At 36.9% G+C, this 57,671-nt stretch carries 56 protein-coding genes (1 of these 56 running past the window's edge); 33 read left to right on the top strand and 23 right to left on the bottom strand.

Features of this window, described 5'->3' with window-relative positions; translation table 11 throughout:
- The 5 genes from K8089_RS07520 to K8089_RS07500 form a co-directional block, all read left to right on the top strand.
- Positions 1-298 carry the 3' portion of a M14 family zinc carboxypeptidase gene (locus K8089_RS07520; RefSeq protein WP_237602659.1) on the top strand. 869 nt of this gene lie to the left of the window's left edge, so only the last 298 of its 1,167 coding nucleotides appear in the window; the start codon falls outside the window, past its left edge; its stop codon occupies positions 296-298.
- Between the two features lie 31 nt (positions 299-329).
- Positions 330-809 (top strand): Lrp/AsnC family transcriptional regulator, encoded by a 480-nt coding sequence (locus K8089_RS07515; RefSeq protein WP_237602658.1) that lies wholly within the window; start codon positions 330-332, stop codon positions 807-809.
- Positions 810-881: 72 nt separating this feature from the next.
- The gene (locus K8089_RS07510) at positions 882-1,397 is read left to right on the top strand and encodes a DinB family protein (RefSeq protein WP_237602657.1); all 516 of its coding nucleotides are present in this window, start codon (positions 882-884) and stop codon (positions 1,395-1,397) included.
- Positions 1,398-2,354, top strand: a complete 957-nt coding sequence (locus K8089_RS07505; protein ID WP_237602656.1) for a YihY/virulence factor BrkB family protein — start codon at positions 1,398-1,400, stop codon at positions 2,352-2,354.
- 106 nt (positions 2,355-2,460) lie between these two features.
- Positions 2,461-3,009 (top strand): type 1 glutamine amidotransferase domain-containing protein, encoded by a 549-nt coding sequence (locus K8089_RS07500; protein WP_237602655.1) that lies wholly within the window; start codon positions 2,461-2,463, stop codon positions 3,007-3,009.
- 65 nt (positions 3,010-3,074) lie between these two features.
- On the opposite strand, the gene K8089_RS07495 is transcribed toward K8089_RS07500, so the two are convergent.
- Both K8089_RS07495 and aroB read right to left on the bottom strand, forming a co-directional pair.
- Positions 3,075-3,368, bottom strand: a complete 294-nt coding sequence (locus K8089_RS07495; RefSeq protein ID WP_237602654.1) for a hypothetical protein — start codon at positions 3,366-3,368, stop codon at positions 3,075-3,077.
- A 77-nt stretch (positions 3,369-3,445) separates the two neighbouring features.
- Complete coding sequence (aroB, locus tag K8089_RS07490) at positions 3,446-4,516, bottom strand: 3-dehydroquinate synthase (protein ID WP_237602653.1); 1,071 nt, start codon at positions 4,514-4,516, stop codon at positions 3,446-3,448.
- Positions 4,517-4,586: 70 nt separating this feature from the next.
- On the opposite strand from aroB, the gene K8089_RS07485 reads away from it, so the two are divergent.
- Positions 4,587-5,759, top strand: a complete 1,173-nt coding sequence (locus tag K8089_RS07485; protein WP_237602652.1) for a proline dehydrogenase family protein — start codon at positions 4,587-4,589, stop codon at positions 5,757-5,759.
- Positions 5,760-5,772: 13 nt separating this feature from the next.
- Here K8089_RS07485 and K8089_RS07480 read toward each other — a convergent pair whose 3' ends face one another.
- The 7 genes from K8089_RS07480 to porX form a co-directional block, all read right to left on the bottom strand.
- Positions 5,773-6,150 (bottom strand): hypothetical protein, encoded by a 378-nt coding sequence (locus K8089_RS07480; RefSeq protein ID WP_237602651.1) that lies wholly within the window; start codon positions 6,148-6,150, stop codon positions 5,773-5,775.
- Positions 6,151-6,198: 48 nt separating this feature from the next.
- The gene (locus K8089_RS07475; protein WP_237602650.1) at positions 6,199-7,398 is read right to left on the bottom strand and encodes an alanine dehydrogenase; all 1,200 of its coding nucleotides are present in this window, start codon (positions 7,396-7,398) and stop codon (positions 6,199-6,201) included.
- A gap of 57 nt (positions 7,399-7,455) precedes the next feature.
- The gene (locus tag K8089_RS07470; RefSeq protein ID WP_237602649.1) at positions 7,456-7,650 is read right to left on the bottom strand and encodes a hypothetical protein; all 195 of its coding nucleotides are present in this window, start codon (positions 7,648-7,650) and stop codon (positions 7,456-7,458) included.
- 280 nt (positions 7,651-7,930) lie between these two features.
- Positions 7,931-8,071 (bottom strand): hypothetical protein, encoded by a 141-nt coding sequence (locus tag K8089_RS07465; RefSeq protein ID WP_237602648.1) that lies wholly within the window; start codon positions 8,069-8,071, stop codon positions 7,931-7,933.
- Positions 8,072-8,454: 383 nt separating this feature from the next.
- Complete coding sequence (locus tag K8089_RS07460; protein ID WP_237602647.1) at positions 8,455-8,967, bottom strand: hypothetical protein; 513 nt, start codon at positions 8,965-8,967, stop codon at positions 8,455-8,457.
- Between the two features lie 264 nt (positions 8,968-9,231).
- Positions 9,232-9,645, bottom strand: coding sequence for a tRNA (adenosine(37)-N6)-threonylcarbamoyltransferase complex ATPase subunit type 1 TsaE (gene tsaE / locus K8089_RS07455; protein WP_237602646.1), 414 nt, complete (start codon positions 9,643-9,645; stop codon positions 9,232-9,234).
- A 93-nt stretch (positions 9,646-9,738) separates the two neighbouring features.
- Positions 9,739-11,289, bottom strand: coding sequence for a T9SS response regulator signal transducer PorX (gene porX, locus K8089_RS07450; protein ID WP_237602645.1), 1,551 nt, complete (start codon positions 11,287-11,289; stop codon positions 9,739-9,741).
- A gap of 150 nt (positions 11,290-11,439) precedes the next feature.
- On the opposite strand from porX, the gene K8089_RS07445 reads away from it, so the two are divergent.
- The 12 genes from K8089_RS07445 to K8089_RS07390 all read left to right on the top strand — a co-directional run bounded on the left by K8089_RS07445 (position 11,440) and on the right by K8089_RS07390 (position 23,830).
- Positions 11,440-12,684, top strand: a complete 1,245-nt coding sequence (locus tag K8089_RS07445; RefSeq protein WP_237602644.1) for an HD domain-containing protein — start codon at positions 11,440-11,442, stop codon at positions 12,682-12,684.
- Between the two features lie 120 nt (positions 12,685-12,804).
- Entirely contained in the window at positions 12,805-13,830 is a 1,026-nt protein-coding gene (gene lpxD / locus K8089_RS07440) for a UDP-3-O-(3-hydroxymyristoyl)glucosamine N-acyltransferase (RefSeq protein WP_237602643.1), read from the top strand.
- Complete coding sequence (locus K8089_RS07435) at positions 13,823-15,229, top strand: bifunctional UDP-3-O-[3-hydroxymyristoyl] N-acetylglucosamine deacetylase/3-hydroxyacyl-ACP dehydratase (RefSeq protein ID WP_237602642.1); 1,407 nt, start codon at positions 13,823-13,825, stop codon at positions 15,227-15,229. Before lpxD ends, K8089_RS07435 begins: the two co-directional genes overlap by 8 nt.
- Positions 15,230-15,319: 90 nt before the next feature.
- Positions 15,320-16,105, top strand: a complete 786-nt coding sequence (lpxA, locus tag K8089_RS07430) for an acyl-ACP--UDP-N-acetylglucosamine O-acyltransferase (RefSeq protein WP_237602641.1) — start codon at positions 15,320-15,322, stop codon at positions 16,103-16,105.
- 36 nt (positions 16,106-16,141) lie between these two features.
- Positions 16,142-16,708, top strand: coding sequence for an elongation factor P (gene efp / locus K8089_RS07425; RefSeq protein WP_237602640.1), 567 nt, complete (start codon positions 16,142-16,144; stop codon positions 16,706-16,708).
- 89 nt (positions 16,709-16,797) lie between these two features.
- Positions 16,798-17,736 carry a UDP-3-O-(3-hydroxymyristoyl)glucosamine N-acyltransferase gene (locus K8089_RS07420; RefSeq protein WP_237602639.1) on the top strand — a complete coding sequence of 313 codons (939 nt, stop codon included), beginning with the start codon at positions 16,798-16,800 and terminating at the stop codon, positions 17,734-17,736.
- Positions 17,733-18,146, top strand: a complete 414-nt coding sequence (locus K8089_RS07415) for a nuclear transport factor 2 family protein (RefSeq protein ID WP_237602638.1) — start codon at positions 17,733-17,735, stop codon at positions 18,144-18,146. The genes K8089_RS07420 and K8089_RS07415 overlap by 4 nt, the downstream gene beginning before the upstream one ends.
- 110 nt (positions 18,147-18,256) lie before the next feature.
- Positions 18,257-19,129: a succinate--CoA ligase subunit alpha gene (sucD, locus tag K8089_RS07410; RefSeq protein ID WP_237602637.1), complete on the top strand. Its 873-nt coding sequence runs from the start codon at positions 18,257-18,259 to the stop codon at positions 19,127-19,129.
- Positions 19,130-19,342: 213 nt separating this feature from the next.
- Positions 19,343-20,089: a 3-oxoacyl-[acyl-carrier-protein] reductase gene (gene fabG / locus K8089_RS07405; protein WP_237602636.1), complete on the top strand. Its 747-nt coding sequence runs from the start codon at positions 19,343-19,345 to the stop codon at positions 20,087-20,089.
- A 78-nt stretch (positions 20,090-20,167) separates the two neighbouring features.
- Entirely contained in the window at positions 20,168-22,201 is a 2,034-nt protein-coding gene (locus tag K8089_RS07400; protein WP_237602635.1) for a vWA domain-containing protein, read from the top strand.
- 25 nt (positions 22,202-22,226) lie between these two features.
- Complete coding sequence (locus tag K8089_RS07395; protein ID WP_237602634.1) at positions 22,227-23,042, top strand: prohibitin family protein; 816 nt, start codon at positions 22,227-22,229, stop codon at positions 23,040-23,042.
- A 317-nt stretch (positions 23,043-23,359) separates the two neighbouring features.
- Positions 23,360-23,830, top strand: coding sequence for a PsbP-related protein (locus tag K8089_RS07390; protein ID WP_237602633.1), 471 nt, complete (start codon positions 23,360-23,362; stop codon positions 23,828-23,830).
- Between the two features lie 86 nt (positions 23,831-23,916).
- Here the strand turns inward: K8089_RS07390 and K8089_RS07385 are convergent, their stop codons facing one another.
- Positions 23,917-25,650, bottom strand: coding sequence for a sodium:solute symporter family protein (locus K8089_RS07385; RefSeq protein WP_237602632.1), 1,734 nt, complete (start codon positions 25,648-25,650; stop codon positions 23,917-23,919).
- A gap of 290 nt (positions 25,651-25,940) precedes the next feature.
- Here K8089_RS07385 and hisG point away from each other — a divergent pair, with 290 nt between their 5' ends.
- The 9 genes from hisG (at position 25,941) to corA (ending at position 34,313) form a co-directional block, all read left to right on the top strand.
- The gene (gene hisG / locus K8089_RS07380; protein ID WP_237602631.1) at positions 25,941-26,798 is read left to right on the top strand and encodes an ATP phosphoribosyltransferase; all 858 of its coding nucleotides are present in this window, start codon (positions 25,941-25,943) and stop codon (positions 26,796-26,798) included.
- A gap of 52 nt (positions 26,799-26,850) precedes the next feature.
- Entirely contained in the window at positions 26,851-28,134 is a 1,284-nt protein-coding gene (gene hisD, locus K8089_RS07375; RefSeq protein ID WP_237602630.1) for a histidinol dehydrogenase, read from the top strand.
- A 114-nt stretch (positions 28,135-28,248) separates the two neighbouring features.
- Positions 28,249-29,247: a histidinol-phosphate transaminase gene (hisC, locus tag K8089_RS07370; RefSeq protein ID WP_407932378.1), complete on the top strand. Its 999-nt coding sequence runs from the start codon at positions 28,249-28,251 to the stop codon at positions 29,245-29,247.
- Complete coding sequence (gene hisB, locus K8089_RS07365; protein WP_237602628.1) at positions 29,244-30,380, top strand: bifunctional histidinol-phosphatase/imidazoleglycerol-phosphate dehydratase HisB; 1,137 nt, start codon at positions 29,244-29,246, stop codon at positions 30,378-30,380. Before hisC ends, hisB begins: the two co-directional genes overlap by 4 nt.
- Positions 30,381-30,459: 79 nt before the next feature.
- Positions 30,460-31,071, top strand: a complete 612-nt coding sequence (gene hisH / locus K8089_RS07360) for an imidazole glycerol phosphate synthase subunit HisH (RefSeq protein WP_237602627.1) — start codon at positions 30,460-30,462, stop codon at positions 31,069-31,071.
- Positions 31,068-31,826, top strand: a complete 759-nt coding sequence (gene hisA, locus K8089_RS07355; protein ID WP_237602626.1) for a 1-(5-phosphoribosyl)-5-[(5-phosphoribosylamino)methylideneamino]imidazole-4-carboxamide isomerase — start codon at positions 31,068-31,070, stop codon at positions 31,824-31,826. Before hisH ends, hisA begins: the two co-directional genes overlap by 4 nt.
- Positions 31,816-32,571 (top strand): imidazole glycerol phosphate synthase subunit HisF, encoded by a 756-nt coding sequence (gene hisF, locus K8089_RS07350; RefSeq protein WP_237602625.1) that lies wholly within the window; start codon positions 31,816-31,818, stop codon positions 32,569-32,571. Before hisA ends, hisF begins: the two co-directional genes overlap by 11 nt.
- A 5-nt stretch (positions 32,572-32,576) precedes the next feature.
- On the top strand, positions 32,577-33,182 hold the full coding sequence (gene hisIE, locus K8089_RS07345; RefSeq protein ID WP_237602624.1) for a bifunctional phosphoribosyl-AMP cyclohydrolase/phosphoribosyl-ATP diphosphatase HisIE: 606 nt from the start codon (positions 32,577-32,579) through the stop codon (positions 33,180-33,182).
- A 45-nt stretch (positions 33,183-33,227) separates the two neighbouring features.
- Entirely contained in the window at positions 33,228-34,313 is a 1,086-nt protein-coding gene (gene corA / locus K8089_RS07340) for a magnesium/cobalt transporter CorA (RefSeq protein ID WP_237602623.1), read from the top strand.
- Between the two features lie 21 nt (positions 34,314-34,334).
- On the opposite strand, the gene K8089_RS07335 is transcribed toward corA, so the two are convergent.
- The 4 genes from K8089_RS07335 to K8089_RS07320 form a co-directional block, all read right to left on the bottom strand.
- Entirely contained in the window at positions 34,335-35,045 is a 711-nt protein-coding gene (locus K8089_RS07335; RefSeq protein WP_237602622.1) for a membrane or secreted protein, read from the bottom strand.
- 48 nt (positions 35,046-35,093) lie between these two features.
- A complete protein-coding gene (locus tag K8089_RS07330) occupies positions 35,094-35,495 on the bottom strand; it encodes a response regulator (RefSeq protein ID WP_237602621.1) in 402 nt (133 codons plus the stop codon).
- Positions 35,488-38,874, bottom strand: a complete 3,387-nt coding sequence (locus K8089_RS07325; RefSeq protein WP_237602620.1) for a PAS domain-containing sensor histidine kinase — start codon at positions 38,872-38,874, stop codon at positions 35,488-35,490. Before K8089_RS07325 ends, K8089_RS07330 begins: the two co-directional genes overlap by 8 nt.
- A 289-nt stretch (positions 38,875-39,163) precedes the next feature.
- Complete coding sequence (locus K8089_RS07320) at positions 39,164-39,388, bottom strand: hypothetical protein (RefSeq protein WP_237602619.1); 225 nt, start codon at positions 39,386-39,388, stop codon at positions 39,164-39,166.
- A 467-nt stretch (positions 39,389-39,855) separates the two neighbouring features.
- Here K8089_RS07320 and K8089_RS07315 point away from each other — a divergent pair, with 467 nt between their 5' ends.
- Genes K8089_RS07315 through K8089_RS07305 form a run of 3 tightly spaced genes read left to right on the top strand, consistent with a single transcriptional unit; the run spans position 39,856 to position 42,479 of the window.
- Positions 39,856-40,725 carry a hypothetical protein gene (locus tag K8089_RS07315; protein ID WP_237602618.1) on the top strand — a complete coding sequence of 290 codons (870 nt, stop codon included), beginning with the start codon at positions 39,856-39,858 and terminating at the stop codon, positions 40,723-40,725.
- 2 nt (positions 40,726-40,727) lie between these two features.
- A complete protein-coding gene (locus K8089_RS07310; protein WP_237602617.1) occupies positions 40,728-41,603 on the top strand; it encodes a hypothetical protein in 876 nt (291 codons plus the stop codon).
- A 9-nt stretch (positions 41,604-41,612) separates the two neighbouring features.
- Positions 41,613-42,479 (top strand): hypothetical protein, encoded by an 867-nt coding sequence (locus K8089_RS07305; protein WP_237602616.1) that lies wholly within the window; start codon positions 41,613-41,615, stop codon positions 42,477-42,479.
- Between the two features lie 22 nt (positions 42,480-42,501).
- On the opposite strand, the gene thiE is transcribed toward K8089_RS07305, so the two are convergent.
- The 9 genes from thiE to K8089_RS07260 form a co-directional block, all read right to left on the bottom strand.
- A complete protein-coding gene (gene thiE, locus K8089_RS07300) occupies positions 42,502-43,143 on the bottom strand; it encodes a thiamine phosphate synthase (RefSeq protein ID WP_237602615.1) in 642 nt (213 codons plus the stop codon).
- Positions 43,144-43,296: 153 nt separating this feature from the next.
- Positions 43,297-44,955 carry a hypothetical protein gene (locus K8089_RS07295; protein WP_237602614.1) on the bottom strand — a complete coding sequence of 553 codons (1,659 nt, stop codon included), beginning with the start codon at positions 44,953-44,955 and terminating at the stop codon, positions 43,297-43,299.
- A gap of 100 nt (positions 44,956-45,055) precedes the next feature.
- On the bottom strand, positions 45,056-45,580 hold the full coding sequence (locus K8089_RS07290) for a hypothetical protein (protein WP_237602613.1): 525 nt from the start codon (positions 45,578-45,580) through the stop codon (positions 45,056-45,058).
- Complete coding sequence (locus K8089_RS07285; protein ID WP_237602612.1) at positions 45,577-46,827, bottom strand: DUF6638 family protein; 1,251 nt, start codon at positions 46,825-46,827, stop codon at positions 45,577-45,579. The genes K8089_RS07290 and K8089_RS07285 overlap by 4 nt, the downstream gene beginning before the upstream one ends.
- Before the next feature lie 156 nt (positions 46,828-46,983).
- The gene (locus K8089_RS07280; protein ID WP_237602611.1) at positions 46,984-48,936 is read right to left on the bottom strand and encodes an AAA family ATPase; all 1,953 of its coding nucleotides are present in this window, start codon (positions 48,934-48,936) and stop codon (positions 46,984-46,986) included.
- On the bottom strand, positions 48,936-49,991 hold the full coding sequence (locus tag K8089_RS07275; RefSeq protein ID WP_237602610.1) for a hypothetical protein: 1,056 nt from the start codon (positions 49,989-49,991) through the stop codon (positions 48,936-48,938). Before K8089_RS07275 ends, K8089_RS07280 begins: the two co-directional genes overlap by 1 nt.
- A gap of 244 nt (positions 49,992-50,235) precedes the next feature.
- Complete coding sequence (locus K8089_RS07270) at positions 50,236-51,579, bottom strand: microtubule-binding protein (protein ID WP_237602609.1); 1,344 nt, start codon at positions 51,577-51,579, stop codon at positions 50,236-50,238.
- A gap of 484 nt (positions 51,580-52,063) precedes the next feature.
- Entirely contained in the window at positions 52,064-52,681 is a 618-nt protein-coding gene (locus K8089_RS07265) for a DEAD/DEAH box helicase (protein ID WP_237602608.1), read from the bottom strand.
- 288 nt (positions 52,682-52,969) lie between these two features.
- Positions 52,970-53,725: an arylesterase gene (locus K8089_RS07260; RefSeq protein ID WP_237602607.1), complete on the bottom strand. Its 756-nt coding sequence runs from the start codon at positions 53,723-53,725 to the stop codon at positions 52,970-52,972.
- 158 nt (positions 53,726-53,883) lie between these two features.
- Between K8089_RS07260 and K8089_RS07255 the strand changes: the two genes are divergently transcribed.
- The 3 genes from K8089_RS07255 to K8089_RS07245 all read left to right on the top strand — a co-directional run bounded on the left by K8089_RS07255 (position 53,884) and on the right by K8089_RS07245 (position 57,510).
- Positions 53,884-54,573 carry an ABC transporter ATP-binding protein gene (locus K8089_RS07255; protein ID WP_237602606.1) on the top strand — a complete coding sequence of 230 codons (690 nt, stop codon included), beginning with the start codon at positions 53,884-53,886 and terminating at the stop codon, positions 54,571-54,573.
- A gap of 47 nt (positions 54,574-54,620) precedes the next feature.
- Positions 54,621-57,113 carry an ABC transporter permease gene (locus K8089_RS07250; RefSeq protein WP_237602701.1) on the top strand — a complete coding sequence of 831 codons (2,493 nt, stop codon included), beginning with the start codon at positions 54,621-54,623 and terminating at the stop codon, positions 57,111-57,113.
- Between the two features lie 97 nt (positions 57,114-57,210).
- Positions 57,211-57,510: a DUF4298 domain-containing protein gene (locus K8089_RS07245; protein WP_237602605.1), complete on the top strand. Its 300-nt coding sequence runs from the start codon at positions 57,211-57,213 to the stop codon at positions 57,508-57,510.
- The last annotated feature ends 161 nt before the right edge of the window (positions 57,511-57,671 follow it).

Below are 57,671 nucleotides of genomic sequence, written 5' to 3'. Positions count from 1 at the left end.
AAATTATAAAGATCTTATTTTAAGGAATGTAAAATTAGACCAATATAATAAACCCGTTTCGGTTGCAATACAATATCGGGAAGTGTTAAAAGATGATCGTATTAATTTTGAGCCATATATAGATGAAATAGGAAGTTTAAAAAATTACTTCGGCTATATTGAAAAGAATGTAAACGGAGCTGAAATTTTAACAAATCTTCAAGGAAATTTAACAGTTGGCGAGAATATTACAAAAATAAGAGACAAATCGAATGAATCGATAATCTTTTTTCATAAAAACAATTCTTTTTTAAATTAAAACTTCATAGTTTTGCAAAAAATTAGAAAACATGCCAAAATTTAAATTAGACGACACAGACCACAAAATTCTAGACCTATTAATTGACAATACCAGAATCCCCTTTACTGATATTGCTAAAAAATTAGAAATTTCCGCCGGAACCATTCACGTACGGGTTAAAAAAATGGAAGAAGCTGGTATTATTACCGGTTCTTCACTTCAAGTAGATTATAAAAAACTTGGATATGCTTTTATTGCTTACGTGGGAGTTTTTATTTTTAAAACATCGCAAACGCAATTTGTTTTAGAACGCATTAGTGAAATTCCATTTGTAACCGTAGCCCACGTAACTACCGGGAAATTCAATATTTTCTGTAAAATACGGGCTCGCGATACTGCACATGCTAAAGATGTTATTTATCAAATAGATGATATTGAAGGTGTTAGCCGTACCGAAACAATGATTTCTATGGAAGAGAGTATTAACGACAAAAAGAGGTTGTTACATTCTATTTTTAAAGAAATATAATTACAAAACGTTTTATTTATATTAAAACCTTTGCACAACCGCAAAGGTTTTTTTTATCTTTAAAAGAAAACTATGAAGCGTTCCGAAATTGCTCCTTCAGATTATAATTCATACTATCAAAAGTATATCGATTTAGTGCCTGATGCGCCATTAACGCAGGCATTGCAACAGGGGTTGTTAGAGACGGAATCTTTTTTTAAAGATTTACCTTCAGAAAAATGGGATTACCGTTATCAGAACAACAAATGGACACCCAAAGACATCCTGCAACATATAATAGACACCGAACGTGTTTTTACTTATAGAGCTCTGTATTTTGCACGTATCGATGCGGCAAGTTTAGAGGGATTCGACGAAAACATTTTTGCCGAAAATGCAATGGCGAACAGTAAATCACCCGAATTGCTTTTGCAGGAATATACTGTTGTTCGCAAAGCCAGTGTTGTTTTATTTAAAAGTTTTAGTGATGCCCAATTAAAACGAAATGGAATGGCCAACAATAGCCCTATGTCTGTGGTTGCCGCAGGATATATAATTTGTGGCCACGAAATTCATCATCGTAATATTATAATTGAACGTTATTTATAAATGAGATTTCTTAAACTTTTAAAAGCCACGTATTTAAGTTGGGATAAAAACGACCCTTGGGCAAAGAGCGCTGTAATTGCTTATTATGCTTTATTTTCATTGCCTTCATTATTAATTATAACCGTTCATTTTGCGGGTGTGTTTTTTGGCCGGGAAGCCGTAGAAGGAAGAATTACCAGCGAAATAAGCGGACTAATAGGAAAGGGTAGTGCCGAACTCGTTCAGGCCATGATTGTAAACTCTGCCCTCTCGGAAAACTCCGTGCTTTTTATCATTTTTGGGGTTGGGGTTCTTATATTTGGTGCCACGGGTGTATTTTTCCAACTTCAAAAAGCGTTAAACGATATTTGGAGCGTTCGCGCTAAAAAAAATACCTTTATTGATACTTTAAAACGACGGGCAATATCCTTCGGAATGGTTTTGGCAATAGGTCTTTTGCTGCTTATCTCCTTAGTAGTTACAAGTGCGATTAATGCCTTAAGCGACTTAATAGGAAGCTATTACACCGATCTATCTTCGCAAGTGGTGCAAATTTTAAATTTTGTTTTTTCACAAATAATCATTACTGCGTTGTTTGCTACAATTTTTACCCTGCTTCCCGATGTTAAAATAAAATGGAAAACCAATTTAATTGGTGCATTTATGACTGCGTTGTTATTTTTGGCTGGAAAGTATTTAATTGGCTTTTATTTTGCTACATCAGACCCGGCTTCGGTTTACGGCGCTGCAGGAAGCTTGGTACTTATATTATTATGGGTGTATTACACTTGCCTTATATTGTTTTTTGGTGCTGAATTTACTGTTAATTGGGCGCTTTTAAAAAATATAAAAATAGAGCCTTCCAGCAACGCAACCCTTTCATACGAAAGGGAAATGGAAGCACTTCGTGAATATAAACGAAAAGTTGAAGCAGATAAAAATAAAGCTGAAGCCTTAACTCGTAATTCTGAGTCTTAATAGTTGTTAACAAAGATTAATAAAACATTAATAGCGCAAAATTGATAAGTTGGCTTTACTAAGGTATATTCGTTTTAAAATGATTGTTTAACAAAAAAAAATGAATATGAAAGAGAGAATTGCAATTTTAGCGACAGATGGATTTGAAGAATCTGAATTGAAATCACCAAAAGAAGCCATGGAAGATGCTGGATTTGAGGTGGATATTATAAGTGAAAAATCTGGAACAATAAAAAGCTGGGCAGACGGAAACTGGAGTAATAATTACAATGTAGATTATACGCTCGATGGGGTAGCAGCAGAAAACTATAACGCTTTGGTAGTGCCTGGAGGGGTGATAAATCCCGATAAACTAAGAAGAAACGACAAAGCTTTGCGATTTGTGCAACATTTCTTTGAGCAGAAAAAACCTGTGGCAGCAATATGCCATGGACCGCAAATTTTAATTTCGGCCAAGGTGGTAGAAGGAAGAAAAATGACTTCTTTTAACTCAATTAAAGACGATTTAATTAATGCTGGTGCCAATTGGGTAGATGAAGAAGTGGTTGTGGATGAAGGGTTTGTAACTAGTAGAAATCCGGATGATTTGCCAGCTTTCAATTCTAAATTAATTGAAGAGATTAAAGAAGGAAAGCACCAACATCAACACGCCTAATTACAGGGTAAATTATTTTAAATAAAAAAAGAGGCTTTCGAGCCTCTTTTTTATTTGGAATAAATTTATTCCTCTTCGTCTTTTAATTTTCTTTCCGGAATTTCACTAATCGGTTCGTTAAAATCGGCATCTTCATAATCATCTTCATCAAAATTAGCCATTGAAATTTCCAAACGAGAGCTCACTTTAACCAGATAAATAGCATCCTCGGTTTTAACTTCCACGGCTTCAACTGTTTCATTTTTAGCATTTTTGAAAGTTATAACGTGGTCGTCATCGTATCCGTCTGGATATTTATCTACTAATAAGGAAAGTATTTCGGGAGTTAGCTTTCTATAATCTACAATAATTCGCTTCATTTTAATATTCAATCTTTAATTTGTGGTTATAAAACTATTCAAAAATAGAAGAGATAAAAATATTTTTAGGATTATTTTCAGAAATTTTTATAATACTCAAAAGCTTTGAATATCAAATCGTTACTTACAATGCAATTGATGTGCGGACAGCCAATATTCTCCAAGAGTACAAAGAGTACCTTCCCGTTGCTATTTTTTTTATCAAAGACCAGTAGTTTTATTACGTGTTCAATATCGTTTTGGGTGAAATTTACCTTTGGAAAGTAATTTAAAATAGTTTCGGAAACCGCATTCAGTCTATTTTTAGGGAAACCGATGCTTTCTGAAGAAATAAAAGTTGCCAGAATTAAACCTATTGCTACCGCTTCGCCGTGAAGCAAGGTTGGTTTACTATTGCTTTCTAAAAAATGCGATTCAATGCCGTGTCCAAGGGTGTGGCCGTAATTTAGCGTTTTACGTAGGTTAGTTTCAAACGGATCTTTGGTAACGATTTCATTTTTTATCGCCACCGAATCAAAAATTAATTTATCTAATTCGACTTTGTTGTCAACAGTTAAGTTTTTTATTCGTTCCCAATATTCTTCACTATAAATTAACCCGTGTTTTAGCATTTCAGCAAACCCCGAATACAGGTGTTCTTTTGGCAATGTATTTAAAAAATTAGTGTCTAAAATAACCATTTCGGGCTGCTTTATAACGCCTATTTGGTTTTTTAGGTGCCCTAAGTCAACGCCGGTTTTACCCCCTACAGAAGCGTCTACCATTGCTAACAGGGTAGTGGGAATATTAATAAATGTAAGTCCGCGCTTAAATGTAGCGGCTACAAAACCGCCGAGATCGGTAACTACCCCGCCGCCAAGGTTTATAACTATGCTGTTGCGATCTGCATTCTTTTCAGAAAGTGAATTCCACACCTTTAAACAGCTCGCAATATTTTTGTGTTCTTCGCCTGTAGGGATGGTTATGGTGGGTATATTTTCATCAGCACCTAATTTTTCTAAAAAATAAGGCAGACAATGGGTTTTGGTGTTGTTATCAACAAGTATGAATAATTTTGCAGGCTTCTGTTTTTCAATATGTTGTAAGAGTTTGTTCCATCCTAATTCTTTGAAATAAACGCTTCCTTTTTTATTTAATATTTTTTCCATTAAATATTGATTTTAGTCACATATTCAGAAGTCAAATCTAACTATATTTGTACACTTTATATTCAATTTTATGATTTCAAATTCCCTTTTTGACAATACTGAAACAGCTTTCCGATTAAAGAGTGACTCTGAACTGGAAAGAGCCTATTTTCTTTTTAAAATGATTTCAAAAGAACCATTGGTACGAATAGGCACGGCAGTTACAAAATTTGCTCTAAATGTAAATTTACCGGTAGAAGGATTAATACGTTCTACAGTATTTGATCATTTTTGTGGAGGAGTGAGTGAAACGGACTGCATGTCTACCGTAGATAGACTATCTGATGTTGGCGTTTGCTCAATTCTAGACTACTCTGTTGAAGGGAAGGAAGAGGATGCACAATTTGATGCAACAGCAGCAAAAGTAAATGAGTTAACGCGCTTTGCACAGAATAAAAAAGCCATGCCATTTTCAGTATTTAAACCTACTGGTTTTGGGCGTTTTGATGTTTTTAAAAAAGTAACTAAAAAACAAGCTTTAAATGAAACTGAAAAACTTCAGTGGCTAAACATTGAAGCTCGGTACGACCGTGTTTCCCAAACAGCTCACGAATGTGGTATAAGTTTGTTAATTGATGCTGAAGAATACTGGATGCAGGACGCAGCAGACGAACTTTGTGAGCGCATGATGGAAAAGTACAACAAAGAGCGTCCTATTGTGTTTAACACCCTGCAATGCTATAGATGGGATCGTTTAGATTATTTAAAAAAGCTACACAAAAGAGCGCAGTTAAAAGGATATAAACTCGGTTTTAAAATTGTAAGAGGCGCTTATTTAGAAAAGGAAAACGAACGTGCACTTGATAATGGTTACAAATCGCCAATATGTGTAAGTAAAAAAGCAACGGACGACAATTTTAATGAAATCATGAAATACATTATGGACAATTTAAGTGACATTGAATTGTACATAGGCACCCACAATGAGTTGAGCACTTATTTGGCAATGGAAATGATGGAAGAGAAGGGCATTTCTCGCAGTGATGAACGTATTTGGTTTGGTCAACTTTATGGAATGAGCGACCATATAACCTTTAATTTGGGCGCTGAGGGTTACAATGTTTCCAAATACATTCCCTTTGGCCCAGTAAAAGATGTGATGCCCTATTTAATTCGTCGTGCTGAAGAGAATACTTCGGTAGCAGGGCAGACGAGTCGCGAACTTACACTTCTAAAAAAGGAACGCGCACGCCGAAAACTATAATTAGCCGTAAAAATTACTTGGTATTTATTTTTACGTTTTGCACAGTGGCCAATTCCTCGCAGTTTTCAATGATTAGCTTTAGATTTTTTTCTGAAATTTCACCAACAATTGTATATATTCTACAAGAATCTAAATTGGTATTACTTTCAGAAAAAAGCACGTCACCATCTTTAAGCAGTGTTGAAACTACCGAAGTATCCATTTTATTTTCTTGAAGAATACGAAGTGTTTCTTCTGAAAAGGCGCGTTCTTTTAGACGAATATTTTTAAGTGTTCTAGCTTCAGGACCGTAAGCACAGGAAGTTTTTTTGCCGCTGAGAATAAAAAATAGAAGTGCTATTCCTATTAAAAAGCCTCCGGAAAAATATACCAATCTATACGCTAATTTCATTTTTAAACATTTGGGATTTTTTTAATTCGAAGTTATTCCGAATTTGTTTTAGAAAATTATCAAGTTTATGTCGCTATACGGCATATCAAACCAATCTGCAACTGCTTTACTTGTTAAAATTCCGCGGTAAAAGTACAAACCATTTTTTAAACCATTGTCAAAGCGAATGGCGTTTTCAAGTCCGCCACCTTCTGCCATTTCTAATAGATAGGGGGTGAATATGTTACTAATAGAAATAGATGCAGTTTTAGGGTAACGAGCGGGAATATTTGGAACCCCGTAATGTATAACGTCGTGTTTAATAAAAGTAGGGGAGTCATGGCTCGTCATTTCTGTTGTTTCAAAACACCCACCCATATCTACGCAAACATCAATAATAACGGCACCTTTTTTCATATTACGCACCATTTCGTCTGTTACGATAACGGGAGCGCGATTATGCCCTCTAACGGCGCCAATGGCTACATCGCATCGGCGTAAAGCCTTCATAAGGTTTTTAGGTTGGACGGTTGAAGTATATAATATACTTCCAACATTAGTTTGAATTTTTCTGAGCTTAGTAATGGAGCTGTCGAAAACCTTGACATTTGCGCCTAGGCCCAATGCAGATCTCGTGGCAAATTCACCCACGGTGCCTGCGCCAATAACTACTACTTCAACCGGTGGAACCCCGCTAATATTACCGAATAGCAAACCGTTTCCTTTTTTTGCATTTACCATTAATTCGGCTGCGATGAGTACAGAGGCTGTGCCTGCAATTTCGCTTAGTGCTTTAACGGCGGGGTAGCTGTGATCTTCATCCTTAATAAATTCAAAAGCTAAAGCCGTTATTTTCTTTTTTGATAATGTTTCGAAATATGATTTCTGCCTCGTTTTTAACTGTAAAGCAGATATTAAAACCGTTTTTGGATTTATCAATTCAAGCTCTTCCAGCGTGGGGGGCTCAACTTTTAAAACCATTGGGCATCCAAACACCTTTTTTTTATCAGTGGTCATTTCGGCTCCAGCTTCCGAATAATCTTTATCTGAAAACCCAGCCTCGGTACCCGCGCCATTTTCAATTAGCACCCGGTGGCCATTGTTTATAATAGCGTTAACGGCGTCGGGGGTTAAGCAAATTCGTTTTTCCTGAAAATATGCTTCCTTTGGAATACCGATAAAAAGTTCTCCTTTTTGTTTCGAGATTTCTAGTGTTTCTTCCTGCGGAAGCAATTGTGCCCGTGTAAAGGGTGATTTTGGTTTTGACATTATGTTAATTTGGCAGTCTCAATTTACGGAATAATTTTTAAACCTATAACAGAATGATTAGCGAAAGAGATCTTTTATTTGCTGCCAAAACGACTGTTTTTCGAGAAGTTCTTTTTCAAAAGATTTTAAATCGTCTTGTCGCATTTGGCTAAAGAGTTTGGCTCTAATTAAATACACGAAGGGAATTACAATCATCATAATTGGTACTACATAAATAATCTCAACTTCATCAGCATTTAGATTCTGGTTCAAAATGTTGACAAATTGAAAAATATACATAGAAAGTGGAACCAATATAATCCAGTGCCACCAGTGTTTGCAAGTAAAAAACCAAATAAATAATAAAATAACAGGGATTACTTTTCCGGTTAAAAACCAAGCGTATTGATTTAAGTTAGGATATTTGGTGGTGAATGTAAATAAAAAAGTTTCCCAAACTTGTGTGTCGCTTGGGAAACTTTCGTATGCGTAATAAATAAAAGGAGTACACGCTATAATAAATACAATTATGCCTCCTTGTATTAAACTTTTTTTATCCGGCTGGCGGAACCTTAACCGTTCTGACGTCGATTTGTTGTGTGGTTTGTTCATCTTGAATTCCTTCTGGGGTGCAAGAAGCGAATAATCCTGCGGCAAAAATTGCAGCTACAAAAATAAGTTTTAAGTTTTTCATAATAATAAGTTTTTGTGAGGTTAATATGAGTCAAACCTACGCCCAAAAAACTTATTATTAATAATTATGTTAATTGTATATTTACAGGTTTTAATACGCTTAAATTCATTTAAATAACGTTCAAAAGCGTTGTTTCGTGTTAATTTTTAATTAAATGTTAAAACCTAAAGCTACAATTTTTGCTGTGCAAATAGCTGCAGTTGTTTATTTTTTTCCTGTTTTTAGAAATTGATAGTTTGTTTTTAAATTAGGTTAAAGTTGTACAAACCGAAGGTTTGTCGCAGTCTATTTTCCATATTTAGTAAAGGTTATTTTAAAATAGGAATAATAAATACGGAAATGCTAAGATAGGTTAATATATGATAGTTACATCAACTTCACAATTAGAATAAATCTTTTATCTGATCCCAAAACGATTTTTTCTGCCCTAACTCTTCTTCAAATGTTTTCATGTCTTTTTCTGTCAAAGCGTTCGACAATTTCGCTTTAATAAGATAGACAAAAGGAATAATTATAAGCATTATAGGGAAAAGCCACCATATTTCAACTTCATCAGTAATTCCTACATCATCATTTATAACACTAAATAATTGAAAAGCAAACATACCGATGGGGATAAGAATTACGTGGTACCACCAGTGCTTGCAGGTTATAAACCAAATACCCAAAAGAAGAATCGGTACAAATTTACCCATCATGGTCCATACAGATACCTGAATTTTTTGATACCAATTGGCCTCGTATGTAAATAAAATAGTTTCCCACGTTTTTGTTTGTGGGAAACTTGTATAGGAATAAAAAATATAAGGTGTTGCTGCTATAATTAGCGCAATAAGACTACCCGTTACTAGGTATGATGATGTCGCTCTTTTTGATTTGTTGGGGTGTTTGTTCATCTTGAATGCTTTCTGGGGTACAAGAAGCAAAAGTTCCAAGTGAAAAAATTGTTACGATAAGTAAATACTTTAGAGTTTTCATAATATATAGTTTTTGTGAGGTTATTAATAGTTCAAACCTACCATGAAATTAGTTAAAAAAACCAACTATTTTTCTACTATATTTATAAATTTTTTTGGAATATTCTTCCTGCTTTATAATTATTGCGATTTGGGGCGAACAACTAAAAAGTAATTTTAAATATTTTATTTTTCGTTACAATTTTAACTCATAGGCTTAATTTTTATGTTTCTACTTCCGTTAGTGTTTGCTTTAATATATATGTTAGTTGCGTTTTCAGGCAAGAGGGGATTTATTTTATCTGGCCATTCAATAAAAACGTAATTTTCACTGTATAAATAATCTTCAAGACCAATGTCGTACGCTTCGGTATAATTGTTTATTCTGTAAAAATCAAAATGATATACTAAACCTGCGTTCGACTCGTATTCATTTACTATAGAAAAGGAAGGGCTGCTCGATGGGTCTTCCACCCCAAGCTGCTTTACCATCTCCTTGATTAAAGTGGTTTTTCCAACCCCCATTTCGCCATAAAAAAGAAAAATTTTTGATGTTGATTGGTCTAACAGGCTGGTAGCTACTTCATTAATTTCATTTTCGGTATAGTTGCGTTCCATAATAAAATCAATGCGAATATAGCTAATAATCAATTAGTAATGAAATTAGCTGAAAAATTGCAAAACACACCCAAATAAATATTTGATAATTAATTACTTAGGGGTAAAAACAGAGAAAGGAATTATCATTTCTTCTAATGAAACGCCTCCGTGTTGATAGGTATTTCTATAATAACTTACATAGTGATTGTAATTGTTGGGATAGGCAAAAAAGTAATCGCCCTTTGCAAAAATAAATGAGCTACTCATGTTAATGGTTGGCAATTGTATAGATTTCGGGTCTTTTGCTGCCAATACTTCTTTATCTTCATAGGTTAAACTTTTTCCGGTTTTATACCTAAGGTTTAGGCTTGTGTTTTTATCGCCAATTACTTTTGACGGGTTTTTTACATTAATTGTTCCGTGGTCTGTGGTAATTATTAATTTAAATCCTAATCGTGCTGCCTGCTGTATAATTTCTAGCAAAGGCGAATTTTTAAACCAACTTTGGGTAAGCGAACGGTACGATTTATCGTTTGAGGCTAATTCCTTTATAACCTCCATTTCCGTTTTGGAGTGCGATAACATATCTACAAAGTTATAGACAACAACAGTTAAGTCTTCATCCTTGTGACTTTTAAAATTTTCAACTAGCTTTTTACCTTGTTTTAAGCTTGATATTTTGTGATAACTCCAATTAAGTTTCATTCCCAGTCGCTTTAACTGTGCATCAAAAAACTCTTGTTCTTTCATGTTTTTTCCACCATCTTCAGTATCGTTAAGCCAAAGATCGGGATGTAGTTTTTCCATATCGCTAGGCATTAATCCTGAAAAAATTGCATTACGCGCATACTGTGTTGCTGTTGGTAAAATACTGCAGAAGAGTTCTTCGTTTGTCTTTTTGTAAATATTTGCAACCGTAGGTTCAAAAGCCTTCCATTGATCGAACCGTAAATTGTCTATTACCACTAGTAGGGTTGGGGTGCCTTGTGTTAATTGAGGCTGAATTTTTTCTTTAAAAAGTGTGTGCGACATGATTGGTGCCTCACTCACATCCTCAAACCAATTGCGGTAATTTTTGTCGATAAACTTACAAAACTGGCTGTTTGCTTCGGTTTTTTGAGATTCTAAAATTTCAAACATACCCGAATCTTCAATATCTTCTAATTCAAGCTCCCAGTACACCAACTTTGTGTATAGGTCTTTCCACTCTTCAAAGCTATTTACCATTGAAAGATCCATGGCTATTTTTCTGAATTCCTGCTGGTAGTTAGATGTTGTTTTTTCTGAAACCAGTCGGCTGTGGTCTAAATTTTTCTTTAAACTCAATAGTATTTGATTGGGGTTAACTGGCTTAATAAGATAATCGGCAATTTTAGAACCAATGGCTTCTTCCATTATATACTCTTCTTCACTTTTGGTAATCATTACCACCGGAATGGAGGCTTGAAGTTCCTTAATTTCAGATAGGGTTTCAAGACCCGTTAGCCCGGGCATGTTTTCATCTAAAAAAACAATATCGAAGTTTTCTTTTTTTATTTCTTCTAACGCTTCCGATCCACTTTGAGCGGTGGTAACGCTATAATTTTTATTTTCAAGAAAGAGAATATGTGGTTTAAGCAAATCTATTTCATCGTCTACCCATAGTACTTTTATATCGCTCATATATGTATATTTGTCATTGTGCTCCTTAATTTTACAGGAGTATAGTTAATTTTAATTTGTGAGTAATTCCTAAACTTTGAAGAATTTTCTTCAAAAATATAGCCGAATTATCGCATACAATTTTTGAAGCTACTAATTTAAAGTTAAAGTTTGAAAACCCTTCCAAAGCTTAAAACTATAAACGATCCCATCTATGGTTTTATTACTGTGCCCAGCAAACTGGTTTTTTATTTAATGGAGCATAAATATTTCCAGAGACTTCGTAGAATTTCGCAAATGGGGTTCTCGTATATTGTATATCCGGGAGCGCATCACACGCGTTTTCATCATGCGCTGGGAGCCATGTTTTTAATGCAAAAAGCAGTGCAGGTACTTAAATCTAAGGGAGTTGCAATTTCTGCAAAGGAAGAAGAAGCACTTTATGTAGCCATACTTTTACACGATATTGGGCACGGTCCTTTTTCGCATGCGATGGAACATAGTATTGTTGAAAACGTTAGCCATGAACAAATTTCGTTGTTATTTATGAAGCTTTTAAACCAGAAGTTTAACAAGCAATTAACGCTCGCTATTGAAATTTTTAAGGATCAACACCCTCGAAAGTTTCTTCATCAATTGGTTTCTGGACAGTTGGATATGGATAGGCTGGATTACTTAAAACGCGATAGTTTTTACACTGGAGTTCCGGAGGGAACAGTAAATGCCCAACGCCTTATTGCCATGTTAAACGTAAAAAACGATGCTTTGGTAGTTGAGGAAAAAGGCATTTATTCGGTAGAGAATTTTCTCGTTGCGCGTCGCCTTATGTATTGGCAGGTATATCTTCACAAAACCGGTATAGTTGCCGAACAATTATTGGTGCGTGTTTTAAAACGTGCCAAACAACTTACAGCGCAAGGCGTCGATCTTCCGGCAAGCAAGGGATTAAATTTTTTTCTGAAAAACACCATTAATTTAAATGACTTTTCAGAAGAAGTGCTCGATACTTTTTCAAAATTAGACGATTACGATATTATTTCGGCAATGAAGATGTGGGTAAACAACGATGATTTTGTATTAAAAAATCTGTCGAAAATGTTACTCAATAGAGATTTGTTGAAGATTAAAGTGAAGTCAAAAGTATTCCCACAACATAAAATAAAAGAAAAACGAAAGCAATTAGCAGACACATTCAATATCACCCTAGAAGAAGCGTCTTATTTTGTTTTTACGGGAAAACTTGAAAACCAAGCTTACAGCATGGAGAAAGACACCATCAACTTATTAAAGAAAAACGGAAAAATAATAGAAGTTGCAAAAGCGAGCGATCAGCTCAATTTAGAGGCGCTTTCTACATCGGTGGTTAAATACTATCTATGTTATCCAAAAAACAACAAAGATAGCTATCGAGGCTAATTCCTTTTTTTCTATTTTTGCAAGAATGAAAACCCACGACCTAAAATCCATTCATTTAAAAAATGCTAATTTGCAGTTGTTAATTACATGGTCATTAGTTATTAAAAATAAAATCTCATAATGAAATTTACAGCAGCCCAAATAGCAGGAATCCTGAATGGTACAGTAGATGGCGATGAAGATGCAGCGGTTTCCACGCTTTCAAAAATAGAGGAGGGAAGTAAAGGCTCGCTTACTTTTTTGGCCAACCCAAAATACACGCACTATATTTACACTACCCAAGCTTCTATTACTATTGTAAATAACGATTTTGAAGCAACCGACGATCTGTCAACTACCCTTATACGGGTAGAAAATGCATACAAGGCCTTTTCTCAACTTTTAGAATATTACAACCAGGTAAAAATGAATAAAACTGGCGTAGAAGAACCAGTTTTTATTTCAAAAAGTGCCAAATATGGAGATAATGTATATTTAGGCGCTTTTTCATATATAGGAGAAAATGTAAAAATTGGCGACGATGTAAAAATTTATCCAAATGTTTATATTGGTGATAATGTAACTATTGATGATAAAACAATAATTTTTACGGGGGCTAAAATATATTCAGAAACCGTAATAGGTAAAGCCTGCGTTATAAACAGTGGTGTTGTGCTTGGTGCCGATGGTTTCGGGTTTACCCCAAATGAAAATGGTGAATATATAAAAGTACCACAAACGGGTAACGTAATTTTAGAAGACTTCGTTGATATTGGACCAGGAACTACAATAGATCGCGCCACTTTAGGTTCAACGCTTATTAAAAGAGGGGTTAAATTAGACAACCAAATACAGATTGCCCACAATGTTACAATTGGCGAAAACACAGTTATTGCAGCCCAGAGTGGGGTTGCGGGTTCTTCTAAAATTGGCAAGAATTGTATAATAGGTGGCCAAGTAGGTATTGCAGGTCATATTATTATTGGCGATAACGTAAAAATACAAGCGCAAACAGGTATTGGTAGAAACGTGAAAGATAACGAAACACTTCAAGGGTCTCCAGCCTTAAATTACGGCGATTTTAATAAAAGTTATGTATATTTTAAAAACCTACCGAAAATCATGGAAAGGTTTAATATAGTTGAAAAAAAGCTCGATAATGAATGAAAGTTTGGTAAAACAGCAAACCATTGCTAAGGAAATTTCCCTTACAGGAGTAGGTTTACACACGGGTAAAGAAGTAACGATTACTTTTAAACCAGCCCCAGAAAATCATGGGTATAAATTTGTAAGAACAGATTTAGAAGGCAAACCAGTTATTGAAGCCGATGCCAACTTTGTGGTGAATACCCAACGCGGCACCAATCTCGAGAAGAATGGGGTTAAAATACAAACGTCTGAACATGTATTAGCTGCATTAGTGGGACTAGAAGTAGATAATTGTATTTTAGAAATCAACGCTTCAGAGCCACCAATTATGGATGGTTCTTCAAAGTTTTTTGTTGAAGCTATTGAAAAAGCCGGTATTGTTCAACAAGAAGCCCAAAGAGAAGAATACGTTGTTACAGAAGTAATTTCATACCTAGACGAAAAAACTGGAAGCGAAATAATAGTTATGCCTGCTGAGGAGTACCAAGTTACTACAATGGTAGATTTTGGCACAAAAGTTCTCGGCACACAAAATGCTTCACTAAATAAAATATCCGATTTTAAAAATGAAATTGCGAACGCAAGAACCTTTAGCTTTCTTCACGAGATTGAAATGCTTTTAGAGAACGGCTTAATTAAAGGTGGCGATTTAAATAACGCTATTGTGTACGTAGATAAAGAACTTTCAGATAGCACGATGGAAAAACTCCGTACTGCTTTTGGAAAGGACTCAATTTCAGTAAAACCAAACGGAATTTTAGATAATTTAACCTTACACTATCCCAATGAAGCTGCTAGACACAAATTGCTAGATGTAATTGGGGATTTAGCTTTAGTGGGTACACGTATTCGTGGAAAAGTTATCGCTAATAAACCGGGACATCACGTAAACACCCAGTTTGCTAAAAAGCTTTCAAAAATGATTAAAATTGAAAGCCGAAATAAAATACCTAAATTCGATATCAACCAACCTCCGGTAAAAGATGTGAATGAAATAATGGCTATGCTTCCACATAGACCGCCATTCCTCTTGGTAGATAAAATAATGGAAATGACGGACACTAGTGTTGTCGGTCTTAAAAATGTGACTATGAACGAGCCGTTTTTTGTTGGTCACTTTCCAGGAGCACCAGTTATGCCAGGTGTTTTAATTGTTGAAGCAATGGCGCAAACTGGCGGTATTTTAGCGCTAAGTACAGTGCCAGACCCAGAAAACTATCTCACATTCTTTATGAAAATAAATAATGTGAAATTTAAACAACAAGTAAATCCAGGTGATACCTTAATTTTTAAACTGGAACTTATTACTCCAATTCGCCGTGGAATTGTACATATGCAAGGAAACGCTTACGCAAATGGTAAATTAGTTACAGAGGCAGAATTAATGGCACAAATGGTAAAAACTAAAAATTTATAGTCTAAATGTATTTGTGTAAAAATTGGTTTCAAAACAAAAAACCAATGGCACAACTGTATTTTTAACTATAAAAACAATAAACAAATAAAAATGAATCAACCACTTGCATACGTCCATCCGGGCGCAAAAATAGCCAAAAATGTTGTGATTGAGCCTTTTACAACTATTCATAATAATGTTGTGATAGGGGAGGGAACTTGGATTGGCAGCAACGTAACTATAATGGAAGGTGCTCGCATAGGTAAAAATTGTAATATTTTTCCGGGCGCAGTAATTTCTGCAATTCCGCAAGATCTTAAATTTAAGGATGAAGACACTACAGCCGAAATAGGCGATGGCACCACCATTCGAGAATATGTAACTATCAATCGCGGTACTGTTGATCGCGGTAAAACCATTATTGGAAAAAATTGCTGGATTATGGCGTACTGCCATATAGCTCACGATTGTATTGTGGGCGATAACTGTATTTTTAGTAATAATAGTACATTAGCTGGCCACATTACGGTAGGCGATTACGTAGTACTTGCCGGTATGACTGCAGTACACCAATTTTGTATGATTGGTAATCATGCCTTTGTTACAGGAGGATCATTAGTGCGAAAAGATGTCCCACCGTTTGTAAAAGCTGCGCGCGAACCACTTAGTTACGTGGGCATTAACTCTATTGGTTTAAGAAGAAGAGGTTTTACTTCACAAAAAATAACCGAAATACAGAATATTTACAGATTACTGTATCAAAAAAATTATAATACTACACAAGCTACTGAAATAATTGAGGCCGAAATGGAAGCCACGCCAGAACGTGACGAAATACTCCAGTTTATCAAAAATTCTAAACGTGGAATTATGAAAGGCTATTTCAACTCAAATTAAATCGTAAATCATTAACTTCAAAATTATACCTACTCAATGGCTACTTCATCAGATATTAGAAAAGGACTTTGTATCCGCTATAACAACGACATCTACAAAATTATTGAATTTCTTCACGTAAAACCAGGGAAGGGACCTGCGTTTGTGCGTACTAAAATGAAAAGTGTTACTACCGGAAAAACGCTTGAGAACACCTTTTCTGCTGGGCATAAAATTGACGACGTACGTGTTGAAACACACAAATTTCAATATTTATACAACGAAGGCGAAATGTATCATTTTATGAATACGGAAGATTACGCTCAAATACAGCTTATGAAGGATATCCTCGATACTCCAGAATTGATGAAAGAAGGCGAAGTAGTTACCGTACTTATAAATACTGAAGATGGCGCGCCACTATCTGTTGATATGCCAGCTCACGTAATTTTAGAAGTTACATCAACCGAACCAGGCGTAAAAGGAAATACAGCTACAAATGCTACAAAGCCTGCTATTGTTGAAACCGGAGCTGAAATTAATGTGCCTCTTTTTATAAACGAAGGCGATAAAATTAGAATCGATACCGATAAAGGTCAGTATCAGGAACGGATGAAAGATTAATTAGTTGCAATTTTAAGTTGCAAGGACAGTGTAAGCTCACGATTCATCACAAATCATCTCCAATTAATAATTAATATTATACATTTATTTTGAAATTCCCAACTCCCCAAACTCTTGAAAGCATAGCTGTAATAATCGGTTCAGATTATGTTGGGGAACCTTCTTTCCCAGTTTTCGGAATGAATGAAATACACGTCGTACAACCGGGAGACATTGTATTTGTTGACCATCCAAAGTATTACGACAAAGCACTTCAGTCGCAGGCAACGGTAATTCTCATAAATAAAAAAGTAGATTGCCCCATTGGCAAAGCATTGTTAATTTCTGAAGATCCTTTTCGCGATTTCAATAAATTAACGCGTCATTTTAAGCCTTTTCAAAGTGCAAACACTGCAATTTCAGAAACTGCGGAAATAGGCAAAGGTACCCTTATCCAGCCCAACGTTTTTGTGGGTAATAATGTTAAAATAGGCAGTAATTGTTTAATTTATTCCAATGTTTGTATTTACGATAATACGGTTATTGGAAACAACGTTACCATTCACGCTGGCACTGTATTAGGCAGCGATGCTTTTTATTATAAAAATCGTCCCGAAAAATTTGATAAACTTTTAAGTGGCGGAAATGTTGTAATTGAAGACAATGTTGAACTTGGTTCTCTTTGCTCTATAGATAAAGGTGTAACGGCTTCTACAACAATTGGGGAGGGTTCAAAATTAGATAATCAAGTTCATGTGGGTCATGACACCATAATAGGAAAACGATGCCTAATTGCTTCGCAAGTGGGTATTGCTGGTTGCGTTTTAATAGGCGATTTTGTTACCCTATGGGGCCAAGTTGGAATAACAAGTGGAATAACAATTGGTGATAGAGCAGTAATTTCAGGGCAAAGCGGAGTGAGTAAATCCCTGCCCGGAAATCAAGCTTATTTTGGGTCGCCCGCAGAAGAATTCAGAAAAAAATACAAGGAATTAGCTTCTATTAGGCTAATTCCGGAAATTATAGAAAAATTGGATAAATTATCATGAGTAAAAGAGCAAAAGAAATAGTTAGAGATTTTTACAGATCAGACATCTTGCGGGATGAAACCGTAATGGAGCGATTTTTTCACCCAGACTTAGTTCTTATTTGGAACAGTGCAGACGGTCTCTCTATTATGAATTATGACGACATTGTAAAATTCTTTGGTGAAGTTCGACGATCTTATAACGATTTAAGAGTAGAGATAAGTCATTTACTTGCAGACGATAAGCATGTAACCATTCGTTATAAATATTACATCCGCACAATGGAAAATCCCGACGAAGAGTTGGGTATTGCCCACTTTATTGCAATATGGGAAGTAAAAGACGAAATGCTTTACAGAGGCTATCAAGTAAGCCAACCTGTTACAGATAAAGACGATACCACCGAAAGCTATCACAGAGTAAAAGTATAATATCTTTTAAAACCCTTATCAAAAACCGTATCTTTGCGGCAATTCTTAAAAATCAATTATAGATTTTACTTCAATAAAAAATAAAAATAATTAATAGAAAATAATTAAAAATGAGCGTTTTAGTAAATAAAAATTCCAAAATAATTGTGCAAGGCTTCACAGGTAGTGAAGGTACTTTTCACGCCGAACAAATGATTGAGTACGGCACCAATGTGGTTGGTGGGGTTACTCCAGGAAAAGGTGGGCAAAAGCATCTAGACAGACCTGTTTTTAACACAGTTTCTGAAGCCGTAGAAAAAACTGGCGCCGATACAACCATTATTTTCGTTCCCCCAGCATTTGCGGCCGACGCTATAATGGAAGCTGCCGATGCAGATATTAAAGTAATAATTACGATTACAGAAGGTATCCCGGTAAAAGATATGATTACCGCATCTGATTATTTAAAGGACAGAGATTGTCGCCTAATTGGGCCTAACTGTCCAGGTGTTATAACGCCAGGCGAAGCTAAAGTTGGAATTATGCCAGGTTTCGTTTTCAAAAAAGGAACAGTTGGTATAGTTTCAAAATCTGGAACGCTTACCTATGAAGCGGCAGATCAAGTTGTAAAACAAGACCTTGGAATTACAACCGCAATTGGTATTGGTGGCGATCCTATTATTGGCACTTCAACCAAAGAAGCTTTGGAAATGCTAATTAACGACCCTGAAAGTGAAGCGGTAGTAATGATTGGTGAAATTGGTGGTCAGTTAGAAATTGATGCAGCCAAATGGTACAAAAATAGTGGTAACAAAAAACCGGTAATTGGCTTTATTGCCGGCGAAACTGCACCTGCAGGACGTACTATGGGGCACGCCGGAGCCATTGTTGGCGGAAGTGAAGACACAGCTCAAGCAAAGAAAAAAGTAATGCGCGAATGTGGAATTCACGTTGTAGATTCTCCAGCGGAAATTGGTAAAAAAGTAAAAGAAGTTTTAGGCTAACACATTATTTCTGGCCCGCAAGGTTTTAAAAACTTTGTAGGTCTTTCCCTATTTAAGTCCTGCAAAATTCGCAGGACTTTTTTTATGGAGAACCCGCAACCTTTTGTTATATTTGAATCCCGCCTTTAGCGGTTTTCCTGCAAGGTGTTCCCCGCTTTTTTGCGGTGTAACTTGTAGGCATTTAAACTTGACCAATTAAAAATTGACTTTTATATGAAATTATTAGAAGGAAAAACAGCAATTATAACCGGTGGAAGCCGCGGAATAGGAAAAGGAATCGTTGAAATATTTGCACAACACGGTGCTAATGTGGCTTTTACTTATAGCTCTTCAGCGGAAGCCGCAAATGCATTAGCAAACGAAGTTTCAAAAACAGGCGTAAAAGCAAAAGCCTATAAAAGTGATGCCGCTTCTTTTGACGATTCACAAAAGCTTGCTGACGAAGTTTTAAAAGAATTTGGAAGTATCGATATTCTTATAAACAACGCCGGAATTACCAAAGACAACCTGTTAATGCGTATTTCCGAAGACGATTTCGACAAAGTAATAGAAGTAAATCTTAAATCGGTTTTTAATATGACCAAAGCCGTGCAGCGCACTATGCTTAAACAACGCAAAGGCTCTATAATTAATATGAGTTCTATTGTTGGGGTTACAGGAAACGCTGGGCAAACTAATTATGCTGCTTCAAAAGCCGGTATTATTGGCTTTTCAAAATCGGTTGCTTTAGAATTAGGATCGCGCGACATTCGTTGCAACGTAATAGCACCCGGCTTTATTGAAACTGAAATGACTGGAAAACTAGACCAAGATACTGTACAAAATTGGCGCGATAGTATTCCGTTAAAGCGTGGCGGCACCCCCGAAGATATAGCAAATGCTTGCGTATTTCTTGCCAGCGACCTTTCTGCTTACGTCACGGGGCAAGTATTGCACGTAGACGGGGGAATGCATACTTAAAAAAGTGTTCAGTGTTCAGTGTTCAGCTGCAGTGAGCAGTTATTATAAACCTGAAACTATAAATCAGAAATCACCTTAGTGACTACAGAAACCATACTTTACATAATTCTCGCCGGAGTACTATCTGCTGCTCTGGCGGTTTTTATGTACGGTTATAAGTCTAAACAAAAAGGTTCGTTGCGCTGGATTCTTGGCACGCTGCGTTTTGTTACGCTTTTTTTAATTCTACTGCTACTAATCAATCCAAAATTTAAAAGCGAAACCTATACAATTGAAAAGCCGAAACTACCTGTACTTATTGATAATTCGGCTTCGATAGGGGAGTTGGGTCAAAAAGATAATGTTTCCCAAATACTTCAAAATTTAAAAGAAAATAGTGAGCTAAACGATAAATTTGATCTTTCTTATTATTCCTTCGGAAGTGATTTCCGCGAAAGCGATTCCCTTTCTTTTAAAGAAAAGAACACCAATATTTCAAAAGCACTTTCGTTAACAAACAACCTCTTTAAAAACCAAACGGCACCAACAATTCTAATTACCGATGGCAATCAAACCCTGGGTACAGACTACGAATTTTCTTCGGCAACTTTTAAAAATAACATCTACCCCGTAATTCTGGGCGATTCCATAAAATACACCGACTTAAAAATTGAGCAACTAAACACCAATCGGTACGCTTTTCTAAAAAACCAATTTCCAGTTGAAGTAATCCTAACGTACAGTGGCACAAACCCTGTAAAATCTGAGTTCGTGGTTACGCAAGGTAACGCAACAGTTTACAAAACAACTGTTCCTTTTTCTGAAAATGAAACTTCAAAAACTTTAAACTTCACCCTTTCGGCAAGCGCTGTTGGACTTCAAAAATATACTGCACAAATATTTCCGCTTGCAGATGAAAAAAACAAAACCAATAATAGCAAGCAGTTTGCCGTTGAAGTGATAGACCAAGCCACCAATGTTTTGGTTGTAAGTAAAATTGCGCATCCCGATTTGGGCGCGTTAAAAAAATCGATAATCACCAACGAACGTCGTACGGTTACCTTTAAAAAACCTGCGGAAGCCGTCAGCCTCCTTAATGATTATCAGCTTGTAATCCTCTATCAACCCGATAGAAGTTTCGCCTCGGTTTTTGCTGAAATTGAAAAAACTTCAAAAAACACTTTGGTAATTTCTGGCTTGCAAACAGATTGGTATTTTTTAAACGGCGCGCAGGATAATTTTAATAAAGAAGCCTCCAACGCAAGTGAAGATGTTCAAGCAAAATTGAATAGCAATTACGGCACGTTTGCAGTTGAAGACATTGACTTTAACAATTTGCCACCGCTTCACACAGAGTTTGGTGCATTGACTATTAGCGTTCCAAATGAAGTAATGCTCGAGCAAACCGTGAATGGATTAACCAACGGAAACCCCTTATTGGCCACAATGGAAATTAACGGTAAACGCGATGCAATCTGGGATGGCGAAGGATTTTGGCGATGGAGAGCCCGTAGTTTTTTGGAAACCGAAAGCTTCCAAAGTTTTGACGATTTTATAGGAAATCTTGTTCAATATTTGGCTTCCAACAAACGCCGAAGTAGGTTAGAGGTGTCTTCGGAAACTTTTTATTACAACAATAATCCCATTAAAATTTCGGCGCAGTATTTCGATAAAAATTATGTTTTCGACAATCGTGCTTCGCTCAATATTTCAGTAAAAAATACAGAGACTGAAAAGCAAACGGTTTTCCCAATGCTTTTGCGAAACAACTATTACGAAGTAGATCTAAACAGCCTTCCAGCAGGCGAGTATAATTATACGGTTTCCGTTTTAAATGAAGCGGTTTCAAGCAGTGGCAATTTCACAATTTTAGATTTTAATGTAGAGCAGCAATTTCTAAATGCCGATGTTTCGAAGTTGCGACACATCGCTCAAAGTACAAATGGAAAGGCCTATTTCGCAATCCAAAGCGATATGCTTATCAGCGCATTAATGGCAAATACTAACTACCAAAACGTTGAAAAAAGTGAACAAAAAATAGTACCTTTGCTGGACTGGAAATATCTGCTCTTCCTTATCGTTCTCGCCCTCGCTGCAGAATGGTTTATCAGAAAATATAACGGACTTATCTAAAAATTAATTCATAGAAAAATATACAATGGAAAAATTACCTAAACTTACAATACCCGTAATCGCTGGAATTATTTTGCTCATTATTTTAGTGGCAAAATCTTCAGTAACTATTGATTCTGGACACGCAGGTGTGCTGTACAGAACATTTAATAATGGAGTTGTTACAGATCAACCGCCACTGGACGAAGGTTTTCACATAATCGCTCCTTGGAACAGAGTTTTTGTTTACGAAGTGCGCCAACAAGAGCTTAGCGAAAAGATGCAAGTTCTTTCCAGTAATGGTCTCGAAATAAAATTGGATGCTTCAGCTTGGTATCAACCAATTTATAGCGATGTGGCAAAACTACATCAAGAAAAAGGAGAAGATTATTTACAACGTGTTATTCAGCCTGCAATTAGAAGTGCGGCCAGAAGCGTTGTGGGGCGCTATACACCAGAGCAATTATACTCTACCAAACGTGATGCTATTCAAGAGGAAATATTTGAAGAAACCAAAAAAATACTCGACAAGCAATATGTGCAGTTAAATGAAATTTTGGTGCGGGATGTAACACTGCCACCTACAATTAAAGATGCAATTGAAAGAAAACTAAGACAGGAACAAGAATCATTGGAGTACGAATTTAGATTGGTAACCGCCGATAAAGAAGCTCAAAAGGTGCGAATAGAGGCACAAGGAAAAGCAGATGCAAACAAAATCTTGAGTGCTTCACTTACCGATAAAATACTTCAAGACAAAGGGATTGATGCAACTTTAGAGCTAGCAAAATCTCCAAATGCCAAAGTTGTTGTAGTTGGCTCTGGCGAAAGCGGCTTGCCCTTAATTTTGGGGGATAACTAAATAAATTCCTAGCTACATATATATAAGGTTGAAGGCAGTCTAAACCTCTTTATATATCTTTTACAATAAATTTAAAACCTTCCTCTTTGGGAGGTTTTTTTGTGACTTAAAAACTGGTTTTTAAGGAATAAGCTTTGAATAATTTGAATATTGTTATAATTTTTTGTTAGTTCATCAAACTATTTGCCTACGGCGGAAGAACGGAATATGACAAAGACTTTCCCAATGGAAAAACAGAGTTAGAAGAACAAGCTTCTGAAAACAGCACTGCTCAATCAATAAATAATACAGCCAAAACCTTTCAAGCGGTTGAGGAAATGTTAACGTCTAATGAATCCACAAGAAGTAACTGGCGAAGCTTAAAACAAAATGGGTATTCCATACAGTTTCCTAAGGACTGGTCTGTTGATGACAGTGGTGTTCAAAATTCCGAATTTATTTTATCAAGTCCCGAAAGCAATGGCGCCATCATTAGAATGGAAGTGGGTAATTCAGATGATAAAATCACTTTAGATACCTATGGAGAAACTTTTGTTTCGGGATATTTGAAAAAAAATTATAACGATGTACGTATACTTAAAGACGAAATAAAAAACCAAAACGGTTATAAGTTTAAACGATTAATAAGTAGTCTGAAAACTGAAAACAACATGGAATATATTTTTTGGAGCGATATAATTGTATATAATAAAAAGCTATATGTGTTTTTGTCAATTAGTGAATTTAGCCAGTTCAAAAACCATCAACCAACAGTTGAAAAAGTACTTAGTAGCTTTGCATTTAATTAAAAGCTTAGAGGATTATGTACGCCTTAAATAAAACTCAATCAAAGTGAATTTTTTAGGATTAGTTTTTACACTTCTTCTCTAAAACCTTATTGCAAATCAGTTTTTTTAAAAGATCGAATTATTACCAACCCGCAAACCACAGCTACGGCCGTTAAAGCAAAAGCTAAAACAAGATTGCTATAAATAAAGTTTCCAATTGCAAAAAGTGAGCAATAAACCCCAACTACACCTGCAAAAAAACCGAGAATTTTCATTCCAAAGCCTTTAAACTTAGATTCGTTTCCAAAAATAAGGCTGTTAAAGCTATTCAGGGTTTCTTCTTTTGAGGGTCTGGTTAAAAGCGTTACTAAAACCCATCCCATAGTGGTAATAGCAACACTTAGCACAAGTTGCCAGTGTCCAGCCATCTCAATTATTGGGGTTTCCATTTTCCCATTAATAAAAAAGAAACCGGCAATTATAAACGATATTGCCATGGCAGCAATTTCGCTATATGGGTTAATTCTGCTCCAAAACCAACGCAGAATAAAAAGCAAACCGGTACCTGCACCAATAGAAAGCAACAGGTTAAAACCATCGCGTGCTTCTTCTAAAACCAATGCTAACAATGCCGCTAAAATCATCATTACAATGGTAGAAATTCTACCTACCGCTACTTGTTCTTTGCCAGTAGCACCTTTCCGAAGAAAACGTACATAGAAGTCGTTTACAACATACGAACTTCCCCAATTTAAATGTGTAGAAATCGTACTCATAAAAGCTGCAATAAGCGAAGTAATTACAATCCCCAACAAACCTGCTGGCAAATAGGTTAGCATTGCAGGATACGATAAATCATTTTTCACAAATGAAGGGTTCAAATCTGGGAAGGCAGCTTGTAAACTTTCAATATTCGGAAAAATTATAATAGACGCCAATCCAATGATAATCCATGGCCACGGACGAATGGCATAATGTGCAAAATTAAAGAACAAAGTAGCATAGGTCGCGTGTTTTTCGTTTTTGGCTGCAAGCATACGTTGGGCAATATAACCTCCACCGCCAGGCTCAGCACCAGGATACCAAACACTCCACCACTGCACTGCCAACGGAATAATCAATAACGGAATCAATAATTCAGGTTTCGAAAAATCTGGAAGCATTGCAGTTTTAGCAGCAACAGCAGGGGTGGAGAGAAGCTTTTCAATTCCGCCAATTTCAGGCATATTTACAATATAAATAGTAGCCCAAACACTGCCTACCATCGCAATTATAAATTGTACAAAATCTGTAAGCAAAACCCCTTTTAACCCTCCAAATGCTGAGTAAATAACTACTACGGGTGAAGCAATTAACAAAACTTCGTAAGACGATAAACCAAACATTACATGCCCAATCTTAATGGCAGCCAAACAAACATTTGCCATTATTACAATATTGAAGAAAACACCCAAATAAATTGCCCGGAAACCTCTTAAAAAGGCGGCACTATTTCCGCTATAACGCAGTTCGTAAAATTCCAAATCGGTGGTAATTCCACTTCTTCGCCATAGTTTTGCATAAAAAAATACGGTTAGCATTCCCGTTAGCAGAAAACTCCACCAAATCCAGTTTCCAAAAACGCCATCTTCGCGAATAACTCCCGCAACAAAATTGGGCGTATCTGCCGCAAACGTAGTAGCAACCATACTTACTCCGAGCAACCACCACGGCATATTTCTATTAGAAAGGAAAAAAGATTTTGAATCTTTTCCAGACTTTTTTGCTACAATTAATCCAATGGCAATAAATACTATAAAAAACGAAATGATGAGTACCCAATCGAGTGTGGCTAAATGCATAAATATTGATTTTTCAGCAGTTCAAAATTGCTTGCGTGAAAGTAAAGAAATTGATTTGAAAATTAATAAACCGTTAAAGTTTTATATTCACAGTTTATTAAACACAATTTTTGTTTAGTTTTGGCGTCACAAAATGAACAAGGTAGTTTTACATCATATCCATATTTTCTTCCACGCTCACGCGAGGTGATATGGCTGTTGTATAAACTTAACAATATTCAAAACCCGTTTGAGCAATCAAACGGGTTTTTTTATGCGCTAAACGCAACGAAAAATTCAATACTTAGAAAATGAAAAATTTAAAAATAGCAATTCAAAAATCAGGACGACTTCACGACGAATCACTCACATTGCTTAAAGATTGTGGAATTAATATAGACAATGGTCGCGACCAATTAAAAGCTTCAGCTTCCAATTTTCCTTTGGAAATATATTACCTCCGCAATGGCGATATCCCGCAGTATTTAAAAGACGGTGTGGTGGACTGTGCCATCATTGGCGAAAATCTTTTAATTGAAAAAGGCGAAGAAATTGCCATTGTTGGGCGATTGGGTTTTTCTAAATGCCGGGTTTCCCTCGCGGTTCCGAAGACTTTCAAATACAATTCTATTGAAGATTTCAACGGAAAACGAATCGCCACCAGTTATCCGGAAACTACACGTAATTATTTAAAAGAAAACGGAGTAGAAGCAGATTTGCACATTATTAATGGAAGTGTTGAAATTGCACCAAACATAGGACTTGCCGATGCAATCTGCGATATAGTTAGTAGCGGCAGCACACTTTTTAAAAACAATTTAAAAGAAGTTGAAGTTATTTTAAAAAGTGAAGCCGTGCTCGCAGTTTCGCCGAATATTTCAAAATATGCAGACAAAATTCTGAATAAAATTCGCTTCAGAATCCAATCGGTTTTGAAAGGTCGCGATTCCCGCTATGTACTACTAAATGCTCCGAATGAAAAGATAGATGAAATAATTAAAATCTTACCCGGAATGAAAAGCCCAACCTTGCTTCCTTTAGCTGAAGAGGGTTGGAGCAGTATTCATTCAGTTGTAAATAAAGACACCTTTTGGGAAGTAATTGAAGAATTGAAAGTAGCGGGAGCCGAAGGAATACTAGTATGCCCAATTGAAAAAATGATTCTTTAAAATATGAAATATGAATTCGATTGACGAGTTGCAAAAAAATAAATAAACTGAGATGAATAAAATATATAATCCAAAACCTGAAACTTGGAGTGAACTGTTAAAACGTCCCACCCAAACCATTGCAGATGTAGAAGCAACGGTAAATGAAATATTTTCAGAAGTAAAACAAAAAGGAGATGGCGCAGTGCAGAAATACTCCCAATTATTTGACGGAGTCTCCATTGACGGGTTATTGGTTTCGAAAGAAGAAATCGCAGCTGCAGAAATAAAGGTTTCTGATGAATTGAAAATAGCTATTGATTTAGCTAAAGCAAACATCGAAAAATTTCACAGGGCACAGAAAACCGAAAGAATAGCGGTTGAAACAGTAGAAGGAGTGCTTTGTTGGCAAGAAAAACGGCCTATTCAAAAGGTGGGATTGTACATTCCTGGAGGTTCGGCGCCACTGTTTTCAACGGTTTTAATGTTGGCTATTCCTGCCAATATTGCTGGATGCAAAGAAATTATTTTATGCACCCCACCCGATAAAAATGGCAAAATAAACCCCGCCATTCTATATACGGCAATGCTTTGCGGGGTAACCAAAATTTTTAAAATCGGAGGGATTCAAGCGATTGCCGCAATGACTTTTGGGACGGAAAGCGTACCTTCAGTTTACAAAATATTTGGTCCGGGTAATCAATTTGTAACCGTTGCCAAACAAATTGCAACCAAATTCGGCGTTGCAATAGATATGCCGGCAGGCCCTTCGGAATTGTTGGTCTTTGCAGACGAAACAGCAAATGCTTCCTTTGTTGCTTCCGATTTATTATCGCAAGCAGAACACGGCGCAGATAGTCAAGTGATTTTGGTTACAACTTCCAAAATGCTTTTAAATGCAGTGGCGAAAGAAGTTGCAAAGCAAATCGAACTGCTTCCTAGAAAATCTATAGCCGTAAAAGCAATAGCAAATTCGAAACTCATTTTGGTTGAAAACAATACGGAAGCCATCAACCTCATCAATGAATACGCGCCGGAACACTTCATCGTCGTTTCAAAAGATGAAGATTTTTTCGCACAAAACATTCAAAATGCAGGGTCGGTATTTATTGGAAACTACACGCCCGAAAGCGCAGGCGATTACGCCTCGGGAACAAATCACACTTTGCCCACCAATGGTTATGCTAAGCAGTACAGCGGCGTAAATCTGGACAGTTTTATGAAGAGCATGACCTTTCAGAAAATTTCGGAAAAGGGAATCCAAAACATTGGCAAAGCCATAGAAACAATGGCAGAAGCCGAAGGTTTGCAGGCGCACAAAAACGCTGTAACCTTACGATTAAATAGCTTGAAATAATTGTTTGGGTCGAGCGTGTCACACTGCGCAGTCGAAGTGCAGTCGAAACCATAAATAATGAATATGACTAACAAATTTAATATACAATCCCTCATCCGCCCAAACGTGGCTAAAATGAAGCCATACAGCTCTGCGCGCGATGAATTCAAGCATTTTGATAACGAAATGATTTTCCTCGATGCCAACGAAAATCCGTTTGAAACTAATGTTAATCGGTATCCCGATCCACAACAGCGGCAGCTAAAAAGCATTCTTTCAAAACAAAAAAATATTCCAATAGATCAAATTCTTTTGGGAAACGGAAGTGACGAAGTACTCGACTTAATTTTTAGAGCCTTCTGCGAACCTGCGAAAGACAATATAATTACGCTACCGCCAACCTACGGAATGTACAACGTATTAGCCAATTTAAGCAATATTGAAAATAGGGAAGTGCTGCTCAATTCAGACTTTCAGCCTGATTTGGACGAAATTTTAAGAACTGCAGATGCGCGCTCAAAACTCCTATTTATTTGCTCTCCAAACAATCCAACAGGGAATTTAATTGCTTCGGAAAAGATTTTAAGACTGTTGCAAACCTTTAACGGTATAATAGTAATTGACGAAGCATATATCGATTTTGCGAACGCGCAGAGCTGGATTTCAAAACTGAAAGATTTTCCAAATTTGATTGTCACACAAACCTTGTCAAAAGCATACGGATTGGCGGGAATTCGTTTGGGAATTTGTTATGCTTCAAAAGAAATTATTTCGGTATTAAATAAAATTAAAGCTCCGTATAACATCAATAAACTCACGCAGCAGATTGCGTTTCAGCAATTGCAAGATATTAGAACTGTTTATGGTAAAATTAACTTAATTAAAGCAGATAGGGAGAGATTACTTAAAGCATTACTTCAAATAGAATTTATAAAAAAGGTTTATCCAACTAATGCCAATTTCATTTTAATTAAAGTTGATAATGCTGAAAAACGCTACTTGCAATTATTGAAAAACGGCATAGTTGTGCGCAATAGAAGTTCGCAGCCGCTTTGCGAAAATACACTGCGCATAACGATTGGAACAACTCCCGAAAACGAAAAACTAATCACAATTTTAAAACAACTGAAATGAAGAAACGCGTATTGTTTATAGACCGCGACGGCACAATTATAAAAGAAACCGTGGATGAGCAAATTGATGCTTTCGATAAAATGATTTTTTACCCGAAAGTGTTTACCTATCTCGGGAAAATTGCCAAAGAGCTAGATTTTGAATTGGTAATGATTACCAACCAAGACGGTTTGGGAACGGAATCATTTCCAGAGAAAACCTTTTGGCCCGTGCATAATTTCATTGTGAAATCTTTTGAAAATGAAGGAGTCTGCTTTAGTGAAGTTTTAATTGATCGCACCTTTCCGCACGAAAAAGCAGCTACGCGTAAACCCAAGACTGGTTTATTGAAAAAATACTTTTCAGAAGAATACGACCTTCAAAATTCATTTGTAATAGGCGATAGGCTCACAGACATTGAACTGGCTAAAAACCTAGGCGCCAACGCGATTTTCATCAACGATAATACAAATTTGGGAACGGCTGAAATATCTGTGAATACTGAAAAGCTTCAGCAATACATCGCTTTGGAAACCAACGATTGGCAAGAAATATATCATTTTTTAAAACTTGAGCAACGTGTTTCTGAAATTCATCGAAAAACAAATGAAACCGATATTTCGATAAAACTAAATCTTGATGGCACCGGAAAAAGTAAAATAAGCACCGGCATTGCCTTTTTTGACCACATGCTAGACCAATTGGCACGCCACGGGCAAATGGATTTGGAAATCACTGTAAATGGCGATTTGGAAGTAGATGAGCACCACACCATTGAAGATACGGCAATTGCTTTGGGTGAAGTTTTCAATACAGCTCTGGGCGATAAATTGGGAATGGAGCGCTATGGTTTTTGTTTGCCAATGGACGACTGCTTAGCCCAAGTGGCAATTGATTTTGGCGGTAGAAACTGGTTGGTTTGGGATGCCAATTTTAAACGTGAAATGATTGGTAAAATGCCAACGGAAATGTTCTACCATTTCTTTAAAAGCTTCACTGATGGCGCAAAGGCTAATCTTAACATTAAAGCAGAAGGAATCAATGAACACCACAAAATTGAAGCAATCTTTAAAGCTTTCGCAAAAGCAATAAAAATGGCAGTTAAACGCGATGCTGAAAAAATGATTTTACCATCGACGAAAGGAATGTTGTAAACACGAACGACGAATGAAGAGCTACGAATTACGAGCTACGAGAAATGAAATGAAAAGTGATAAATATGAAATTTAGAATATGAAAATAGTGATTGTAAATTATGGAGCGGGGAATATCCAAAGTATCAAATTTGCTTTAAACAGACTGGGTGTAGAAGCTATTTTAACCGATGATGAAACTAAAATCCGTAGTGCAGATAAAGTGATTTTTCCAGGAGTAGGTGAGGCAAGCAGCGCAATGCAAAAACTAAAAGCTTCGGGATTAGACAAAGTTATTCCTACGCTAAAACAACCCGTTTTAGGAATCTGTTTGGGAATGCAACTGCTCTGCAATACTTCGGAAGAAGGCAATACAAAAGGTTTGGGTTTTTTTGATGTGGGTGTTGTAAAGTTTTCAAATAGTGTGAAAGTACCTCAAATTGGGTGGAACCAAATTCAAAATCTGAAATCTAATTTGTTTGAGGCTGTTTCAGAAAACGAAAATATGTATTTGGTGCATAGTTACTATGCGCCATTGTGCAAGGAAACAATTGCGAGTAGCGAGTATGGTTTGCAGTACTCATCGGCATTACAAAAAGATAATTTCTACGGCGTGCAATTCCATCCTGAAAAAAGCAGTACCGCTGGCGAACAAATTTTGAAGAATTTTTTAAATCTAACATCTAATATCTCAAATCAAATCAAAAGATGAGAATAATACCCGCAATAGACATCATAGACGGCAAATGCGTCCGTCTCTCAAAAGGCGATTACAGCACAAAAAAGATTTATAACGAGAATCCGCTAGAAGTTGCAAAACAGTTTGAGGCACACGGATTTCAATATTTGCATTTGGTAGATTTGGACGGTGCCAAAAGCGAGCACATTGTAAATCATAAGGTTTTGGATGAAATAGCTTCACAAACGTCCTTAAAAATTGACTTTGGTGGCGGTTTGAAAACAGATGAAGATTTAAGGATTGCTTTTGAATGTGGTGCGCACCAAATCACCGGTGGCAGTATTGGAGTGAAAAACCCTGAAATTTTTAAAACTTGGTTAGACAAATTCGGAAGCGAAAAAATAATTCTGGGCGCCGATGCCAAAGATGAAATGGTAGCAATTAGCGGATGGACCGAAGATTCTAATTTAAAATTAGTTCCCTTTATTCAAAAATACGTTGAAGAAGGAATTAGCTATGTAATCTGCACAGACATCAGCAAAGACGGCATGTTACAAGGCCCATCCTTTGATTTGTACAAAAAAATAATTACAGAATGTCAGTCTGGGCGCAGTCGAAGACCTAATGACAACGAAATCAAACTAATAGCTTCTGGTGGAATATCAACTTTCGAAGAGCTTCCAAAACTTGCAGAAATAGGCTGCGAAGCAACAATAATTGGCAAAGCCATTTATGAAAACAGAATTAGTTTAAAACAACTTGAAAACTTCATTTTAAATGTTAACTAAACGAATAATACCTTGCCTTGACATTAAAAACGGCAGAACCGTAAAAGGCATTAATTTCCTTGATCTGCGGGATGCTGGCGATCCGGTAGAATTGGCAAAATTCTATTCCGAAAATGGTGCGGACGAACTGGTTTTTCTAGATATTTCAGCAACTGAAGAACGCAGAAAAACATTAGCTGATCTAGTTTTAAAAGTGGCCGAAACTATCAACATTCCCTTTACAGTTGGGGGTGGGATATCTTCGGTTGAAGACGTTGAAATTTTGTTAAACAATGGCGCCGATAAAGTTTCGATAAATTCTTCTGCAGTAAAAAATCCGCAATTGATAAATGATCTCGCTTCAAAATTTGGTTCGCAGTGCATTGTTGTAGCAATTGATGCAAAATTAATCGACGGCAATTGGAAAGTGCATTTGGTAGGAGGGAAGGTGCCAACTGCATTAGATTTATTCGATTGGGCAAAACAAGTAGAAAAACGCGGCGCAGGCGAAATACTTTTCACTTCAATGGATAACGATGGCACTAAAAACGGTTTCGCAAATAAAGCACTTAAAAAACTTTCAACCCAATTAAACATTCCAATTATAGCTTCGGGCGGCGCGGGGAAAATTCATCATTTCACCGATGCGTTTAATATAGGAAAAGCAGATGCGGCTTTGGCTGCGAGTGTTTTTCACTTTAAGGAAATTACAATTTCAGAGTTAAAAAACGAATTACAAATTCAGGGAATCCCTGTTAGAAAATAGATAAAATGAATATCGATTATAAAAAATACAACGACGGGCTCGTGCCAGCGATTATCCAAGATAATATAACCGACAAAGTGCTGATGCTCGGTTATATGAATGAAGAAGCTTTTTTAAAAACCAATCAGTCTAAAAAAGTTACTTTTTATAGCCGAAGCAAGCAAAGGCTTTGGACCAAAGGCGAGGAGAGCGGTAATTTCTTGAATTTGGTTTCCATTGCAGTAGATTGTGATAACGATGCCTTATTAATAAAGGTGAATCCCACTGGTTCCGTTTGTCATAAAGGAACGGATACGTGTTGGGGAGAAGTTAATCTTGCAAACTTTGGTTTTCTTTCAGCATTGGAAAAAATTATTGTTCAAAGAAAAGAAAATAGCGAAAATCAAGAATCTTACGTGGCTTCCCTGTTCAATAAAGGCATCAATAAAATTGCCCAAAAAGTAGGCGAGGAAGCTGTGGAAGTGGTTATAGAAGCAAAAGACAACGACGACGATCTTTTTTTAAGTGAAAGTGCCGACCTGCTTTTTCACTATTTAATATTGCTTCAAGCCAAAGGATTTTCATTAAGTGATGTAGAGAAAATTTTAAGGCAGCGCCATATTGCTTCATAATCCTTATTCTTTTTCCCTACCTTTAAAAAAACAATCAACTTCTATATGGCCACCAAAAGAAGAAAAAAACCACAACCCACTAAAATACAACCTAAAAGAGCCAGAAACCTCTCGCCCGGAACGGTTGCCTATACTGGAAAAAAAACCACTACGGTTACCGAGCTGGATATAATAGATTATTCAAAAGAACATTACCATCGATTTGAAACCAATAATATTGAGGAAGCATTTAATTATGAAGACTCCACCAATATTACTTGGATCAATGTGAACGGTTTAAGCAATACTGAAGATATTATAAGCCTTGGAACCCACTTTGAGTTGCACCCTTTAATTCAGGAAGATATTGTTAGTACGTACCAGCGGCCTAAAATTGACGAATACGAAGAATACCTATTTATTATTTTTAAAATGCTTCATTACGACGACGAAAAACTCACCAACGAGCATATAAGTCTTGTTATGGGGAAAGATTATGTTTTAACTTTTCAAGAGGCGGAAGGCGATGTTTTTGGCGACCTACGCGAACGTTTGGAACACGGAAAAGGACGAATTCGCGGCGTAGGTGCAGATTATTTAATGTTTGCAATTCTCGATGCCGTAGTTGATAATTATTTTACCGTAATTGAATTTTTAAGCAACAAAGTTGAATTGCTGGAGGACAAACTTTTTACCGAAAAGGAAGATCCAAATATTACCGAAGAAATTCAGGAACTTAAAAAAGAAATACTTAAAATAAGAAAAGCAGTAGTGCCATTGCGCGAGGTAATTAATCGCTTAGAAAAGATAGAATCCCCGTTAATTGAAGAACGCACCAATAAATACATTCGCGATTTATACGACCATATTATTCAGGTAAATGAAAGTGTAGAAATTTACCGCGAAATGATCTGGGGACTTATGGATATGTACATGACTACTATAAGCAATAAAATGAACGAAGTAATGAAAGTGCTTACTATTATGGCGTCTATTTTTATTCCGTTAACCTTTTTGGCCGGAATATATGGGATGAATTTTGACAACATGCCCGAGCTTCATTTTAAATACAGCTATTACTATTTGTTGGGTGTAATGGTGGTGGTATTCTTTGGAATGATTTGGTATTTTAAGCGGAAGAAGTGGTTGTAAATAATTCTTCGTTATAAGTTGTTAGTTCCGCTTACTCCATACCTCATCAATCGGATCTCCTTTTGTTGAAAATCCGGTGTGATGCCAATTTCCATCTTTTAAATTAAAATTGAAGTTAAGTTGAAGTCCCACTTTTTCAATATCTTTTGAAAAAAATTCAATCGTCTCCGTGTATTCGCCATTTTTGGTGGTATATGTTCCACCGCCAGTAGCCATAAATTGTTTTGTTTCGGTATTGTACGCTATCCATTGAAATCGGGTGCCAGAGAGGATTTTCATTGTTTTTCTTGGCAGGGTAATATCGCGAACTTGTGTTACACCATCCTTGGTTCTGCCAGACATTAACCAAGCACCTTGCAGTTTGCCAGGGGTGCCGTTGTCAATTCTATTCATTTTTAAAACATTTCCTTCAATATTTAAAACAGAATCGTTTATAAAAACTTGTGTGCGTTTTTCTAAACCAACTGTTTCCGGATTATCTGTATTGAATTCAACCTTTTCAATTAAAGTTTGGCCGTCTAGTTTCCAGCTACCGCCACGGGTTGAAACAAACGCTCCTGTTTTATTATTATATGTTGTAAATGCATTGTGACTCTCAGAAACAATTAACACCGTTTTTAATTGTTCTCCCGTTTCCGAAGTGATTACACTTTCCCAAGCTCCAACCAAATCCTGTGCTTTAACTGGAAATACAATTAAACAAAAAATAATATAAGTAATAACTTTATACATCGGTGATTTTTAAATGTCTGGTTGTTCTATATAAATTATTTGGGCATTTTAAACAATTGCGCTTAAAATGGATGCCAATTCTTTCGGTTTTATGGGTTTGATGATGTAATCTGAAATTTCACTAATTTGTTTTGCTTTCTCTACGTCTTGCGGATCTACCGACGAAGAAACCATGTAAACTGAAATTTTCTTTCCCACCTTGGGTTTAATTAGTTTATATTCATCCATAAACTGAAAACCATCCATCACGGGCATATTCAAATCTAGTAAAATAACATCGGGTAGGTTTTCGCTGCTATCAATATTATCTCTTATAAAATCTAAAGCTTCTTCTCCATCAGAAAAAACCAAAACTTGATCTGCTAACTTATAAGCTTTTATAGTAGCAGTAACAGCATATTGATAGATACTATCATCGTCAATTATGCAAATATTTTGGATGTTATTCATTATTAGAACTATTAAAAATTACTGTAAAAACAGTGCCTTCATTCAATTTGCTTGATGCAAATATAGTACCTCCCATAGTTTCTACTTGAATTTTTGTTAGATAAAGTCCCACGCCTTTAGCATCGGGGTGTCTGTGGAATGTTTTATTTAAGCCGAACAACTTGTGTCCGTGTTTTTTTAAATCTATTCCAAGCCCATTATCTGTTACCGATAGATTAATTTTATTATCTACAATTTCCGTTTTAATATGTATTACGGGATTCCTGTTAGGAGAGCGATACTTTATAGCATTAGATACTAAGTTAAGCAAAATACTTTCTAAATACGTTTTGTGATATTTAATTTTAGGAACTTCGGAAAAATCTGTTGTTATCTTGGCGTTGGTATTTATTATTTGTCCCGAAAGTATTTCTCTCGTTTTATCTAATGTGTTTTTAAAAAAGACTTCTTTTAAATCTTTTTTACTTACAGTTCGCGTTTTTAAAGCTTCAATTAAAGTGTTTAAAGTTGAAGTTAAATGCTCGATAACCGTCTCAAATTTTTCAAATAACTCTTCTTTTTCCGTGACACTTTCCGATATTTCGTAAAGATGGAGAAGTGCATTTAAATTGCTCACTGGAGCTCGTAAATTATGAGACGTAATTTGAGCAAAATCTGCTAATTGCTTGTTTTGTGCAGACAGATGTTGGGTTAAAACCTCTAAATTTTCTTTCGCCCGAATAATTTTACGTTCTGCTTTTAATTGCTGCGTAATATCGCGAATTGCAGCCGATACCAATAGCCCCTCTTCTGTGCGCAGCGGACTCAAACTTATTTGAACTGGTATTTCGTTTCCATCTTTATCTATGCCGTACAACACATCGGTTTTTCCGGCACCCATAGACCGAGCCTTTGGCTTTTCAAAAAATGTATTACGCTGGTTTGTATGGTTATTTGCGCTTTTATATCGCTTTGGAATTAATACTTCTACTGGTTTGTCAAATAATTCATCAATATGGTATCCAAAAAGCCTTTCTGCTTGCTTATTGATAAGCTGTATATTTCCTTTTTCATCTACAATTACCATTGCATCGGGTGCAGATTCCAAAAGACCTCTAAATTTATTTTCGGCCATTTTTTGTTCGGTAATATCTTGGCCTGTCCCAATCATTTCAACAACTTCGCCTTTGTCGTTTGTAAAGACTTCACCTAAAAGTTGAATTGTTTTTTGTACACCTTTGGCTGTAATAATACGGTGCGAAAACTTGTAAAATACTTTATCAGTTTTCGCTTTTTGAAAATATTCGGCTACAAGTTCCTTATCATCGGGATGAACGAAATTAAAATAGCTGTCAAATTTTAAATCGACTGTGTTTTCATCGAGATCAAACATTTTAAATAGGTTGTTAGACCACAACACCTTATCGGCAACTACATCCCATTGCCAGTGGCCTATCATCGTTATTTCTTCGGCAAAATTCAGTAAATAATTTTTCTTTAGTAATTCGTTTTCTGCTTTTTTGCGCTCTGTAATATCGAGTGCCATGCCTAATAGCCCAAGGCTTTTGCCTTCTTCATCTTTAATTGCAGTAACGGTTAACAATACGGGAAATGTGGAGCCATCTTTTCTTCTATAAGTCCATTCTCGGGTGTCGTTTATGTTTAATTCAAATAACGCTCCGTACGGATCAAACCCTTCGGGATCTTTATTTAACTTAGCAGCCATATCCAAGGAAAATTGCTCCATTTCTTCTTGTATATGAAATATTTCTGGAGACTTTATTCCTATTACTTCATCTGCAGAATACCCTAACATTTTTTCGGCTCCGTAATTAAAGTGATTTATTAAGCCGTCTCTATTTGAAGAAACAATAGATATTGGCCCCGAATTTAAAACAGCTTTAAGTTCATTATGGGCTTTATTTAAAGCTAACTGAGCTACTTTAAAGCTTGTTATATCTTGAAAAACACCCAAGATGCCAATGCATTCATTATCCTGATATTCCGGTTGCCCTATTACACGCGCCCAAATTTCAGTTCCGTTTTCAGTTACTAACTCAACCTCCACATCATAGGGAATACCTTGTGTTAACGCCTCATTAATAGCTTTATTTATGGTGTCTCTGCTTTTGCCTTTTTTGTAGTAATTAATAGCAGTTTCAATATCTATTTGAGTTCCGTAAGGCACATTGTGCAGGTCGTACACAACTTTGCTCCAAAATACCTTTTGCTTTTGAAAATCAACCTCCCACGTGCCAATTCTCGCAACTTCATTGGTTTTATCTAAAATTTTTTGAATCCGGTGTTTTTCGAGATCTCGTTCTTTAGATGCTGTAATATCACCAGTGTGCATTAACAAGCCTCCTATTTTATCTTTAGAAATATACCAGGGACGCACATCCCAATAAATCCATTGGATGCTTCCGTCGGCACGTTTAAATGGAGCTTCATCACAGGTGTCTATTGCACCTTGCAAGCATTTTTGATGGTTCGCCTTCCATTCGTCTCCTATTTCTGGAAAAATATCGTAATGCGATCTTCCTATTACTTGCTGCCCCTGCATTTTATAATCTTTTATCCATTGCTGCGATACTGCTATATATTTCATATCACTATCTAGCATAGCAATGGCTGTAGGGGCTTGTTCAATAAAAATCTTATTGTATTCCTCTTGTGTTTCCAAATCTAATTTAAGCTTTTCAAGCTCTCTCATATTAGCCATTATTTTGCTTTCAGAGATTGCTAAATCTGTATTGGTTTGGGTAAGTTGTCTGTTTTTTTTAAACAACTGATTTAACGTAGGAATTAGAATAAAAAAATATTCTCCCAATAAAATTAAAATTGAAACAACGGCAAAAACATACATAGTATGCCTCAAATTTAAAAGACCTTCTTCTTCTCCAGCCAAATGATTTTTAGTCACTCTATTAATTATCAAAGAATATTGAGGCTCTAAATTCTGAATCTCTGTGTACAAATTTTTAATTCGAGGCGGTTCATTACTCTCAACAATGGCGTTTGCCGCAATGAGTATTCTGTTGGCAATGGGTGAACTGACTTTAATTAATGAATCACTTTTTGCATTTATAAAGGATGCATTTGCTTGTAACTCTAATTGTTTTTGAGATTTTTCAAATTGTGAAGTCAGCTGTTTTAACTCTTCAACATTAGCCGAAATACCTTCTGAGCTTTGCCTAATATCTGAAACTACTTTCGTAGCGAGCATATTCTGTAGTAGAAAACTTTGATTGTCGGCAATTTGTACAAGTTGTGTATTTGCAGATTGAATATTAATACTGCGTTGTATAATAAATAGAACTGTTGCTATAATTATAATTATAGTACATAAAAATAGCAGGTATCTATTTTTAATAGATTTTGTGAGTTTGTGTACGGCCAAGCTTTTACCGATTAGGCATTAATAAAAAATAAGGATTCCGTATAAAATGTATAAATGGCGTAGGAGCGGAGTTTTTCATAATCATTGAATTATAAATTACTGACTTAGCGATAGTATTATTTAAATACTAATTTAAAAAGGCTGCAATGAATACAAAAGAAATGTAAGTAAGTTTTAGAAATACCTATCTTAAACATGGGGGCTTTCAAATTTAATTCACTAGTAATACGTTACAATATAATCTTTTTTTCTTAGAACTGTTTGTTTAGAATTAATTAATGGGTGCCGTTCATTCAACAATTTCGTAGTCAATAGAAAGTTTCCGAAAAGCTCTTAATGCAGAACCAGAATTTTTATCGTCCACCTCAATATCTACAGCGTCTCCTTCTAAAAGTATATCTGTAAGTTCATTTGCTAAGGATTCATTAATATGCATTGAAACCTCTGCAATACATTGGGCTATCGCTCTTCTATCTGGCCTTTGTGCATCACAAGACAATAAGTTTAATTTCATATTAATGATTTTAGTTCTGCAATATACTAAAGTTGAAATTAGATAAATATATTTATGTGATAAGTGATGTACTATTGAAAACAATGAAGGTTTTTGCAAACTCATTGCAATTGAAATAGAAAATGTTCATTAATATTTATCTAAAGAGTATTAGTATCGCCCGATTAAAACATATACTGTCCCTAAGAAACATTTACCTGCCAATAATCTATTAGTTATCAAAATTTTGTTGTAATAAGGCAGAATGCCGATAGGTATTAAATAATAGGTGAGAGAATAGAATCTCGTCAATGCATAGTCGGATAGGGGCTGTTAATAATATGAGTTTCCTAAAGTTAGTCATTTCTTTCATCGTACAACTTTAAATTTTTAGCATAACGGATTAAAAGGTTTTATTAGTTTGCAGCGTTTCAATTTTTTAAATTAATATATTTGCGAACATTATAATTGGAATTAAACAAAGTAAAATGCAACAATCTACTAGAGCTACTATTTATGTTCTAAGTCTCCTACTATCAATCTCTGCCACTTCTCAAGTTGGTATTGGCACAACCACGCCAGAAGCTGCTTTAGATGTTAAATCATCAGATAAAGGTATTCTTTTTCCAAGGGTGGAATTGAGTTCTTATACAGATGTATCTACAATTGTAGATCCAAGAGGTGGGAGTTTACCCCCTGGTACTTTTGTTTTCAACATTGGAGCATCTGGCTTGGCGCCTACAGGTTATTATCTTTGGGATGGCAATAATTGGATAAATATAAAAGGAATTCGCCAAGGCGATTTAAAATACAGTGTACAAACTCAGGATCATAATGGTTGGTATTTGGTTAATGGTCGTGCACTTAATACCTTGCCTGCCACGGCGCAAATTGCGGCAAGTCAATTAGGACTAACCTCAACTTTACCAAATGCTGCCGATAGTTATCTAAAAGGAAAAACCAGTACTGAGACTTTGGCAAGCATTGTAGGTAGTAACTCTAGAACCTTAACAACTGCTAATATTCCTAGCTTTTCAGCAAACGGAACTACAGAATATGATGGCGGCCACACCCACCCAAATACTACAACAGCAAATAATGAACGCCATGGGCATACTTGGCAAGAAAAAGGAACAACAGATTGGTTTTACGGAAAAGACGGTTCGTTAAGTGTTCCTGTATTTACCAGCAGTAGTACCCGCAGTTCTGGAGCCAGCGGTTCGCATAGTCACAATTTTAATACAAATCCAAGTTCACACAACCATACTGCAACTGCTACTTATTCGGGCGCAGCTAGTAGTTTTAACACTAAACCCAATAGTTTAGCTGTAAATATTTTTATTTTTTTAGGGGAATAATTATGAAAAATAACCTTACAAATATACTTTTACTCTTGGTGGTTTTTCCATCACTAGCACAGGTTGGGATAAACACCACAACTCCAAATGCAGAATTAGAAGTTGTTGCTACAGATAATGGCATTTTACTAACAGCTGTTAGTTTAAATTCAACTACAGATAACACAACTGTTACAAATACCAACTCGGGTGGGGCACCTGCAATTGGCACAATGGTTTATAATGATGGAACTGCTGGTTTAAAAGATAACGGTTTGTTATTCTGGAATGGAAATATGTGGATAGCACTTGCAAAAACAAGTGTTGGTGAGGTAAAATATAGTTTACAAACAACAGATCACGATGGTTGGTATTTATTAAATGGAAGAACATCTGCAAGCCTACCAAACACTACTGCGCAGACAAATGCAAGTTCATTATTTGGCTCCAATTTGCCAAATGCCGAAAATGCCATTGCCACTGGCAGGAATGGCTCTGAAGTACTTGGTTCTAATACTGGGGGAAGTTATAATTATTTATTAACTCAAAATAATTTGCCTGCTTTTTCAATAACACCAAGCATATCTACAAGTGGAAGTCATGGACATGCAGGCGCAACGAACAGTAAAACGCATGAGCATAGTATACGTGATTATGGAGCTAACATGATTGAAGTTGCCAATCGAAATGAACAACGAAATGCATTAGATGATAACAATTCGGCAACGAGGATTATTGCAACTAGCGGCAACGGGGTACATAACCATTTATTAACTACGGCGAGTTCAGGAAACCATCATCATGACGTGACTATTTCTTCAGTTAATCCTTCTCCTACAACAATTAATTTAGAACCGTCTAGTCTAGTAACAAACGTTTTTGTTTTTCTAGGAAAATAACAAATGAAGATGAAAAATAAATTAATATTACTTATAGCGATTTTATTAATAGCGAGCACCACTTGGGCCCAAGTGGGTATAAACAAAAACCAACCTAATGCAGCTTTAGAGGTAGGCTCCAGTATATTAATACCTCGCGTTGCACTGCAAAGCATTACAGATACAAGTACAGTTACAAACCCACAAGACGTCGCCTTGGTAAATGGAACTATGGTTTACAATACGGGTACAGGCTCACTTAAACGCGCCGGTTTTTATACTTGGATAATAAATAAATGGAGTTTTTTGCAACGAGAAGAAGTTGGTGATATAAAATATAGTGTTCAAACAACAGATCACGGTGGTTGGTATTTTTTAGATGGTAGAGCAACGAGCGCCCTTACCGGAGTGGCTAATAGTAATAGTATAGCACTTTTTGGTACTCATCTTCCAGATAGCAGAAATAAATCTCTAAAACAAAGAGCAATTTCAGAAACCATTGGTACAACAGTAGGGAATCCGTCGTCGGGTTTAACACTTTTAAGTTCAAACTTACCTGTTATTAATTTTTCTGGTTCAACAGATTTTTTATCACATAGTCACTCAGTTACCAGTAATGATAGAGGCAACCATACACATCAATATACTGATATAGGTACCATCCATTTAAGTAATGCTGAATTTGAAGCCGCCAATAACCCAATGGCTGAAGGTGGTACTTATAGAGAAAAGTTTACTAACTCCGTTTCCCACAATCACACTTATAGTTTTAGTAATGCTGGCTCGCACACCCATACTGCAAATACTATAACTAATGCTGGTGGAACGAGTGAAGCTATATCATTAAGGGTTAATAAATTAATTCTTAACACCTTTATCTATTTAGGAGTAGACTAACCCAAAAATGTTGCTTTAAATCTCACTCAAACGTATACCGTTGCTCAGCAGTAGAAGACGCATTAAGCAATTCATTAAACTTTTTTATTGTATTAAAATCGCGCGTGATTGCTTCGGAAACGGCTATTCCGGAAATGCCAGTTTCCAATATCTCCACTACATCTGCTGCGGTAATACCGCCAACACCGAAAATTGGCGTCTGCGTTTTTAAAACATCAATAATCGCGGCGTAACCTGTTAATCCTAATGCGGGGGGTAGGTTCTTTTTGGTTTCTGTAAACCGAAACGGACCTAAACTAATATAATCCACTTCTTTTTCAATTAATGTTTCGCAATCTTGCAAAGTATTTGCCGTACCGCCAATTAGCTGCCAAGTGTATACATGTTTCCGCGCTAAAGTAGGGCAGGGGTCTGTTTTCCCCAAATGCACGCCGTCTGCCTTAACTTCTTTCGCAATTTTGTAATTATCGTTAATTATTAATCGGGTTTGAAAATGTGCGGTAATTTCGCGAGCCTCCTTGGCGACGTTTAAAAACTTCTTTTCCGAAACATTTTTTAATCGCAATTGCACCAATTCCGCCCCGGAAGTGCACGCCTTTTGAATATTCTCTAAATGCTCCTCTGCAGAATTGCCCTGTGATATGTAATGTAATTTCGGTATCAAATCTATAAACTATGTTTAAAATCATTAATAATTTGGACCAAAAGTACGTCCTAAAGCAAAGCGCCCCAAGTCTTAAAGCGTCCGCGTGTCGCCAAAGCTTTAGCGCAGGCACAAGCGGTCTTATGTCTTTTCTTTCTTCTTTCCTCTAAAACCCTACAAACTATCACCTTCAACCAACTTCCGTCCAGCACCCCCTTCAATTAAAACCGAATCCTTTTCAACCATAGGCCGAACATCAATTTCAATTTTATCGGGATATAAATCTTTATCGCTAAGCCCTTCGGAAGCTTTCCAAGTATCGCCCAATTGTTTTAGTATTTTTTCATTCCATTCGCTTGGCTGTTTTGCATCTACCCAAACCACATCGCGATATTCCACATCTATCAATGCTAAATCTGGCGTAGCGGCACCGTCAAACTTTTTACTGTCCCCGCGTTTTGAAGTCACCGTTGAGAGTACAAACAAGCGTTTTCTTCCTGCAATCTCTTTAATAAATGGTCTAAATTCTACAGGCTTGTTTACAGACCAATCGTATTCTTTTCTCGATTCAATTACTTTTAAAGGCATTGCGCTTACACCAGCCAATCCTTCTTTTTTAGCCGCGTGATTGTAGTAATACAATTTATCGGTTCCATCTGCGGGCACGAGAACGCTAAACGACAAACTTGTGCGCTCCTCGCCAATGGGTTCTAAACCAAACCAATGGTATAATCCGCTATATGCGTCAACAGCCATGCCGCTGAAATCAAAATCGGTTACAAACGGCTGCTGATTTTCATCGTCTGCTAAATCGGGAATTTTCACTGCGGTTTCCATATTCCACGGTAACGGGTCTGTAAACCCAGCTAAAAATTGTAAGGACTGTGCTTCGAGTCTCGAGACTCTTTCAGATAAGGTGTTCTGTCGTGTTAAATAAGGGTGATTTTGTATTTCGTCGGGTGGAATATAGGTGCCTTTTCCAATGGTTATCCGTTCCAAATAATCTGAAAAATTGTGCTTTCCAGCATCAATAACCATCACGCCACCGTAGGCTGGGTAGGGAAAAAAGAAGCCTTTCCAACGAATTAAACTTACAACTTGCACCCAGTTTCCAGCGTCGTTTTTCATATAATAAACCTGCTCGGGCTCAAGATTAAAAAGCTGAAAAATATTAAAACGCTGCACCACCGCATTGTACGTATTCCTGCTAAAAGCAAGGGATTCTCCAATTGAAAAAATTACGGGAATTCTATTAGTATCTGAAAACCGCGGAAAAGGGGAGGTGCTTTCTACCGAAAAAAGTTCTTTGGTATTGTCGTTAATACGTTGCCAAGTGTATTCTTTAGCGGGTTGGACGGCCATCGTCCAACGGTTGCTACTGTCAACCCGCACCAAATGTGGATGCGAAACCTCTTGTGTTTCGCCAATACTTTCGTAGGCCATAGTAACAATATTGTTAAAAGGCTGAATACGCTCATTTTGTGTTAGGGGAAGTTCGTGTAATTCAACTAAATTCAGGTTGTTAAATACATTGTATGATTGCATGTATTTATACAACCCTATCTGCCATCCAAAAAACCAGCTGGTTGCAAAAAACGCAACAATTCCCAATAAAATAAGAATACGCCGTCCGCCACTAACTGCGCTTCTAAATTTTGAAAGTGTAAACCATAAAAACAGCACTCCAATTAGTATTAGAAAAATAAACCTACGCAGAAACAGTAAAACGGGTTGATAATCGTCGCGTAAAAAGAAGAGTAAAAGCAGCATTACAACCCCGCTAATTATAATTATTCTCTTTTGTTTAGGCCCTTTTTGCCAATATTTTTTCATACTAATCAATTCAAAATTAAATGAGTTTCAAGTTTTAATAATTTTCTTCCTCACACCAGCTTTTCGTCAGGTCTCATATCACAAGTCTAATGTCTAAAATCTATTTAATCATCCCTTTATTTTTCAACCTTTCCCGTGCACTTAACTTCGGCTCATCAGGCTCTGTACTTGGTTTTGGCTCTGGCTCAATTTCTTCTTCCGATTCAAAATTATCGCGGATGTCCTGCGTAAATTCGTCAATACTTTCTTTGCCTTTATTAAAAGCTTTTTCAAGATTTTCTTTTTTGGTTTTATCGCGTGCAAAAAGAAATAATGAAGCGATATATGTACCGAGTAGGGTTGCTACAATTGCCGAAATAAAATATTGAATATAATTAACCACAAATGGTAAAACCACCGCAATTACCGCTGCTGCAATTAAATACAACAACGTAATCCAAACCAACCGCATTAAGAAATCTTGCTGGTGTACAAAACCTTTTCGGCTTTCAGGTTTCATCTGCAACTCTTTGCTATGTGTGAGTTTGTTAAAAAATCGGTATAGGCGATTGCTTTTAGATTCTGTCCAATACAAGATAATTCCGAATAAAACGGCGGCGATAAAAACTATGATTTCAAAAGTCATGGTGTTTCGTTTTTTAGTTCTTCTAAGATACAATCTATTGCCCAATCTTTATAACTATCGTCCCACAAAGCAAATTGTTTGTAAAATTTTTCTTTGTCGTACCAATATAAATGTACCGGATCTGCAGGCATAACTTTAGTTAAAAGTTGCCAGATTATCTCTTGATTTTCAGGTTGAAGCGACGAATGTGGTTCCTGCAAAGCCTTTATATAAAAGGGCTCTATCATGTTTTCAGGCACTAAATTGTTTTCAACGGCTTTTTTCTGATTGTATATTTCAACACACATTATTTGTTTTTGCGCGGCAACAGGTAATTCGTTTAAATACTTTTTAAACAATAACTTGCTGTTTAATATATCGCAAATGGAATGTGCCGTTTTACTTAAATACGTAGAAAAAAGATGCTTTTTAATGCGCTCGTACCGTGCCGTTTTTGCAGCTTTTAAATAATTAATCTCTGTGATTATATCGCGTTTAAGTGTGGCGAGCAATTCTTCGTGTTCTATATGAAACAATAAAACATCGTAGGTAGTGTTTTTTATGGCTTGATTAAAAGTTTCTTTCGATTCAAAAACGAGGATGGGTTTTATGAAATCCCGCAACACGAAAACCCCTCCAAATGCTTTGGTATAAAAGGAAGTAATGGCTAAGCTTAAATCGGTTAATTTAAGTTTTCGATGGCGCAAATCACCGTATTTATTGGCAGAATCGATTAGCTTTTGATGAATTTCACGATTGATGAAATTATTACCTTCTTCAAATAGCTTTATAAGGTCGTTCTGTTCCTTTTGTTTTTCCTGCAGGTCGCCGAGCAACTGAAAACTTATTGCTATTTTATTGTAATTCAGCAAGTCAAATGCTTCGTAATAGGCGTCTATATTTTGGTCTAATTGCACCACGATAGCCGAATCTTTCGTAATATCTTTTATCTGCTTGCGATACGCAGCAAAAACGGCATCCATTAAATTGCGGTCAAAACTGTGGTAGGGCATAAAAACCGGCTTCCCTTCCTGTTGTGGCGAAATAATTATGGCATTGGCGTTTGCTTCACCAATATTCAAATAAAAATTGTTGTCTTTTTCTTCGGCAATCTCCGGACTCCACCCGTTTGCATCTATTGAAAACGTTGACAATTTACTTGCCGAAACCCCAAGCAAAGCCAAGCAGCCATTATAACGTTTAACTAAACTGCCATTTATTTTTACAAGGCCATCGCCAAATAATCCCGCTTGTTTTAATTTATCCAAAAAGTTAAAGTTTATGAGTTGAGATATTTCATTTTTACCACCACCAATACACAAATATTTTCTTTATTTTACTGCTACTGCTACTGCTACTGCTACTGCTACTGCTACTGCTACTGCTACTGCTACTGGCTACTGCCACTGCACACTGCCACTACTTTATTCAAACTCTTTTCGCGCGGCTAGTTGCACTTTCATTTCGGCAATTCTATTATCAACCTGTCGTTTAAAATCGGTATCCGCAATGGTGGCAACATTGTCTAAATAGCGCACCGTTTCCTGTCTTCTAATATCGCTAAAATTCAGTCCTTTCATATTCTGCTTCATTAAGTCCTGCAACATTTTAAACTTGGTATCGTAATCTTTTTTGAAATAAAGCGTCGGGTCTTCAAACCATTCTTTCGGCAAATCGAAATCTGATAATCGCAAGGAAATAGCACTCTGAATATTCCGGATATCCCGTGAAGAGAAAAAGGCAAATTCCTTTTGAATATTTTTGTACAACTCCGCGAAAAACAAATGCTGATTGGTGTTATACTTGCTCTCCGTGCGCTCGTAAATTTCCAAAACTTTTGCATCAGTTGGCTTTTCACTCTGATTTAATATTTCACCCAAATTCTGAACCAGTCCCTGCTCGCTTAAAAAAGTGTATTTTTCAGGATTCGTCATATTCACAAAATCGGGCATTGTTTTTTCAAACTTGCGCCACCAAAGGTAATCTTGGTCTATAAAATCTGGAATCGTACGTGCCCCGTCAATTTTAAATCTGCCTTGCACGCGACTTATAACCGCTTTATCTAACATTTCGGGCAAATTGGTAAAAAGCCCGATGCTGCTATTACCATAATTTATGGCGTAAGCTCCTTCAGTATATCTTAAAAATACGCCGATTACTTCTTTTACACCAGCCGAAACGCCCTGTGCAGTACGTTCCTGCAGATTGTTTTCGGCATCGTCAATTGGCGCGAATATTAATTTTGTGGGATCGCTTAATGGTTTCATCCATTGCACCATTTTTTCGGCGCTACCACCTTGAAAAGTCGAAATAAGCGTATCTGGCATTGGGTGAAAAAGAAACGGAATATCCAGATTGTCGCAATGCATTTTTAATCGGGTGGCGATTGCCGCAATAAGCATACTTTTTCCTGTTCCCGGAATTCCGTAGCCCATAAACACGGGCATAAACCCGCCCAATTCCTGAAACGGATTCTTCTTTGCCTCAAAATCATAACTCAACATGCGTTCGGTTAAACGGCGCGCAAAATGTTTCGCATCGCGGTTTCCAACAATTTCTTCAAACTGTATTTTATTGAATTCAACACTTTTGGCAGTGCCTTCCATGGTGTTTTCCCAACCCGAAATGGCAAATTCACTTTTTTCAAGTTTATAGGTTCTATCTTCAATGGTTTCGGTGAAGTCTAAAGAAGCAATACGCATTTGAATTTCAACAATAATAGCTTCAAAAAATACAACGCTAAAAATTACAACATCTTCATCGCTCGTAATAATTTCTGGGTGATTTAGGTATTTGTCGAAGTAAAACAACATACACGAAATGCCCTTTAATGGCGACATAAGCGACAATTCGGGGATGCCGGCAAACTTGTTTTTCATTACCGCCAAATCGTCTGAAACACTTGGTTTTAAATCGTATAAAATTCGGTAAGCGCAACCGTAAAGCATAAATGCCGTGGCGGTTTGCTGTTTGCTGTCAAATTCGTGTCTTTGCCCAGTATCTAAAGTTGAGAGCTTTTCGCTTAGGCCAGACAAACCCGAAGCATCAGCATAATTGTCGCGTAGCCAAACAGCCATCGTCAACCCCTCTTGCAACGCCAAAAGCGCTTGGTTTAATCGCAGTGGAATGGCAATTGAATCTGGCAGCAATCGTTTTTTTAACGCTAAAATGGTTTTTGATATTGAAATAACTTCGTTGTTGGCCGTTCCATTCGCCTTTGCCAAATACATCATAATTGAAGTATCTGCCACATTTTTATCGCGGCGTTTGGCTTTGCTGCCTTGTTCCCATTGAATTCCTTTTAAATAGGAAGTAGCTTCATCGCGAAGTGCTTCTAGTTCAGAAAGTTTTATGGGAAATGTACTGTTGTGTTCCATTAATTTAATTTTAATTCGGGGATTTCAATTGGGTCTATGGTTAGTGAACGCAGGGTTTCGGGGATTTTATCGTATAAAAGTTGCATAACGCGATGGGAGGTAAACAAATATTTTTGGCTCTTTTTACTTTCCCAAAGTTGCAATTCCTGCCTGTTAAAAATTGAGCCTTCGGTAAAATTGCCCGAGCTTATTATTTCATCTATAGTAATTGAAATTGCGTAAGCCGAAATAGCCACTGTTTTATCTACTATGCCTTGTAACAGCACGTGGGTTATATCGAGTTCATCTTTTGCGAAAATGCTGTGCAACGGACCAAAATCCATTACCCGTAATTTTTTTGGAAGTAGTTTTGGCAGCTTTTTATCGATAGCATAAGCCATCATATCTAAGCTCATGCTTCTATTTGCAACGGTTTCCAGCACCTCGTAAATTCTTTCGGTGTATTCTGCGAGTGTTTCTTTGTACAAATCGAAATTTAAGAAGCAGATAAACGCGCGGTTTAAAGTAATGTCGTAAAAGCTCCAACTTACGGTATATTCTCCTTCCGATTTATTTACATTGCTTACAATTTTACCCTGAATAAATCGTCTAAAAATATAGTGCTGATCTACCGAAGTGTAATAAATAATTGATGCCGCTTGCTGCAGTTTTCTTTCTGAAATAGGCTGCCGATCTTTTAAAAGGGTTTCTAAAAATTCCTTTTTAACTGTCTCTATTTCCGGTAGCTTGTTTAAATGTTCGTGTTTTAAACCGAGGTCGTTTATAAGGTATCTAAATTCTAAATAGTTGGGAAAACCAGATTCGGTAAGGTCTATTCGCATTTTTTCCTCATCGTCAAACAGGTATTTTATTCTAAAGGCTTCCAAGGAATAGGTGAGTAGCTCGCAGTATTGTTTTATAAAAGTGACTTCTACTTCGGTGCAAATACCTTTTTTCGCCATCGCCTCCTGCAAATTTTTAAACGCGTGGTTTACTATCTTAAAATACACTTTGTACTGATCCTTGGTTTCAAGAATAGCACTGTCTAAAGGAGTAACTATGGAATTTAGTGACATTTTTTTTTGTTCAGATTTGAGATTTTAGAGGTAAGATCGCTGCGCTTTAGGACCGCTTGTGCCTCCACTAAAGCTTCGGCGACACGCGGACGCTATAAGACGTAGGACTTAAAACTGCTTCGCTGAAAGCTTTATGACTAAACTTATTCAAACACATTTAGTCCTACGTCTTACGTCATTTAGTCTTACGTTTTTTTAACTTGTGTCAACTTCCCACCACCGACTACCGTCTAAAGTTTAAAAACTAGCTAAGCAAATCGTCCGGTACATCTGGTTTTGGTTTTTTCTCGGCGGGATTGTCGTTGTTTCCCGAAGGAGCGTTGGCATCCGTTGCGTAATATTCTTCAAAGATCTCTTTCATATCGATACCGTAACGGTCGGCGAAATTTTTCTGGATCTCACTATCTTTCTTTCTAATTTCCTGTAATGATTCAGCATAACTGGAGTACACACCTTGCATCACTTTTTCGTGAACCGGAATATTGTCCATCATTTCTTGTCTTGCCTTAGCACTTGCACTGTGCATAGACGCTAAGGTTGCGCCAATATGCTCATCTGTTTTTACTCCCAAGTGCTCCAAAATTGCGGCAAACTCTTGGTCTGTTCTCGCTTTTAAGGCCACCACATAGCCGTCGTAATATTTAAGTCGTTCGTCTGTATCGCTCTTTAATTTTGCACGGTGGGTTTGTAAATTGCTGCGTAAGGAGGTTAATACTTTTATAGTAAGATTGTGTTTTTGAACAAAACTATCTTTACTCGCGGCAAGGGTAGTGTAGGCGTTTTTAAGGCCCTCCAACTCTTCAACCTTTTGTTCAATTGTTGTTACCTTTCCAATAGCTTCGCTGTATTCTGGCGATTGCTTGTCGCTAATTTCTTCCAAGGCTTGTCGCGACTGCTTTAAGAGCGCGTATTGCTCCTCTAATTTCGCTTCGGTTTCCTCCTTTTTTTCCAAGGCTTTTGTGTGGTTTTTACTCGCTTCAACTATTGCTACTTGCAGTTTTTCTTCAACCTCTTTTATTTCAACTTCTCGATTTTTAAGCCTATCTACCGCGGCTTGACTTTTATAAGAAAGTTCGTTTAACAAGGTTTGCACATCAGCGCTTTCAATACGCGTTTGAAACATTTGCTTCGCCTTTAAATCGGCGCCATCACGGGTTTTTTGCGCAGCGGCAAGCTCCTGCTCTTTTCTTTTAATTCGCGCTTTCCGGCCCCAAAGATTATTCCACCAGTTATCGGTTACATTTTCGGCATCTTCCAATTCCATTTTTGCACGCTCAAGTTCTTTTACGGCTTGATCTATTACTTTTTGCTCATCGGGATTGAGCGTGCTGAATTTTTCAAAAACAATCCCTACTTCATCTTGATAATCTGTTAGGTCTTTTATGGCATCCAATAAATTACCTCGGTCTTTTTCGGCCATTCCTACAACGTCGTCTAAGGTTGCGTTTAAAATTCGCTGTCTAACCTCGGGGTCGTCTTCCTGTGCCAGCTTGCTCTTCATCTGGTCTACAGCCTTGCCCCAGTTAATATCAACCTTGTCTTGACTGGAATTCTTATCCGTTTCTAATAAATCAAAATCGTCTGCCATTGTAGCTATTTTTAAAGTTTGTAATATTTTAAGATTTGAACGGTCAATGTCGGAAAAAAAATTGATTTTTTAAATTAAAATTTTGGAAGAGGTAGTTATTCGTTCTTCATTTAGCATCGAGCACATAAGTGATAACCAAATTTAAAACTTTAGACGAAGGTACTGTAAATAGCAATAGCCATTCATAAAGTGCGCATTATATGCACCTTACTAATCTATTGACTTTTTAAAACGTAAAGAGAGGGTAACTAGAATTTGCATTATTGTCCGGTTAAAAATCATATTTTTTCCCTACGGACATTTGTTTAGGTGCGATCTATTAATTACCAGTATTTTGCCCAGCAGGAGTAGTATGCCGTTAGGCATTAAATATGGGTAAAAAATAATACCCTCCTCAATGCCTAGTCCCGTAGGGACTACATATAATATCGGGTTCTCCAGAGTAGGTCATTCCTTTTATCGGACAACAATGATTAACAAATAACTATAAAGTGATAACAACTTTCTTTGAATATGCCATAAAAAAGTTCTCAAACCGTTTCAACATCGGGTGCATTTTTTCGGAATAAAGCACATACTGGCATTTTTGAATGCTTTGGGTGATAGATAAAATAGCTGCATAAGCCGATTTTTGAGTTAGAAACTCGGCATCGTCTATACTAAACAGTTTTAAATCGGCGATGCTTACACCGTTCATTAAAAATAGCTTATTCATAGATTTGGGAGTAGAAATAAGGATGTCTGTACCCATAGCTATTTCCGATTTTTGAACATCTACGTGCAGTTCTTCGTAGCCTACATATACACGTAGGGAGGTGTTTTTTGTATAAAACAAAAACTGCTCGTACAACTTCAGCGCTATTTCTTTATTTTCTACTAAAACCACTGCTCGCGGCGCATGCCCTATGGCTCTGCATTTTAATTTTTGAAGGGTGGTAAGTATAAGTGTTGTGGTTTTTCCGCTATTGTTTGGCGCGATACAATACGCATTAGCACCACTTTTTATAATTGGAATACTTTCACTTTGAAAGGGAGTAGGCGTAGTTATTTCAAGTTGTGCTAACTTTTCTTTAATGTCGGCGTGTAACTTTTTAAAAGGCATAATGTGTTTTACAGATGAAGAATTAGCGTACTAATTTTGACAAATATACTGCGTACAATTGACATAGGTACTCGTTTAAACTTTTCCATTTTAGATAATTTACAACCCGATAATTAGGTATAATTGCATAGTTCACTGATTTCGGCAATTATTGCCTCTAGATAGAAAACAAAACCTTTTCAAAATTATATACCGTTAGGCATAAGATATAAGCCGAAAAACACCCTGAATATCAACCCATTATACTGTTAGGTCTAACAAATAAACTCAATATATTTCGAAAACAAACTATTTCTCCGAAGCAACTAAAATCGGATAAACAACCTCCCAAACAGTTTCAGCTAAAATCTTATGTCCCTCAGCGGTAGGGTGAATGCCGTCGTTCTGGTTTAATTCGGCAATACCGCCAACGTCTTTTAGGATAAAAGGAATAAACGCCAAATTGTTTTCCGAAGCCAAATCAGAGAATATTGCTTTAAATTGTGTTGTGTAATCGGCTCCCATATTGGGTGGCAATTGCATCCCCGCCAAAACGATTTTTATAGCTGCACTTTTAGCTTTTACAGCATCTATAATTGCTTGTAGGTTTGCTTTGGTTTCAGAAATTGGAACGCCGCGCAGGCCGTCGTTAGCGCCGAGCTCCAAAACGAATATTTCTATATCCTGATTTAAAATCCAATCGATTCTGCTTTTACCGCCAGCCGTTGTTTCACCGCTTACACCCGAATTTACAACTTGATAATGCAATCCCAACGAATCTATTTTATTCTGAATAATTCCCGGGAAAGCATCGTTAGTGTCGTCTAAGCCATAACCAGCCGTGATACTATCGCCAAAAAACAAGATGGTTTTATTTGAAGTAGTTTCAGAAGTTTCAGTCGCAGTCGTGGCGTTTTCGTTCGCATCGCCCGCATTTTTCGTTTTCGTGTCATTTCCGCAGGATAATAGGGCAAAAGCAAGTAGAAAATAACAAAACTTTAAGAGGTTTCGATGTTTGTAAACACTTGTATTTAAAAGGCTTTGTGTAGTTTTGGACTTCGGCATATTGTCGAGAATTATTATGATAAAATGAGGTTACAAAATTAAGTGTTGTTTCTCGAAATGGCGCAAAAATATTTCACGCAAAGGCGCTAAGTTAAAGACGCAAATAATTTGAAGGTCTTAATTTATATAACGGAAGAAACGCCATTAACTGTATTTAAATGACAAAGATATTAAAGATAAACGGGCTGGAGAAGACTTATAAAAGTGGTTCTAAACAATTAACAGTGCTTCAAAATGTTTCTTTTGAAGTAGAAAAGGGACAAACATTCTCCATTGTTGGACCGTCGGGAAGCGGAAAAACCACGCTTTTGGGCTTGGCAGCAGGCTTAGACACGCCCAATGCAGGCACCGTAACATTGTGCGGTCGCAATTTAAACACCCTCAACGAAGATGAACGCGCACAGCTACGAAACGAAGAAGTAGGGTTTATATTTCAGGATTTCCAATTGCTACCAACATTGACCGCCCTTGAAAATGTAAGCGTGCCTTTAGAGTTGCAAGGCGCCAAAAACGCCGTGAGCAGAGCAAAGGAGCTTTTGGAAAAAGTGGGCTTGGGCAATCGGGTGCATCACTATCCGTCACAACTATCGGGCGGGGAGCAGCAACGGGTTGCGGTAGCGAGAGCTTTTTCAAATAATCCCTCAATTTTATTTGCCGATGAGCCAACGGGAAACCTAGATGAAGAAACTGGCGAAAAAATAACACAATTACTGCTTAATCTCAATAAAGAAGCAGGTACAACGTTGGTTATTATTACCCACGATTTAGATTTAGCCGCAAGAACCCAGCAAATCTTAAGACTAAAAGGCGGGAAGATTTTAACGAACGAAACAACAACAGCAATTTGAAACAGTCTCAGTTAAAATCATCTATCAATGCTGCGTGGCTGTTTAAAATGGCTTGGCGCGATGCCAAGGCGAGTAGGGTGCGCTTACTGCTTTTTATGGCTTCCATTATCTTGGGAATTGCCGCCGTGGTTTCAATACAGCTATTCAGCCAAAACCTTACAGATAACATTCAACGGCAGTCAAAATCGTTGATGGGTGCCGACTTCCGTATTGATACCAATCAGCTTCCTACCCGGCGGGCGCAAGCAATTATCGATTCTTTAAAGCCTGATGCTTCCGAAGTAAACTTTGTTTCTATGGTTGCTTTTCCGAAAAATAAGGGCACCAAGTTAGTGCGTATTCGGGGTTTGCAAGGCGACTTTCCATTTTATGGAGCACTTGAAACAGAGCCTGTTATGGCTGCTACTTCATATCAAACTTTAGGTGGGGCTTTGGTGGATGCTACTTTAATGTTGCAGTACGATCTTCACCCTGGCGACTCAATAAAAGTGGGCGAAATAACCCTTCCCATAGCTGGCGCATTAAACGCTATTCCGGGTAATACAGCGGTTTCGAGTTCGGTGGCGCCTTTGGTGATTATTCCATATCGCTTTATTGAAGACACCGAATTATTACAGTTTGGAAGCCGAAAACGATATGAGTTCTTCTACAACCAACCCGAGGTAGATTTACTGGCCTTGGAGGAACGCTTGCAACCCATGCTGGAAGCCGAAAACGCCGATTTAGACACCCATACCAGCACGAGCAGCAGACTGGGGCGACGGTACGAAAATGTGGGGTCCTTTTTAAACCTAACTGCATTTATAGCGCTATTGTTAGGTTGTGTAGGGATTGCCAGTTCGGTAAATATTTACATAAAAGAGAAAATAAAAGCCATTGCCGTCTTAAAATGTTTGGGGGCATCTAGAAAACAAAGCTTTTTAATATTCCTAATTCAAATTGCGGGAATAGGAATCTTAGGAGGGATAATTGGAACAGCAATAGGAGTAGGGCTTCAAGAACTTTTTCCCATTGTATTAAAGGAGTTTTTGCCCTTCGATTTAACCATTAGCATTAGCGCCCAACCCGTAATTATGGGCGTGCTTTTAGGCTTGGTGATGTCGGTTTTATTTGCCTTGCTACCTTTGTTGCGCACTTGGTACGTTTCGCCGTTAGAAGTGCTGCGGGTTAGTGGCGATACCTCAAAGCAATCCGCAAAGGCACGGTATATCGCCATTGCGGTGATTGTCGCGTTTTTATATGCATTTTCCTATTGGTTGCTTCAAGATTGGTTGTTTGCACTGGCTTTTATCGGCGGAATTATGGTAACCTTCGGTATCTTGGCAGGGATTGCTATTGGTACGATGAAACTGATTAAAACCTACTTCCCAAAAAGTGCAGGGTTTACTACCCGGCAGAGTTTGCTGAATCTATTTCGTCCTAACAATCAAACCATTGTATTATTGGTTGCCATTGGTTTGGGTACATTTTTAATTAGTACGTTGTATTTTACAAAGGATATTTTACTCGATAAAACCGCTTTAGGAGATACTGCCGAAAGTGCAAACCTGATAACTTTAGACGTGCAACCCGATCAAGTTGCCGAGGTAGCCAACACTTTTAAGACCAATGAACTAGAGGTGTTAGACAATATCCCGCTGGTTACTATGCGTATGCACAGCATAAAAAATGAATTGGTAAACAAGCTGCGAACCGATACCACCACCCAAATTAAAGGATGGGTTTTAAGTCACGAATTTAGAACTACCTATCGGTCAAATCTTATTGATTCTGAAGAAATAGTAAAAGGGGAGTGGGTGGCATCGCATACGGGCGATGGGATTGTGCCAGTTTCCATTTCAGAAAATCTTGCCGAAGATGCCAAGGTAACCGTTGGCGACTCTATAGTGTTTAACGTTCAAGGCGTACTGATGCCCACGCTTGTAAAAAGCATTAGAAAAGTAGATTGGGCAAACCTGCAGCCCAATTTTACCGTGCTCTTTCCCAATGGGGTTTTAGAAAGTGCGCCACAATTCCACGTGCTAACAACCTATGCTCCAACAGAAGCCAGCTCGGCAAGGTTGCAACGCGCTTTGGTACACAAATTCCCGAATGTCTCGGTCATCGATTTGCGGCAGATGTACACCGTGGTAGAAGATATATTAAACAAAGTATCGTGGATCATTAATTTTATGGCCTTTTTTAGCATCCTAACAGGGATTATAGTTTTAATAGGCTCTGTGCGTACTAGTAAGTATCAGCGAATAAAGGAAAGCGTTTTATTGCGAACCTTAGGTGCTAAAAACAAACAGATACTCAGTATTACCGCTTTAGAATATCTATTCCTAGGAATTTTGGGTAGCCTTTTGGGAATCCTTTTGGCGCTCGTTAGCAGTCTGCTTTTGGCGGTATTTGTTTTTGAAGAACCCTTTGCGCCCTCGTTAACTCCGTTTTTAATATTTCTACCAGGAATCGCTCTCTTGGTTTTAGGGATTGGCTTAAGCAATATTCGAGAGGTTTTGCGAAGTTCGCCATTAGAAGTGCTTCGGAAGAGTGGGTAAGGGGTAGTTAGTTAAATTTTATTTAAACTCGATTTTAATACGCTTCTACAACCTGAAACAAACAAAACATAAAAAAATTCAAAACAAAAAGTTACTTATGAATACTATAATAGACCGTATTACCAAAATGGAGAACATATTAGACGAACTCACTATTGTAGTTGAAAAGTCTGATACGGCAATGAATGAGCTTGCCGATTCCTTAAATGATTTAAATACACTAAAAAAATATTACGAATCGCAATATATAAAAGACGTGATGGCAGACAAAAGACTTGAAGTTCCTCAAGACCTTAAACGTGGCGTATTAAGTGAAGATGCCGTTCATATTCTACTTACCGATATATTTGAGTTATCTAACAAAATGGAAAAATTGAGCAAAGAAATAAGAAGATAACTTTTTAGTATAAATTGTTTAGTTGTAGAAACATTCCATCCCAAAATTAAGCTGCAGGAATAACATCTCTTTTAGTTTGTAAACAACCCGCTCGTCCATTTAAAGCAAATTCTCCCAATTAAAAATCAACTTCATTTATAACTCTTATTTACCAATATTTT

Origin of the sequence: Aequorivita vitellina (assembly GCF_022008365.1) — a bacterium.
Classification (GTDB): Bacteria; Bacteroidota; Bacteroidia; order Flavobacteriales; family Flavobacteriaceae; genus Aequorivita; species Aequorivita vitellina.
Note: the sequence above shows the minus strand (reverse complement) of the source record. Positions and strands in the feature narration are given on the sequence as shown.

Coding starts and splice junctions, on each gene's coding strand:
- K8089_RS07515 (WP_237602658.1), top strand. CDS start 330: ATGCCAAAATTTAAATTAGACGACACAGACCACAAAATTCTAGACCTA.
- K8089_RS07510 (WP_237602657.1), top strand. CDS start 882: ATGAAGCGTTCCGAAATTGCTCCTTCAGATTATAATTCATACTATCAA.
- K8089_RS07505 (WP_237602656.1), top strand. CDS start 1,398: ATGAGATTTCTTAAACTTTTAAAAGCCACGTATTTAAGTTGGGATAAA.
- K8089_RS07500 (WP_237602655.1), top strand. CDS start 2,461: ATGAAAGAGAGAATTGCAATTTTAGCGACAGATGGATTTGAAGAATCT.
- K8089_RS07495 (WP_237602654.1), bottom strand. CDS start 3,368: ATGAAGCGAATTATTGTAGATTATAGAAAGCTAACTCCCGAAATACTT.
- aroB (WP_237602653.1), bottom strand. CDS start 4,516: ATGGAAAAAATATTAAATAAAAAAGGAAGCGTTTATTTCAAAGAATTA.
- K8089_RS07485 (WP_237602652.1), top strand. CDS start 4,587: ATGATTTCAAATTCCCTTTTTGACAATACTGAAACAGCTTTCCGATTA.
- K8089_RS07480 (WP_237602651.1), bottom strand. CDS start 6,150: ATGAAATTAGCGTATAGATTGGTATATTTTTCCGGAGGCTTTTTAATA.
- K8089_RS07475 (WP_237602650.1), bottom strand. CDS start 7,398: ATGTCAAAACCAAAATCACCCTTTACACGGGCACAATTGCTTCCGCAG.
- K8089_RS07465 (WP_237602648.1), bottom strand. CDS start 8,071: ATGAAAAACTTAAAACTTATTTTTGTAGCTGCAATTTTTGCCGCAGGA.
- K8089_RS07460 (WP_237602647.1), bottom strand. CDS start 8,967: ATGAACAAACACCCCAACAAATCAAAAAGAGCGACATCATCATACCTA.
- tsaE (WP_237602646.1), bottom strand. CDS start 9,645: ATGGAACGCAACTATACCGAAAATGAAATTAATGAAGTAGCTACCAGC.
- porX (WP_237602645.1), bottom strand. CDS start 11,289: ATGAGCGATATAAAAGTACTATGGGTAGACGATGAAATAGATTTGCTT.
- lpxD (WP_237602643.1), top strand. CDS start 12,805: ATGAAATTTACAGCAGCCCAAATAGCAGGAATCCTGAATGGTACAGTA.
- K8089_RS07435 (WP_237602642.1), top strand. CDS start 13,823: ATGAATGAAAGTTTGGTAAAACAGCAAACCATTGCTAAGGAAATTTCC.
- lpxA (WP_237602641.1), top strand. CDS start 15,320: ATGAATCAACCACTTGCATACGTCCATCCGGGCGCAAAAATAGCCAAA.
- efp (WP_237602640.1), top strand. CDS start 16,142: ATGGCTACTTCATCAGATATTAGAAAAGGACTTTGTATCCGCTATAAC.
- K8089_RS07415 (WP_237602638.1), top strand. CDS start 17,733: ATGAGTAAAAGAGCAAAAGAAATAGTTAGAGATTTTTACAGATCAGAC.
- sucD (WP_237602637.1), top strand. CDS start 18,257: ATGAGCGTTTTAGTAAATAAAAATTCCAAAATAATTGTGCAAGGCTTC.
- fabG (WP_237602636.1), top strand. CDS start 19,343: ATGAAATTATTAGAAGGAAAAACAGCAATTATAACCGGTGGAAGCCGC.
- K8089_RS07395 (WP_237602634.1), top strand. CDS start 22,227: ATGGAAAAATTACCTAAACTTACAATACCCGTAATCGCTGGAATTATT.
- K8089_RS07390 (WP_237602633.1), top strand. CDS start 23,360: ATGTTAACGTCTAATGAATCCACAAGAAGTAACTGGCGAAGCTTAAAA.
- K8089_RS07385 (WP_237602632.1), bottom strand. CDS start 25,650: ATGCATTTAGCCACACTCGATTGGGTACTCATCATTTCGTTTTTTATA.
- hisG (WP_237602631.1), top strand. CDS start 25,941: ATGAAAAATTTAAAAATAGCAATTCAAAAATCAGGACGACTTCACGAC.
- hisD (WP_237602630.1), top strand. CDS start 26,851: ATGAATAAAATATATAATCCAAAACCTGAAACTTGGAGTGAACTGTTA.
- hisC (WP_407932378.1), top strand. CDS start 28,249: ATGAAGCCATACAGCTCTGCGCGCGATGAATTCAAGCATTTTGATAAC.
- hisB (WP_237602628.1), top strand. CDS start 29,244: ATGAAGAAACGCGTATTGTTTATAGACCGCGACGGCACAATTATAAAA.
- hisH (WP_237602627.1), top strand. CDS start 30,460: ATGAAAATAGTGATTGTAAATTATGGAGCGGGGAATATCCAAAGTATC.
- hisA (WP_237602626.1), top strand. CDS start 31,068: ATGAGAATAATACCCGCAATAGACATCATAGACGGCAAATGCGTCCGT.
- hisF (WP_237602625.1), top strand. CDS start 31,816: ATGTTAACTAAACGAATAATACCTTGCCTTGACATTAAAAACGGCAGA.
- hisIE (WP_237602624.1), top strand. CDS start 32,577: ATGAATATCGATTATAAAAAATACAACGACGGGCTCGTGCCAGCGATT.
- corA (WP_237602623.1), top strand. CDS start 33,228: ATGGCCACCAAAAGAAGAAAAAAACCACAACCCACTAAAATACAACCT.
- K8089_RS07335 (WP_237602622.1), bottom strand. CDS start 35,045: ATGTATAAAGTTATTACTTATATTATTTTTTGTTTAATTGTATTTCCA.
- K8089_RS07330 (WP_237602621.1), bottom strand. CDS start 35,495: ATGAATAACATCCAAAATATTTGCATAATTGACGATGATAGTATCTAT.
- K8089_RS07320 (WP_237602619.1), bottom strand. CDS start 39,388: ATGAAATTAAACTTATTGTCTTGTGATGCACAAAGGCCAGATAGAAGA.
- K8089_RS07315 (WP_237602618.1), top strand. CDS start 39,856: ATGCAACAATCTACTAGAGCTACTATTTATGTTCTAAGTCTCCTACTA.
- K8089_RS07310 (WP_237602617.1), top strand. CDS start 40,728: ATGAAAAATAACCTTACAAATATACTTTTACTCTTGGTGGTTTTTCCA.
- K8089_RS07305 (WP_237602616.1), top strand. CDS start 41,613: ATGAAAAATAAATTAATATTACTTATAGCGATTTTATTAATAGCGAGC.
- K8089_RS07295 (WP_237602614.1), bottom strand. CDS start 44,955: ATGAAAAAATATTGGCAAAAAGGGCCTAAACAAAAGAGAATAATTATA.
- K8089_RS07290 (WP_237602613.1), bottom strand. CDS start 45,580: ATGACTTTTGAAATCATAGTTTTTATCGCCGCCGTTTTATTCGGAATT.
- K8089_RS07280 (WP_237602611.1), bottom strand. CDS start 48,936: ATGGAACACAACAGTACATTTCCCATAAAACTTTCTGAACTAGAAGCA.
- K8089_RS07275 (WP_237602610.1), bottom strand. CDS start 49,991: ATGTCACTAAATTCCATAGTTACTCCTTTAGACAGTGCTATTCTTGAA.
- K8089_RS07270 (WP_237602609.1), bottom strand. CDS start 51,579: ATGGCAGACGATTTTGATTTATTAGAAACGGATAAGAATTCCAGTCAA.
- K8089_RS07265 (WP_237602608.1), bottom strand. CDS start 52,681: ATGCCTTTTAAAAAGTTACACGCCGACATTAAAGAAAAGTTAGCACAA.
- K8089_RS07260 (WP_237602607.1), bottom strand. CDS start 53,725: ATGCCGAAGTCCAAAACTACACAAAGCCTTTTAAATACAAGTGTTTAC.
- K8089_RS07255 (WP_237602606.1), top strand. CDS start 53,884: ATGACAAAGATATTAAAGATAAACGGGCTGGAGAAGACTTATAAAAGT.
- K8089_RS07250 (WP_237602701.1), top strand. CDS start 54,621: ATGGCTTGGCGCGATGCCAAGGCGAGTAGGGTGCGCTTACTGCTTTTT.
- K8089_RS07245 (WP_237602605.1), top strand. CDS start 57,211: ATGAATACTATAATAGACCGTATTACCAAAATGGAGAACATATTAGAC.